General features: G+C 63.5%; 53 protein-coding genes, 1 tRNA gene and 1 pseudogene (2 of these 55 only partly in view). 35 read left to right on the top strand and 20 right to left on the bottom strand.

The window, feature by feature from the left end:
- Positions 1-152 carry the end of an ROK family transcriptional regulator gene (locus tag ACN9MO_RS00545; protein ID WP_057248069.1) on the top strand. The gene continues 1081 nt to the left of window position 1, outside the view, so only the last 152 of its 1233 coding nucleotides appear in the window; its start codon lies beyond the left edge, outside the window; the stop codon is at positions 150-152.
- A complete protein-coding gene (locus ACN9MO_RS00540; RefSeq protein ID WP_113132069.1) occupies positions 152-580 on the top strand; it encodes an RbsD/FucU domain-containing protein in 429 nt (142 codons plus the stop codon). Before ACN9MO_RS00545 ends, ACN9MO_RS00540 begins: the two co-directional genes overlap by 1 nt.
- 98 nt (positions 581-678) lie before the next feature.
- Here the strand turns inward: ACN9MO_RS00540 and ACN9MO_RS00535 are convergent, their stop codons facing one another.
- On the bottom strand, positions 679-1101 hold the full coding sequence (locus ACN9MO_RS00535; RefSeq protein ID WP_425986145.1) for a DoxX family protein: 423 nt from the start codon (positions 1099-1101) through the stop codon (positions 679-681).
- 261 nt (positions 1102-1362) lie between these two features.
- Between ACN9MO_RS00535 and ACN9MO_RS00530 the strand changes: the two genes are divergently transcribed.
- Together ACN9MO_RS00530 and ACN9MO_RS00525 are read left to right on the top strand one after the other, a co-directional pair.
- Positions 1363-2067, top strand: a complete 705-nt coding sequence (locus ACN9MO_RS00530) for a Crp/Fnr family transcriptional regulator (protein WP_058323618.1) — start codon at positions 1363-1365, stop codon at positions 2065-2067.
- A gap of 5 nt (positions 2068-2072) precedes the next feature.
- The gene (locus ACN9MO_RS00525) at positions 2073-3935 is read left to right on the top strand and encodes a CHASE2 domain-containing protein (RefSeq protein ID WP_113132067.1); all 1863 of its coding nucleotides are present in this window, start codon (positions 2073-2075) and stop codon (positions 3933-3935) included.
- Between the two features lie 66 nt (positions 3936-4001).
- Here the strand turns inward: ACN9MO_RS00525 and ACN9MO_RS00520 are convergent, their stop codons facing one another.
- Positions 4002-4628 (bottom strand): FecR family protein, encoded by a 627-nt coding sequence (locus tag ACN9MO_RS00520; RefSeq protein WP_113132145.1) that lies wholly within the window; start codon positions 4626-4628, stop codon positions 4002-4004.
- A gap of 215 nt (positions 4629-4843) precedes the next feature.
- On the opposite strand from ACN9MO_RS00520, the pseudogene ACN9MO_RS00515 reads away from it, so the two are divergent.
- Positions 4844-5386: pseudogene (locus tag ACN9MO_RS00515) on the top strand (sel1 repeat family protein); the annotation flags it as partial.
- A gap of 39 nt (positions 5387-5425) precedes the next feature.
- Entirely contained in the window at positions 5426-5704 is a 279-nt protein-coding gene (locus ACN9MO_RS00510) for a tetratricopeptide repeat protein (RefSeq protein WP_425987131.1), read from the top strand.
- A 133-nt stretch (positions 5705-5837) separates the two neighbouring features.
- On the opposite strand, the gene ACN9MO_RS00505 is transcribed toward ACN9MO_RS00510, so the two are convergent.
- The gene (locus tag ACN9MO_RS00505) at positions 5838-6872 is read right to left on the bottom strand and encodes a proline racemase family protein (protein WP_034797259.1); all 1035 of its coding nucleotides are present in this window, start codon (positions 6870-6872) and stop codon (positions 5838-5840) included.
- Between the two features lie 198 nt (positions 6873-7070).
- On the opposite strand from ACN9MO_RS00505, the gene ACN9MO_RS00500 reads away from it, so the two are divergent.
- From ACN9MO_RS00500 to ACN9MO_RS00465, 8 genes are all read left to right on the top strand, one after another.
- The gene (locus ACN9MO_RS00500) at positions 7071-7877 is read left to right on the top strand and encodes a 2', 3'cyclic nucleotide phosphodiesterase SpdA (protein WP_113132065.1); all 807 of its coding nucleotides are present in this window, start codon (positions 7071-7073) and stop codon (positions 7875-7877) included.
- 40 nt (positions 7878-7917) lie between these two features.
- A complete protein-coding gene (locus tag ACN9MO_RS00495) occupies positions 7918-8229 on the top strand; it encodes a YkgJ family cysteine cluster protein (protein ID WP_057248253.1) in 312 nt (103 codons plus the stop codon).
- Between the two features lie 186 nt (positions 8230-8415).
- The gene (gene putA / locus ACN9MO_RS00490) at positions 8416-12123 is read left to right on the top strand and encodes a trifunctional transcriptional regulator/proline dehydrogenase/L-glutamate gamma-semialdehyde dehydrogenase (protein ID WP_113132064.1); all 3708 of its coding nucleotides are present in this window, start codon (positions 8416-8418) and stop codon (positions 12121-12123) included.
- 343 nt (positions 12124-12466) lie between these two features.
- Positions 12467-13051 (top strand): IMPACT family protein, encoded by a 585-nt coding sequence (locus tag ACN9MO_RS00485; RefSeq protein WP_113132063.1) that lies wholly within the window; start codon positions 12467-12469, stop codon positions 13049-13051.
- A 185-nt stretch (positions 13052-13236) separates the two neighbouring features.
- Entirely contained in the window at positions 13237-14223 is a 987-nt protein-coding gene (locus tag ACN9MO_RS00480; RefSeq protein ID WP_113132062.1) for an aldo/keto reductase, read from the top strand.
- 40 nt (positions 14224-14263) lie between these two features.
- Positions 14264-14695 (top strand): DUF1810 domain-containing protein, encoded by a 432-nt coding sequence (locus ACN9MO_RS00475; RefSeq protein ID WP_057248061.1) that lies wholly within the window; start codon positions 14264-14266, stop codon positions 14693-14695.
- A gap of 467 nt (positions 14696-15162) precedes the next feature.
- The gene (locus ACN9MO_RS00470) at positions 15163-15351 is read left to right on the top strand and encodes a hypothetical protein (RefSeq protein WP_158539360.1); all 189 of its coding nucleotides are present in this window, start codon (positions 15163-15165) and stop codon (positions 15349-15351) included.
- A complete protein-coding gene (locus tag ACN9MO_RS00465) occupies positions 15308-15763 on the top strand; it encodes a hypothetical protein (protein ID WP_093231827.1) in 456 nt (151 codons plus the stop codon). Before ACN9MO_RS00470 ends, ACN9MO_RS00465 begins: the two co-directional genes overlap by 44 nt.
- A gap of 20 nt (positions 15764-15783) precedes the next feature.
- Here the strand turns inward: ACN9MO_RS00465 and ACN9MO_RS00460 are convergent.
- The 3 genes from ACN9MO_RS00460 to ACN9MO_RS00450 all read right to left on the bottom strand — a co-directional run bounded on the left by ACN9MO_RS00460 (position 15784) and on the right by ACN9MO_RS00450 (position 20143).
- Positions 15784-15860 (bottom strand) — tRNA-Arg (locus ACN9MO_RS00460).
- Between the two features lie 251 nt (positions 15861-16111).
- A complete protein-coding gene (locus ACN9MO_RS00455; protein ID WP_113132061.1) occupies positions 16112-17593 on the bottom strand; it encodes a sensor histidine kinase in 1482 nt (493 codons plus the stop codon).
- 549 nt (positions 17594-18142) lie between these two features.
- Positions 18143-20143: a methyl-accepting chemotaxis protein gene (locus tag ACN9MO_RS00450; protein WP_113132060.1), complete on the bottom strand. Its 2001-nt coding sequence runs from the start codon at positions 20141-20143 to the stop codon at positions 18143-18145.
- Between the two features lie 394 nt (positions 20144-20537).
- On the opposite strand from ACN9MO_RS00450, the gene rpmH reads away from it, so the two are divergent.
- The 6 genes from rpmH to ACN9MO_RS00420 all read left to right on the top strand — a co-directional run bounded on the left by rpmH (position 20538) and on the right by ACN9MO_RS00420 (position 25382).
- Positions 20538-20672, top strand: coding sequence for a 50S ribosomal protein L34 (rpmH, locus tag ACN9MO_RS00445; RefSeq protein WP_077962533.1), 135 nt, complete (start codon positions 20538-20540; stop codon positions 20670-20672).
- Positions 20673-20692: 20 nt separating this feature from the next.
- Positions 20693-21091 carry a ribonuclease P protein component gene (rnpA, locus tag ACN9MO_RS00440; RefSeq protein WP_057248057.1) on the top strand — a complete coding sequence of 133 codons (399 nt, stop codon included), beginning with the start codon at positions 20693-20695 and terminating at the stop codon, positions 21089-21091.
- Entirely contained in the window at positions 21091-22884 is a 1794-nt protein-coding gene (yidC, locus tag ACN9MO_RS00435) for a membrane protein insertase YidC (protein ID WP_162733561.1), read from the top strand. Before rnpA ends, yidC begins: the two co-directional genes overlap by 1 nt.
- Before the next feature lie 156 nt (positions 22885-23040).
- Positions 23041-23973 (top strand): DMT family transporter, encoded by a 933-nt coding sequence (locus ACN9MO_RS00430; RefSeq protein ID WP_113132058.1) that lies wholly within the window; start codon positions 23041-23043, stop codon positions 23971-23973.
- Positions 23974-24029: 56 nt separating this feature from the next.
- Positions 24030-24683 (top strand): ribosome biogenesis GTP-binding protein YihA/YsxC, encoded by a 654-nt coding sequence (gene yihA / locus ACN9MO_RS00425; protein WP_112947195.1) that lies wholly within the window; start codon positions 24030-24032, stop codon positions 24681-24683.
- A 159-nt stretch (positions 24684-24842) separates the two neighbouring features.
- Complete coding sequence (locus ACN9MO_RS00420; protein WP_057248054.1) at positions 24843-25382, top strand: DUF1269 domain-containing protein; 540 nt, start codon at positions 24843-24845, stop codon at positions 25380-25382.
- A gap of 30 nt (positions 25383-25412) precedes the next feature.
- Here the strand turns inward: ACN9MO_RS00420 and msrB are convergent, their stop codons facing one another.
- From msrB to ACN9MO_RS00400, 4 genes are all read right to left on the bottom strand, one after another.
- Positions 25413-25913 (bottom strand): peptide-methionine (R)-S-oxide reductase MsrB, encoded by a 501-nt coding sequence (gene msrB, locus ACN9MO_RS00415; RefSeq protein ID WP_113132057.1) that lies wholly within the window; start codon positions 25911-25913, stop codon positions 25413-25415.
- A gap of 162 nt (positions 25914-26075) precedes the next feature.
- Entirely contained in the window at positions 26076-26633 is a 558-nt protein-coding gene (locus ACN9MO_RS00410) for a fasciclin domain-containing protein (RefSeq protein ID WP_113132056.1), read from the bottom strand.
- A gap of 169 nt (positions 26634-26802) precedes the next feature.
- Complete coding sequence (locus ACN9MO_RS00405; protein WP_113132055.1) at positions 26803-27525, bottom strand: anti-sigma factor domain-containing protein; 723 nt, start codon at positions 27523-27525, stop codon at positions 26803-26805.
- Positions 27522-28061 carry a sigma-70 family RNA polymerase sigma factor gene (locus ACN9MO_RS00400; RefSeq protein WP_113479694.1) on the bottom strand — a complete coding sequence of 180 codons (540 nt, stop codon included), beginning with the start codon at positions 28059-28061 and terminating at the stop codon, positions 27522-27524. The genes ACN9MO_RS00405 and ACN9MO_RS00400 overlap by 4 nt, the downstream gene beginning before the upstream one ends.
- Before the next feature lie 155 nt (positions 28062-28216).
- Between ACN9MO_RS00400 and argB the strand changes: the two genes are divergently transcribed.
- The gene (gene argB / locus ACN9MO_RS00395; RefSeq protein ID WP_058323632.1) at positions 28217-29104 is read left to right on the top strand and encodes an acetylglutamate kinase; all 888 of its coding nucleotides are present in this window, start codon (positions 28217-28219) and stop codon (positions 29102-29104) included.
- 88 nt (positions 29105-29192) lie between these two features.
- On the opposite strand, the gene ACN9MO_RS00390 is transcribed toward argB, so the two are convergent.
- The 4 genes from ACN9MO_RS00390 to ACN9MO_RS00375 form a co-directional block, all read right to left on the bottom strand.
- Positions 29193-29960: an isocitrate lyase/PEP mutase family protein gene (locus ACN9MO_RS00390; protein ID WP_113132053.1), complete on the bottom strand. Its 768-nt coding sequence runs from the start codon at positions 29958-29960 to the stop codon at positions 29193-29195.
- Positions 29957-31036 carry a trifunctional transcriptional activator/DNA repair protein Ada/methylated-DNA--[protein]-cysteine S-methyltransferase gene (locus ACN9MO_RS00385; protein WP_113132052.1) on the bottom strand — a complete coding sequence of 360 codons (1080 nt, stop codon included), beginning with the start codon at positions 31034-31036 and terminating at the stop codon, positions 29957-29959. The genes ACN9MO_RS00390 and ACN9MO_RS00385 overlap by 4 nt, the downstream gene beginning before the upstream one ends.
- 76 nt (positions 31037-31112) lie before the next feature.
- Positions 31113-32027 carry a DMT family transporter gene (locus ACN9MO_RS00380; RefSeq protein WP_113132051.1) on the bottom strand — a complete coding sequence of 305 codons (915 nt, stop codon included), beginning with the start codon at positions 32025-32027 and terminating at the stop codon, positions 31113-31115.
- Positions 32028-32084: 57 nt separating this feature from the next.
- Positions 32085-32876 carry a sterol desaturase family protein gene (locus ACN9MO_RS00375; protein ID WP_113132050.1) on the bottom strand — a complete coding sequence of 264 codons (792 nt, stop codon included), beginning with the start codon at positions 32874-32876 and terminating at the stop codon, positions 32085-32087.
- Positions 32877-33032: 156 nt separating this feature from the next.
- On the opposite strand from ACN9MO_RS00375, the gene ACN9MO_RS00370 reads away from it, so the two are divergent.
- Together ACN9MO_RS00370 and ACN9MO_RS00365 are read left to right on the top strand one after the other, a co-directional pair.
- Positions 33033-33746, top strand: coding sequence for a pyrimidine 5'-nucleotidase (locus tag ACN9MO_RS00370; RefSeq protein WP_082615700.1), 714 nt, complete (start codon positions 33033-33035; stop codon positions 33744-33746).
- Between the two features lie 127 nt (positions 33747-33873).
- On the top strand, positions 33874-34389 hold the full coding sequence (locus ACN9MO_RS00365; protein ID WP_162733560.1) for an EF-hand domain-containing protein: 516 nt from the start codon (positions 33874-33876) through the stop codon (positions 34387-34389).
- 207 nt (positions 34390-34596) lie between these two features.
- Here ACN9MO_RS00365 and ACN9MO_RS00360 read toward each other — a convergent pair whose 3' ends face one another.
- A complete protein-coding gene (locus ACN9MO_RS00360; protein WP_057248043.1) occupies positions 34597-35496 on the bottom strand; it encodes an LOG family protein in 900 nt (299 codons plus the stop codon).
- Positions 35497-35863: 367 nt separating this feature from the next.
- Here ACN9MO_RS00360 and dapD point away from each other — a divergent pair, with 367 nt between their 5' ends.
- The 3 genes from dapD (at position 35864) to ACN9MO_RS00345 (ending at position 39325) form a co-directional block, all read left to right on the top strand.
- Positions 35864-36721 (top strand): 2,3,4,5-tetrahydropyridine-2,6-dicarboxylate N-succinyltransferase, encoded by an 858-nt coding sequence (gene dapD / locus ACN9MO_RS00355; RefSeq protein ID WP_065372254.1) that lies wholly within the window; start codon positions 35864-35866, stop codon positions 36719-36721.
- Positions 36722-36725: 4 nt separating this feature from the next.
- A complete protein-coding gene (locus ACN9MO_RS00350) occupies positions 36726-37109 on the top strand; it encodes a DUF805 domain-containing protein (protein WP_057248041.1) in 384 nt (127 codons plus the stop codon).
- Positions 37110-37360: 251 nt separating this feature from the next.
- Entirely contained in the window at positions 37361-39325 is a 1965-nt protein-coding gene (locus ACN9MO_RS00345; RefSeq protein ID WP_110877897.1) for a DEAD/DEAH box helicase, read from the top strand.
- A 92-nt stretch (positions 39326-39417) separates the two neighbouring features.
- On the opposite strand, the gene ACN9MO_RS00340 is transcribed toward ACN9MO_RS00345, so the two are convergent.
- Positions 39418-39735 (bottom strand): DMT family transporter, encoded by a 318-nt coding sequence (locus ACN9MO_RS00340; protein WP_058329132.1) that lies wholly within the window; start codon positions 39733-39735, stop codon positions 39418-39420.
- Between the two features lie 133 nt (positions 39736-39868).
- Between ACN9MO_RS00340 and ACN9MO_RS00335 the strand changes: the two genes are divergently transcribed.
- Entirely contained in the window at positions 39869-40219 is a 351-nt protein-coding gene (locus ACN9MO_RS00335) for a winged helix-turn-helix transcriptional regulator (RefSeq protein ID WP_425986117.1), read from the top strand.
- A gap of 3 nt (positions 40220-40222) precedes the next feature.
- On the opposite strand, the gene ACN9MO_RS00330 is transcribed toward ACN9MO_RS00335, so the two are convergent.
- Positions 40223-41134, bottom strand: a complete 912-nt coding sequence (locus ACN9MO_RS00330; RefSeq protein ID WP_058323636.1) for a LysR family transcriptional regulator — start codon at positions 41132-41134, stop codon at positions 40223-40225.
- 140 nt (positions 41135-41274) lie between these two features.
- Here ACN9MO_RS00330 and ACN9MO_RS00325 point away from each other — a divergent pair, with 140 nt between their 5' ends.
- The 5 genes from ACN9MO_RS00325 (at position 41275) to ACN9MO_RS00305 (ending at position 48685) form a co-directional block, all read left to right on the top strand.
- Positions 41275-42099 carry an alpha/beta hydrolase fold domain-containing protein gene (locus ACN9MO_RS00325; RefSeq protein ID WP_112994122.1) on the top strand — a complete coding sequence of 275 codons (825 nt, stop codon included), beginning with the start codon at positions 41275-41277 and terminating at the stop codon, positions 42097-42099.
- Positions 42100-42183: 84 nt separating this feature from the next.
- On the top strand, positions 42184-43386 hold the full coding sequence (locus ACN9MO_RS00320) for an efflux RND transporter periplasmic adaptor subunit (RefSeq protein WP_093234102.1): 1203 nt from the start codon (positions 42184-42186) through the stop codon (positions 43384-43386).
- 129 nt (positions 43387-43515) lie between these two features.
- Entirely contained in the window at positions 43516-46701 is a 3186-nt protein-coding gene (locus tag ACN9MO_RS00315; RefSeq protein WP_093234101.1) for an efflux RND transporter permease subunit, read from the top strand.
- 207 nt (positions 46702-46908) lie between these two features.
- The gene (gene dapE / locus ACN9MO_RS00310; protein ID WP_110877895.1) at positions 46909-48102 is read left to right on the top strand and encodes a succinyl-diaminopimelate desuccinylase; all 1194 of its coding nucleotides are present in this window, start codon (positions 46909-46911) and stop codon (positions 48100-48102) included.
- Positions 48089-48685, top strand: coding sequence for a hypothetical protein (locus tag ACN9MO_RS00305; protein WP_110877894.1), 597 nt, complete (start codon positions 48089-48091; stop codon positions 48683-48685). The genes dapE and ACN9MO_RS00305 overlap by 14 nt, the downstream gene beginning before the upstream one ends.
- Positions 48686-48806: 121 nt before the next feature.
- Here the strand turns inward: ACN9MO_RS00305 and truA are convergent, their stop codons facing one another.
- From truA to def, 3 genes are all read right to left on the bottom strand, one after another.
- On the bottom strand, positions 48807-49550 hold the full coding sequence (truA, locus tag ACN9MO_RS00300) for a tRNA pseudouridine(38-40) synthase TruA (protein ID WP_058329088.1): 744 nt from the start codon (positions 49548-49550) through the stop codon (positions 48807-48809).
- Positions 49550-50485: a methionyl-tRNA formyltransferase gene (fmt, locus tag ACN9MO_RS00295; protein ID WP_113132049.1), complete on the bottom strand. Its 936-nt coding sequence runs from the start codon at positions 50483-50485 to the stop codon at positions 49550-49552. The genes truA and fmt overlap by 1 nt, the downstream gene beginning before the upstream one ends.
- A 182-nt stretch (positions 50486-50667) precedes the next feature.
- Entirely contained in the window at positions 50668-51192 is a 525-nt protein-coding gene (gene def / locus ACN9MO_RS00290) for a peptide deformylase (RefSeq protein ID WP_057248030.1), read from the bottom strand.
- A 150-nt stretch (positions 51193-51342) separates the two neighbouring features.
- Here def and ACN9MO_RS00285 point away from each other — a divergent pair, with 150 nt between their 5' ends.
- From ACN9MO_RS00285 to ACN9MO_RS00275, 3 genes are all read left to right on the top strand, one after another.
- The gene (locus ACN9MO_RS00285) at positions 51343-52536 is read left to right on the top strand and encodes a DNA recombination protein RmuC (protein WP_058323643.1); all 1194 of its coding nucleotides are present in this window, start codon (positions 51343-51345) and stop codon (positions 52534-52536) included.
- A gap of 51 nt (positions 52537-52587) precedes the next feature.
- Positions 52588-53487: a ribokinase gene (locus tag ACN9MO_RS00280; RefSeq protein ID WP_057248028.1), complete on the top strand. Its 900-nt coding sequence runs from the start codon at positions 52588-52590 to the stop codon at positions 53485-53487.
- A 389-nt stretch (positions 53488-53876) separates the two neighbouring features.
- Positions 53877-55899, top strand: partial view of a methyl-accepting chemotaxis protein gene (locus ACN9MO_RS00275; protein ID WP_113479692.1) — the 5' portion only. The gene runs 377 nt beyond the window's last position; the window shows 2023 of its 2400 coding nt (coding positions 1-2023); the start codon lies at positions 53877-53879; the stop codon falls past the right edge of the window.

Here is a 55899-nt window from a genome sequence, read left to right as displayed (position 1 = left end):
CGCTCTACGAGCTCGACCTCCAGGGCGTTACCATCCCTGAACTGGTGGAAGGCCTGGTTGGTAGCCACGCGCGCGCCATCGGCGGCGCCAGCCTGCCGCTCTTCTCCCGCTATCTGCTCGACACCAATGTACTCTTCAAGGAGCTCGGCTGATGCTGAAAGGACTAAACCCGATCCTCAGTCCCGAGTTGCTCGCAACGCTCCGGGCGATGGGGCACGGCGATGAAATCGCGCTGGTCGACGGCAACTATCCGGGCCAGGAACATGCACGCCGTCTCGTCCGGCTCGACGGGCACCCGCTGATCCCGGTGCTCGACGCCATCCTCAGCGTTTTGCCAATCGACGATTTCGTGCCCGAAGCGATCTTCCGCGCCACCGTCAAACAGGACAGGGAGGCGCTGGAGCCGGTGCATCAGGAGATCGTCGCGTGCTGCGCCCGGCACGAGCCCGGCCGCCGTGTCGCGCCCTTGCTCGGAGCGGATTTTTACCCGCGCGTAAGAGCCGCCCACACGGTCGTCCAGACGAGCGAGCCCAGGCTCTACGGCAACGTCATTCTGCGCAAGGGCGTGATTTATCCCTGAAATGCAAGAAGCCCGCCGAACGAGCGACGGGCTTGATGTTACTGCGGTAAACCAGAGCATGCCTTGTGCGTTGATCCCAACGCGCGGCATGTTCGGTCTCAGGCGCCGCGCTTGTCGACCGACAGAGCGCCGGGGCCGAAGACGGCGAGCACGAGGAAACCACCGGCGATCGCGATATTCTTCATCATCATCAGGCCGTTGAAGACGGTCAGCAGGCCGTTGGCTTCCGGCGGGAAGGTCGGGATGTTGATCGCGCCGCTGTGGAAGGCGAAAGCGGTGATAAGGCTGAACGCCGCAAGCAGATAGGCGGCAATCTTCGTCTGGAAGCCGACGAGAACGGCAAGACCGGCGACGAGTTCGAAGAGGCCGGCAAGGTAAGCGAGTGCGGTCGGTGCCGGCCAGCCAGCGCCGGTGATCATCTGGGCCGTGCCCGACGGATCCATCAGCTTGCTGAAACCGGACATGATGAACATGATAGAGAGGAGGACGCGTCCGATGAGGACGACAACATTCTGAGGCATGCGAGGCTCCTGTGAGAAACGGTTGTTGGCAACAGAAGTATCAGCATTTTGAAATTCATCTAGCCGCTCCGAGAGCGACAGATCGTTCAAGAAAATGAAACGACCAGCCGGCATCGTCAACCTCCGAGCTTGGCGCTTTCTGACTTATCCGCAGACAAACACGGAACTACATCGTCGGCACATCGTTCTTTTCTATTGCAAGGAGGAGGCGGCTGGGCGAAGAATTTCGGCGCGGCAGGGGACGCCGCGCGGGGGCATGTCATGAACGAAATCAACAGGAGCCCGACTTTCTGGCGCTCGTTTCCGATCTTTGAAGAATTCGACAAGAATGCCATTGCCGAGCTTGCCGACATCGCGACCTACAGGAAGTGGCCGGCCGGCACCGTAATCTTCCAGCGTGGCGACGAAGGCAATTACATGATTGTCGTCATTTCCGGGCGCATCAAGCTGTCGCTGATCACACCGCAAGGCCGGGAACTAATGCTGCGCCAGCATGAAGCCGGTGCAATTTTTGGCGAGATGGCGGTGCTCGATGGCCAGACGCGGTCGGCCGACGCAACGGCGATGACGGCGTCGGAAGGCTATGTCATCGGCAAGAAGTCGTTCCTCGATATCGTCACCAACCGGCCGGAAGCGGCCGAGGCCGTCATCCGCTTCCTCTGCGCCCAGCTTCGCGACACGACCGAGCGGCTCGAGACCATCGCGCTCTATGATCTCAACGCCCGCGTCGCGCGCTTCTTCCTGGCCACGCTCCGCCAGATCCACGGCAACGAGCTGCCGGAAAGCGCCAATCTAAGGCTGACCATGAGCCAGACGGACATCGCCGGTGTGCTCGGCGCCAGCCGGCCGAAGGTCAACCGCGCCATCCAGTGGCTGGAGGAAAGCGGCGCGATCAGAAGAAACGAGGGCATCATCGCCTGCAAGGTCGGCCGCCTGCAAAGCATCGCCGATCCGGAGGAGGACTAACGCGCATGGCCGCTGAGCCGCGCCGGCAATTGCGTTTCACTCCGCTTGCCGGCGGGTTCCTGACGAGCTTGCTGGTTGCTGTCGCCCTCTATCTCTTCGCCGAGCCGGTATTCGAAACGCAGCGCGAGCTGTTCTTCGACAGCCTGACACAGTGGATTCCCGCGCCGCAGTCGCCTGACATCATTGTGGTCGACATCGACCGCCAGGCCCATCAATCGCGCCCGTCGGGCGAATGGGACAGGACGGCAACCGCCGATCTTCTGTCGCGGCTTGCGACGGCCGGCGCCGAGGCCGTGGCGGTCGACTTCGTCTTCAGCGCCGATTGCAACACGACCGGCGACGGCAATGCGGCCCTCGCCTCCGCGCTTGGACGTGTCCCCGTCGTGCTCGGCTTTCTGATTGCCGATACGATCCAGGAGCGGCCGCGTCCGGTACCGCCGCTGGCACTGAGCCGCCCCTTCGCCCCGCCCGAACTCTGGTTCCTCGACGGCGCCGAAACCTCCTGTGCCGCGTTCATGGACCGGGCGAAGGCGGCCGCCGCTTCGTTTCTCGTTGGCGACGAGGACGCGCGGATCCGGCGGGTACAGGCCTATGCCATCCTCGGCAACGACGCCTATCCGACGCTGGCGATCGAGGCGACACGGCTGATGCGCGGCGCCGGCACGCCGATCCTCGGCGGCGCACCCGCCTGGTTGCGCATCGACGGACGGGTGATGGCGCTCGATGAAACCGGCAGCCTGCGCTTCGTCGCCAGTGCTGCGGACCGGCTCGCCGCCCGCACCGTTTCCGCCGCCGATGTGTTGTCCGGCAAGGCGGCGGCGGATCGCTTTGCAGGCAAACTCGTGCTCATCGGCAGCAGCCTGCCGAGCCTCGGGGGCTTACGGCCCAGCGCCTCGATGCCGCTCGAACCCTCGGTGCAGATCCACGCGGATATCGCCAACGCGGTCCTGACCGGCTTCATACCGAAGCGTGACAGCCGGCTTCCGCTCGCCGAGGCCGCCATGGCCCTCGTCGCCGGATGTGGTATCGCCTTCGCGGCCGCGCGCCTTCGGCCAATGATATCCGCGGCCCTTGGCCTTATCGCCGTCGGCGCCGTCGTCGCGGCAGCAGCGATCATCTATGACACCAGTGGCTGGCTTATCGATGCGATCAGCATTTCGGTCGCGCTCGCCCTCGTTCTGGCGGTGACGAGCATCCTGCAATTTGCTCGGGTGCGGCGATCCGAAGCGGCGGCACGGCAGAAATTTTCGCAATACCTGCCGCAATCGGTCGTCGCCCGCTATATCGACAATCCCGGGCTTACACGCGTGGCCGGCGAGGAACGCCAGGTGACGGCGCTCTTCACCGACATCGAGAGCTTTTCCTCCCTGTCGCAGAGACTGAAGCCGCGGGACCTCATTGCCTTGCTCGACATCTACTTTTCGGAGGTCAACGCGCTGGTGGCCGAGCACGGCGGCATGGTCGACAAGGTGGTGGGCGATGCCGTGCACGCCTTTTTCAACGCGCCCGAGGACCTGCCGGAACACGTCGACAGGGCGATCGCGTGTGCCAGAGCGATCCATGCATTGACGGAAGAGATGCGGGGACGCCCGCAGTTTGCCGCCAACAGCTTCGGCAGGACCCGGATCGGCGTCGAGACCGGACCGGCGGTGGTCGGCGAAGTCGGCGCCGGCGGCAAGCTCGACTACACCGCCCATGGCGACGCGATCAATCTGGCGGCGCGGCTTCAGGAGGCGAACAAGTTCCTAGGCACATCGATCTGCGTCGGGCCTGCTGCCGCGGCGGAAAGCAAGCAGCCGCTTCGCCCGCTCGGCAGCCACGAAATTCGCGGCTTCTCGACGATGGAGCTTTTCACGGTTTCGGAGTAAAGCGCCGCAAAGCCAGTTTCTGGGACACAATGCGCGAAGCGGCTTGTGGTCGGGAGTAGCGACGGCTCAACGCGTTAGCCCGACGCTGGCATAGGCTTCCCTGATGCGCGGCTCACCCCAGTTGATGGGCTCGCTCGGGGCGTCACCGCGATGATGAAACTCCACCCCCTGCCCCGCAGCGACGATCCGGGTCACGCCGCCACGCGCGACCGAAACGCGCCCATGTTCGACGAAGACGGCAAATGCGGCCCGGCTCGGTCCGCAAAAGAACTTGGTGCCGCGCACGCCGATCATGCCGAAGGCCGTGCGGACCGCCACATCGACCTTGGGCAGGCCCTCGGGCCGATCGAACACCATGCGGCCCGTTCCGAGTTCGAGCGTACCACCCTGACCGGCGATGAAGCTGTCGACGAGCAGCTCGGTTTCGGCGCCGAGCAGCACGCGTGTATCGGTGCCGAGGTTCAAGGTCGCATGGCTCTCGACGTTCGTGCGCACGCGGTCGTTCTCGAAGAGCTGGCTACCGACCGTGAGCGGGTCGTCCTTTTTCGCCTGCTTCCGTCTAACGTCGCCGCGGACCTCCGTTGCCTCGCCAAGCGAAGGGCTTGCCCAGGAGGTGGCGACACCGCTGCCGGCCGCCGCCGTCAGCAGCAGGCCGCCGACGACAACGCGTCGTCTCACCAGCATCTTGCGCATTGGCGCTGCCAGATCTTCCATTGCCCCTCTCCCGTTTGAGCGTTGCGACCTTCGAGGATAGCCCCGGTGTTCACGGATGCAAGCCGGCTCAAGGGCCCGGCTCTTTATGTCCCTCCGTCACTTCGCCAGAGCTTTCGCCACCGGGCTGTTCCCGCCGTAACAGCCCTCCGTGACGGTCGCCGATAAATTGATCGTCAAGACACGGGGAGAGCATCATGGAAAAGCGCAGCACATCCGGAACCCGCATCATCAATGCCCTCTTCCTGGCGATCGTCAGTCTGCTGGCAGTGGCCGCGATCGCCCTCCCGTCGGCACGCGCTGCCGATCTCTCCGCCGCCGAAGTTTGCGACCGCGAAGCGGGCAGCATCTTCGACCTGCAGCGCAACCAGACTTTCCCGGCCGTTTCCACCGAAGACATCAGGATCGGCGTGGCGCTTTCGGCCTGCCGCGAGGCCTACAATCAGAAGAGCGGCGCTCGCGCCGAATTTCAGCTCGCCCGTGTGCTCGACAAGGCCGGGCAGAAGACCCAGTCGCTGCGCATTCTCGGTGAAGCCGCCGAACATGGCCACGCGCTGGCGATGACCAACTATGCCGTTCTCGTCGGTGAACAGGGCTACACGGCAACCGAATTCGCGCTGAACCAGAAGGCCGCTGCTGCCGGCAACGTTCTCGCGGCCTACAATCTCGGCGTCTCCTACCGCGACGGCATGGGCACGCCGGTCAACGGCAAGCTGGCGATCGAATGGTTCGAACGGGCATCGCTCGCCGGCGACGACGTCGCCGCCTTCAACCTCGCGGTGATCCTGGACGAAGGCAAGCTGGTGCCGGAAGACAACGCCAAGGCCGCCAAGCTTTATCGCCTGGCCGCAGGCCGCGGCAATGTCGATGCCATGGTCAATCTCGGCCTGATGCTGGAGAACGGTGAAGGCACCGCCAAGGATATCCCGGCCGCCCGTGCGATCTTCCGCAAGGCCGCCAACGAAGGTGACGCCTTCGCCGAACGCAAGCTCGCGGAACTTACCGGCAACGACGCCCTGCAGACGGCCATGCTCGGCAAGACCAGCCGCATCAAATAATCCAACACGCCTCCCAAGGGCCGCGCGGGCCGGAGATCATAGGGATCTTCGGCCCGCGTTTTCGTTTGGGCAATTCCAGAAACGGTGTGAAGCGACGATTCATTCGGAACTGCATGTTTCAAAGCAGGTCGGGTTAGCGAATTTCGCCCGCCTGCGGTCCCCAGGTATCGGTCAGCGCAAAGCCGTCGGCCAGCGGATCGAAGGGATCGAGCGCCACCTGGTGCAGGCCGAAGGTCCAGCCGCGGCCAGCAATCGTCGGGATGATCGCCTCGCGGCCGGCGACGGTCGTCACGCCTTCGAGGCCCACTTCGAACTCGGAGCCGATGATCGAGCGCGACTTCAGGACGTCGCCGACCTTGACCTTGCCGCGGGCGTGCAGCGTCGCGAGATTGGCCGAGCTGCCGGTGCCGCAAGGCGAGCGGTCGACGCGGCCCGGCCACATGGTCGTGCAGGTGCGGATCGTGCCGTCCGCCTCGACATCGCGGAACATGACGTAGGCGACGCCCTTGATTTCCGGGATCTCCGGATGGACGACGGGGATGGTGCGGTTGACGATATCCTTCAGGATCATGCCCGCTTCGACGATCTCGCGGGCGTTCGCCTTGTCGATCGTGGTGCCGATCTGGCCGACATCGACCAGCGCGTAGAAGATGCCGCCGTAGCAGAGGTCGAGCTTGATCTTGCCCCACTTCGGCGTGTCGACCTCGACGTCGAGCTCATGCACGAAGGACGGGACCATCGTCAGCTTCACCTTCTCGCAACGGCCGTCGCGGCAGGTCGCAGTGGCCTTGACGAGGCCGGACGCCGTGTCGAGCATCACCACCGTCTCCGGCTCCTTCATCTCGATGATGCCGGATTCGAGCAGGGCAGTGGTGACGCAGATCGAGTTCGAGCCGGACATGGCATGCGCCTGGTCGGCCTGGAGGATGATGAAGCCGGCGTCTGCCTCCGGCCGCTTCGGCGGCACCAGCAGGTTGACCGAGCCGATCGAACCGGAGCGCGGCTCCAGGCACAGGAACCGGCGCAGGCTGTCATCGACCGTGTTGATGTGGTTGAGCTGCTCGGCGATCGAGTTTCCCGGGATCTTCGGCACGCCGCCGATCGCGACCTTGCCGATCTCACCCTCGCAATGAACGTCCAGCAACTGGATTGTGCGCTTCCACCGCATGCCGTTTCTCCAATTCGCTTGCCGTCGCCCTAGCGGCGATCATAGCTGATATATCAGATGCGTTTGCATTAGCGCTTTCCTAGGCCCGCCGCAAGAAGAACCGCCGATCTCCGAGAGAGTCGCCCCAAAGTTGCCGCTTGACGCGTCATACGCCGCGCGACAGCTTGGGCCACCCGCGACGCAACCTTCTGGATCTCCATGACAAAGCTGATCATCTTTACCGACCTACACATGGTGCCCGAAGGCACGACGATCATCGGGCTCGATCCCTACCAGCGCCTGGCCAATGGCATCGAACACGTCAACCGTTACCATGCGGACGCCGACCGGGTGATTTTCACCGGCGACCTCACCCACTACGCCGATCGCGTTTCCTACGAACGGCTGAAGCGGCTCATCGATCAGTTCACGCCGCCGGTCGCCATCACCATCGGCAACCACGACCGGCGCGAGGTTTTTCTCGATACCTTCCCGGACGCGGTGGCGGACGAGAACGGTTTCGTACAGCAGGCGATCGATTTCCCGGACTGCCGTGCCATCCTGCTCGATACGCTCTTTGCGCCGCCCTATGATTATCCCACCAGCCATGTCGGCATGCTCTGTGCCAAACGTCTTGCCTGGCTCGACCGGCAGCTTGCCGAGGCCGGCGACAAACCGGCGCTGCTGTTCATGCATCATCCGCCACACAGAACGGGCTTTACCGGCATGGACATGATCCGGCTCGCCAACGAGACGGAGTTCTACGCGCTCGTCAAACGACACGGCAACGTGCGGCATATCTTTGCCGGCCACGTGCACCGCACGATCAGCGGCTCCAGCCGCGGCATTCCGTTCTCGATCTTCAAGAGCCCCGTGCACCAGCAGCCGATGCCCTTCGACACACCCGATACGTCTCTGTCTGTCGACGAGCCGGCGGCCTACGGCATCGCCGTCGTGACCGACGATGGCGTGCTGGTGCATACGGAAGACTACGAGATTGCCCGCCGGGACGCGACCATCGCGTGAGGGCCATTTCGGACCGCGGACCTTCATGCTAGTTTGGCGCATGACCCATTCCGCTTCCGACGACATCTTCGATTGCCAGAGCTGCGGCGCGTGCTGCGCCTATTCGGCCGACTGGCCGCGCTTCTCGCTGGAGACGGACGAGGAGCTCGACCTGATCCCGGCGGAATATGTGTCGGCCGATCTCGGCGGCATGCGCTGCGAGGACGATCGTTGCTCCGCACTCGGCGGCAAGCTCGGCGAACACGTCGGTTGCAAGATCTATGCGATCAGGCCAATCGTCTGCCGCACCTGCATGCCCGGCGACGACGAGTGCCTGATGGCCCGCGAGAAGCATTTCGGCAAGGCGGCCTGATCTCTGATCATCCGGTGGTATCGCGAGCAATCCGCATTGTCTCCGGCCATGTTCGGCCGTAGCGGTGAAACATTCCGCAAAAGACAAAAAATGCCGGATGGATGTACGGCGAAAGGAAGCGTATTTTCCGCCCACGATCGGGGGCGCGCCGCGCCCTCCAAACCGCTTCCCGGAGGATAGCGCTCGATGAGCCAGACACCGCTTCAAAAGACCACGACCGAAACCGGCGCGCCGCAGGCTCCCTTCGCCGATTTCGCCCCGCCGGTGCGGCCGCAGAGCACGCTGCGCCAGGCAATCACTGCCGCCTACCGCCGCCCGGAAACGGAAGCGCTGCCGGCGCTGATCGAAGCCGCAACGCTTGACGCCGCGACCCGCGCGGCAGCGGCCAAGACCGCACGCAAGCTGATCGAGGCACTGCGCGCCAAGCACAAGGGTTCGGGCGTCGAGGGTCTGGTGCAGGAGTATTCGCTGTCGAGCCAGGAAGGCGTGGCGCTGATGTGCCTTGCCGAAGCGCTGCTGCGCATTCCTGATACCGCAACGCGCGACGCGCTGATCCGCGACAAGATCTCCGACGGCGACTGGAAGTCGCATATCGGCGGCGGCCGCTCGCTGTTCGTCAACGCCGCCACCTGGGGTCTCGTCGTCACCGGCAAGCTCACCGCCACCGTGAACGACCGCAGCCTTTCGGCCGCTCTGACCCGTCTCATCGCCCGTTGCGGCGAGCCGGTCATCCGCCGCGGCGTCGACATGGCGATGCGCATGATGGGCGAACAGTTCGTGACCGGCGAGACCATCGACGAGGCGCTGCGCCGTTCGCGCGCGCTCGAACAGAAGGGCTTCCGCTATTCCTACGACATGCTCGGCGAAGCGGCGACGACGGCTGCCGACGCGGAGCGCTACTACCGCGACTACGAGACGGCGATCCATGCCATCGGCAAGGCGTCCGCCGGCCGCGGCATCTATGAAGGCCCCGGCATCTCGATCAAGCTTTCGGCGCTGCACCCGCGCTACGCCCGTTCGCAGGCCTTGCGCGTCATGGAAGAGCTGCTGCCGAAGGTGAAGGCGCTCGCTCTCATCGCCAAGAAATATGACATCGGCCTCAACATCGACGCCGAGGAAGCCGATCGCCTCGAACTCTCGCTCGACCTGCTAGAAGAACTCTGCCTCGACAAGGACCTCGCCGGCTGGGCCGGCATGGGCTTCGTCGTCCAGGCCTACGGTAAGCGCTGCCCCTACGTGCTCGATTTCATCATCGATCTTGCCCGCCGCGCCGAACGCCGCGTCATGGTTCGCCTCGTCAAGGGCGCCTATTGGGACGCCGAGATCAAGCGCGCCCAGCTCGACGGTCTCGAAGATTTCCCGGTCTATACCCGCAAGATCTACACCGACGTCTCCTACATCGCCTGCGCCAAGAAGCTGCTGGCCGCGACCGACGTGATCTTCCCGCAGTTTGCGACGCACAACGCCCAATCGCTTGCGACCATCTACGAAATGGCCGGCAAGGACTTCAAGGTCGGAAAATACGAGTTCCAGTGCCTGCACGGCATGGGCGAGCCGCTCTATGACGAAGTGGTCGGCAAAGGCAATCTCGACCGTCCCTGCCGCATCTACGCCCCGGTCGGCACGCATGAGACGCTGCTTGCCTATCTCGTTCGCCGACTGCTCGAAAACGGTGCGAACTCCTCCTTCGTCAACCGCATCGCCGATCCGAAGGTTTCGGTCGACGAACTGACCGCCGACCCGGTCGAGATCGTCCGCGCCATGCCCATCGTCGGCGCGCCGCATGACCAGATCGCTCTGCCCGACAATCTCTTCGGCGAAACGCGCCGCAACTCGGCCGGTCTCGACCTCTCGAACGAAGCGGGCCTCACCTCGCTGACCGCAGCACTTCAGGCCAGTGCGGCCGTCGACTGGAAGGCCGTTCCGCAGCTGGCAACCGGCCCGGCCTCGGGCGAAACGCGGGCCGTCGTCAACCCCGGCGACCACCGCGACGTGGTCGGCTCGGTCACCGAGGCTTCCGAAGCCGATGCCCGTCAGGCCGCGACCCTTGCTGCCAAGGCCGCCGCAAGCTGGGCCGCCGTCTCGCCGGCCGAACGTGCTTCTTGCCTGGTGCGCGCCGCCGATCTGATGCAGGCACGCATGCCGACGCTGCTCGGCCTGATTGCCCGCGAAGCCGGCAAGTCTCTGCCGAACGCCATTGCCGAAGTACGCGAAGCGATCGACTTCCTGCGTTACTACGCCGAACAGACGCGCCGCACGCTCGGCCCGGCCCACAAGGCGCTTGGACCCATCGTCTGCATCAGCCCGTGGAACTTCCCGCTGGCGATCTTCGCCGGCCAGATTGCCGCGGCCCTCGTTGCCGGCAACCCGGTGCTGGCAAAGCCGGCCGAGGAAACGCCGCTGATTGCCGCTGAAGGCGTGCGCATCCTGCACGAGGCTGGCATCCCCGCCGACGCCCTGCAGTTGCTCCCCGGCGACGGCCGTATCGGCGCGGCCCTGGTGGCTGCACCGGAAATCGCCGGCGTCATGTTCACCGGCTCGACCGAAGTCGCGCGCCTGATCCAGGCGCAGCTTGCCGACCGGCTTTCGCCCGCCGGCCGGCCGATCCCGCTGATCGCCGAGACCGGCGGCCAGAACGCCATGATCGTCGACAGCTCGGCACTTGCCGAACAGGTCGTCGGCGATGTCATCGCCTCGGCTTTCGACAGCGCCGGCCAGCGCTGCTCGGCGCTGCGTGTTCTCTGCCTGCAGGAAGACGTCGCCGACCGCACGCTTTCGATGCTGAAGGGTGCGCTGCACGAGCTGAAGATCGGCCGCACGGACCGGCTCTCGGTCGATGTCGGCCCGGTCATCACCGCCGAAGCCAAGGGCATCATCGAGAAGCATATCGACGCGATGCGCGGTCTCGGCCGCAAGGTCGAGCAGATCGGCCTTGCCTCCGGAACCGAAGAGGGCACCTTCGTGCCACCGACGATCATCGAGCTCGACAAGCTCTCCGACCTCAAGCGCGAAGTCTTCGGTCCGGTGCTGCACGTCATCCGTTACCGCCGCGACGATCTCGACCAGCTGATCGACGACATCAACGCCACCGGCTACGGCCTGACCTTCGGCCTGCACACGCGCCTCGACGAGACGATCGCGCATGTGACCGCACGGGTGAAGGCGGGCAATCTCTATGTCAACCGCAACGTCATCGGCGCTGTCGTCGGCGTTCAGCCCTTCGGCGGACGCGGCCTCTCCGGCACCGGCCCGAAGGCCGGCGGCCCGCTCTATCTCGGCCGTCTCGTCGCCACCGCACCGGTTCCGCCACAGCACAGCTCGGTTCACACCGATCCGGCGCTGCTCGACTTTGCCAAGTGGCTCGACGGCAAGGGCGCCAAGACTGAGGCAGAAGCTGCCCGCACCGCCGGCAGCAACTCGGCCCTCGGCCTGCTTTCGGAGCTTCCGGGCCCGGTCGGCGAACGCAACCTCTATGCGCTGCACCCGCGCGGCCGCGTCCTGCTGGTTCCGGCGACGGAAACCGGTCTCTACCACCAGCTGGGTGCTGCGCTTGCGACCGGCAACACCGTGGTCGTCGACGCCGCTTCCGGCCTCCAGGCCTCGTTGAAGGACCTGCCGGCGAGCGTTTCCGCCCGACTTTCCTGGTCGAAGGAATGGGCGGCCGATGGTCCGTTCGCTGGTGCACTCGTCGAAGGCGACGGCGAACGCGTGCGCGAGGTCAGCAAGGCGATTGCCGGCCTGCCGGGCCCGCTCGTTCTCGTCCAGGCGGCTTCGACCGAAGAGATCGGCAGGAACCCCGACGCCTATTGCCTGAACTGGCTGCTCGAGGAGGTCTCGACCTCGATCAACACGGCGGCCGCCGGCGGCAATGCCAGCCTGATGGCGATCGGCTGATCGTCACTCGTCCTCACAGACAAGAATGCCTCTCCCGAACGCGGGAGAGGCGATGAAGGGGCTGGGGCTTCACCCGGTCGTCGTGGCGCTGCCCTCTCCTCTTCATCTCTGTGCTTGTCACAGAGATCCAGCTGCGCCGCGTCGGCGGCGCGAAAGAACCTTTCAAGGCGACACTGCAGACGGCGCCGCAGACGCGCCGTGACTGCATTTCCGTGACAAGCACAGAAATGAGGGCCGGAAAAGTTCGGACCCGCTCCGATACTCAAGCCCTGTGTCGCGCCCCAAACCATGGTGGCGCCCTTGCCCGCAATCCGTTATCAGCGTTTCAGAAACGGAAGCAGCCATGTTCACCCTCACGCGCATCGAAACGGCAACCCAGGACGCCAAGAAGAGCCGGTTTCTGGCCATTGCCGCGCCTATTGCCGATGAACAGGCGGCGAAGGATTTCCTGAGCGCCCATTCCGATCCCACGGCGAACCACAATTGCTGGGCCTGGCGCATCGGCCAGGCCTATCGCTTCAGCGACGACGGCGAGCCGAGCGGCACGGCCGGCAAGCCTATTCTCGCCGCGATTGACGGCCAAGAGCTCGACCGGGTCGCCGTGGTGGTCACCCGCTGGTTCGGCGGTATCCTGCTTGGCAGCGGTGGCCTGGTGCGCGCCTATGGCGGCACGGCGGCGCTTTGCCTCAGGGCTGCGGAAAAGATCGAGATGATCGAAACCGTGCGTGCGACCGTCGCAGTCGACTTTTCCGACATGGCGCTGATCAAGGCGCGGCTCCTCGCCCGCGACGTGACCATTGCCGGCGAGAGCTTCACGGACAAGGGCCTGGTTCTGACCGTGGACCTGCGCAAGGATGAAGCGGAGGCGATCCTTTCCATGGTCGTCGATCTCAGCCGCGGCAAGGCCTTAGTCTCGCTCGACGACTAGCTCCCGGCGCGCCCACGCCCCAAGCGATCAGCTTCCGCCCGAAAACGCGTTCTCAGCCAGCCTGTCGAGAAAAGTGTGCGCGGTTTCCCGCTCTCTATCTCGCTCTAATTTACTCGATCAGACCGGTCATAATAGAAGCGCTCCACACAGCCTATGATCGACGACGCAACACAGGAGACAGCACCATGAAAACGAGAGTTCTTGGCAAGACCGGCGCAACCATTTCCGAGATCGGCTTCGGCGCCTGGCAGATCGGAGGCTCCTGGGGCGATGTCAGCGAGGCAGACGGCAAGCGTGCACTCAATGCCGCACTTGATGGCGGCGTCACCTTCGTTGATACGGCCGACGTCTATGGCGATGGCCGGTCCGAAAAGATCATCGCGGCAGTGTTGAAGGAGCGCGGCGGCGACAGGCCCTTCGTTGCAACCAAGGCCGGCCGCCGGCTCAACCCGCACGTGACCGAAGGCTATACGGGCGAGAACATCGAGGCCTTCATCGACCGCAGCCTCGCCAATCTCGGCGTCGAGACGCTCGATCTCGTACAGCTGCACTGCCCGCCGACCGAGGTCTACTATCGTCCGGAGCTGTTCGGTGCGCTGGACCGGCTCGTCGCCAAGGGCAAGATCCGGCACTACGGCGTGTCAGTCGAAAAGGTCGAGGAAGCGCTGAAGGCGATCGAATATCCCGGCGTTGCGACCGTGCAGATCATCTACAACATCTTCCGCCAGCGCCCGCACGAGCTGTTCTTCACCGAAGCTCAGAAGAAGAATGTCGGCGTCATCGTACGCGTGCCGCTCGCCTCCGGCCTGCTTTCCGGTAAGATCACCCGGGAAACCGCCTTTGCCGCTGACGATCACCGCAACTTCAACCGGCACGGCGAAGCCTTCGACGTCGGCGAGACCTTTGCCGGTGTGCCGTTCGAAACGGCGCTGGAAGCCGTCGAGCAACTTCGTCCGCTGGTGCCCGAAGGCGTGCCGATGGCACAGTTCGCGCTACGCTGGATCCTCGAGCAGCAGGCCGTCTCGGTGGTCATCCCCGGCGCCCGCAACGAGGCGCAGGCAAAATCCAACGCAGCCGCCAGCGCGCTTGCAGCCATCGACGAGCAGACCAAGGCGGCCATCACCGCAGTTTACGAGCGGCTGGTGAAGGTTCATGTTCATCATCGCTGGTAACTGACGCCACCGCCGCAGGCGTGGAGAAGGAGACGCGGCAATGCCTGATCCCTTCGAGCTCAAACGTTTCGTCGAAGCCCAGGACCGTGTCTATGCCGCGGTTCTGGACGAACTCGGCCACGGCCGCAAACGGACACATTGGATGTGGTTCGTCTTCCCGCAGATCGCCGGCCTCGGGCACTCGCCGATGGCAGAGCGCTACGCGATCTCCGGGCTCGACGAAGCGCGGGCCTATCTCGCCCATCCACTGTTGGGGTTGCGGCTTCGGCAATGCACCGAACTGGTCAATTCGGTTTCAGGGAAATCGGCACACGACATATTCTCCAGCCCCGACGACGTGAAGTTCCGGTCATCGATGACCTTGTTTGCCGAGGCCGACGAGGGCGGGCACCTGTTCGAACAGGCGCTTGAGCACTATTTCGGGGGAGAGAAGGATCGGCGCACTCTGGACATACTGGCGCACCTTCGGTGACGCTAACGCTCGCGGAACGTCGTTTGGTTCCGTCAGAGATTGGGCGTCGAGTTAACTAGGAAGAACAGGATCGTGAAGGCACATATCGAAAGGCCAGCTACGATCACCAGCAGTTCTTTCATCATATAGCGATACATCCGGCACCTCCTTTCCTTCAGTGGCCGCAATATCTTCCTGAATATAGGAAGTCATTGGGCCAATTCTCAGACACAGGCGTCAAAAGTTCGTGAAGGCGCTTCCGCCTTTTTGTGATCCGGAGTCACTATCCCCCAAAGGCTCCGAGACGGGTTCGGCGCCTCCACGACCTCTAGAAATTACATTATACTAATATATATTCTTTGTCACGTAACCACTTCGGAGCATTGAACAATTACCCCACGCTCCGTGCGGCGAATATGTCGCAGTATCAAAAATCGTCGTGACTGTGGGCAAGGCCCCTACCCCTCGAAGTGGACGGTCATCCGCAAATGACGATGCTCGTCGACGAGCAACGTCTCATGTGCGAAGTCGGTACCGACCTCGTCGTCGGCTCCGCACCGCCCGAGAAGGCAGGCTCCGCCTCGGCCATGACCGAAACCGTGCAGGAATCTCGGCATTTCGCTCGGCATCGCCGTGCTCGGCAGCATCTCGACTGCGATCTATCGCCATTCGATTGATCTCAGCACACCCGATAACCTCGGGGACGCGGCCCGCGAGGCAGTCAGCGACAGTCTGTGGGGCCCGCGGGCGGTGCGGGCGGAACTGCCGGCGGCCCTCATCGAGAATGCCCGGGCGGCCTTTACGACAGGCTTCAACAGCGCGGCCATCCTCAGCGCGATCGCCGTGACCATCCTTGCGGTCCTCGCAGCGGTGGCGCTGCGTCATATCGAGAAACTCGGGCCGCCATCCGAGCGAGCGGGATCGCTCGGCCGTTCGCGCACCGCCGCCAAAGCAATCGGCTCGCAACCAAGCGTGGCCGAACGGCTGCGCGACCGACAGCTGCGCCAACGTCGCACAGCGCCGCGCTTGACTGAAAGGATGGCCCCAAAACGCAAAAATCCCCGCACAAACGACGGGGATCTGGACTAGCCTAAGCTATTGAAGAAGAATGGCGCACCCGAAGAGATTCGAACTCCTGACCCCCAGATTCGTAGTCTGGTGCTCTATCCAGCTGAGCTACGGGTGCTTGCCTGAAGCGGTCGAACCGCTTGCGTGAGCGGTTCTCTAAAGGGTCCTTTCGGGGATTGCAAGCGCCGTTCGGCAAAAAAATTTCATTTTTACGACGATGCCCCGACTTGCTGTGGACAGTCGCTACGACTGCGGTGCAGCAATGCCCTGAAAAGCAGGGTGTTGCGCCGCGGAAGCGGCCCCGGAAAAATTTGTTGGAGGCGCCAGCCTTAGCGGCTACCCGCCTCATGGGGCGGGAATTGCCGTGCGCTAGTGGCGAAACTTCGAGCGGAATGCGTCGAGCGGCACCGGCCGGTCGGGCAGTTCGATGCGGAAGAGCGTGCCGGGCGTCGGCTTTTCGACAAGCGCGATCGTGCCGCCATGGGCAAGCACCAGCTCGCGCGCGATCGCGAGACCAAGTCCGGTGCCACCGGAGCGGGCCGAGCCGCGGAAAGCGGCGAACAGGTTTTCCCGCGCCTTCGGCGGCATGCCGGGGCCGGTATCGTCGACGGAGATGGTGACGACGCTGCCGATGCGCATGGCCGACACCGTGACAAGCCGCGGACGGCCGTCCTCCGGCTCATGGTTGGTCAGGGCCTGGACGGCATTGCGGCAGATATTGTGCACCACCCGGAAGAGCTGCTCGCTATCCGCATCGACCTCGATGTCGTCCTGCATCTGGATCTGGAAATCGATGCCCGCCTGGGGATCGATCGCCAGCAGTTCGGCGACATCGGAAACAAGCGGCTTCAACGCCACGAAGCGGCGATGCGGCTCGGCCTCGGTGGTGCGGCCATAGGAGAGGACCTCGCGCGTATAGCCGACAGCCCGGTCGATGGTGCGCAGCAGGGTCGGGGCGAAACGCTTGACCACGGGATCATCCACGTCGGCCAAGCGGTCGGAGATCAGTTGTGCCGAAGACAGAATATTGCGCATGTCGTGGTTGATCTTCGACACGGCAAGGCCAAGCTCGGCAAGGCTCTTCTGCTGCTTCAGCGTCTTCTGCAACTCGCGCTGCATGCTGGCGAGATGCTGGCCGGCGACGGCAAGCTCATCTCGCCCCTCCGGCGGCACGAGCACCCGACCCGGATCGGCCGGATCGTCCGAGAATTCCTGCATGCTCGCCGTCATCCGCCGGATCGGCGTGATCAGCATGCGGTTGATGGCGAGGAAGATCAGCGCCGCCGTGATCAGCGAAATGATAAGCGACAGGACAAAGACGTTGCGCGAATAGACGAGCATCGCCTTGCGCAGGCTCGCATCCTTCATCAGGAGCTCGATCGTCGCGTCGCTTTCGCCGAGCGGCCCGTAGACACGGATCACACGATCGCCGCCGAAGAGCAGGGTATCGAAGGCATCGCGGATCGCTGCAAAGGCCGTGGAATTGGCGACGTCGTATTCGCCTTCGATCTCAACGGGCATGTCGGTGAGCGCGATCATGCGCGACGCATCCTTGCGGCGGATGACGATCGCCTTGGTGCCGGTCGCCATCAGCGTGTCCTTCTGCACGCTGCGCGGCAGCTCGACATTCTGCAAGCCGTCGACGACGACGGCAGCGGCGGCAGCCGTGTTCAGCCGATCCTCAAGCCAACGAATGCGCATGGTGGCGACAGACGGCGCGAAGATCAGCACCTCCGCCAGCATGACGAAGACGATCGTCAGCAGGAGCAGCTTGCCGGAAAGGCCCCGGAAGAACCCCGCACTCGTCTTCAGTGGCTCACTTGCCGTTGCCGGACGCGTCTCTTCCGCCATGCCTTACAAACTTCCCTGCCCGTCAACCAAAACGCCCGAGAGCCCGCACACGTGCCCGAGCCTATCGGCTTCGCGCCAAGGGTCCATAATAGGAGATGGCCGTCTGTTTTCCAATCTCGGAGCGGCCGGGCGGGGTGCGACATAGGCGCGGACATCATTCAGTGTCGCGCCGTTGGCAATTGCAAAGGACCACATCCCGCTTATCTCCCTCCCCTCGCATCGCCGAAGCGAAATCTTCGGCGCGCTGCCGCCTCGGTCTGGCCTACCTGCACAGAATCCGGATCTGTGTAAGTCACCCAGGGAACAGTTCTGCAATCGTCTGGCCGGTGCGTTGTCGGCGGCTGTGACGCCAGACCGGCGGCTGGCATTCGAGGCTACCAAAAAAGCGAACCCGCGGCACCATGACGGTACCGCGGGCTCCGATCACCTGCAGCGCCGCGCGTCCTCTCAGACGCGCAAAGGTCGCTGTAGCGCTTTCAAATGCTGCCTGCTTTCGCCCTTAATCGCCTACCTCTTGCGGAAACAAGCAGTCGCGAGGCAAGGCGCCGATCAGAACTCTTGCCAATCGTCCTTCGCCACAGCCGCAGCGGAGCTACCGCCAAAGGCACGGGCGACGTTGCCCATCATGCGGCGCGCCGGCGATTCGACCGGGCGGGCTGCCTCACGCGCCACAGCGATCGGCCGGGCGGCGACATTGTCCACCTTGAAGTAGGCGATCAGGTTGGCGAGGTTGTTGGCCTCGGCGGAGAGCTTGTGGGTGGCGGCATTCGCCTCCTCCACCATCGCCGCGTTCTGCTGGGTCACTTGGTCCATCTGGTTGACCGCGGTGCTGACTTCACTGAGGCCCGTCGACTGCTCGCGCGCCGCCGTTGCGATCGAGTGGATATGATCGTTGATCTTCAGGACGCGGTCTTCGATCTCACCAAGAGCCGAACCGGTTTCCTGAACCAGCCGGACGCCGGTCGCCACTTCGCTGCCGGACTTCGAGATCAACGACTTGATGTCCTTGGCGGCACTTGCCGCACGCTGGGCAAGCTCTCGGACTTCCTGTGCGACGACCGCAAAGCCCTTGCCCGCATCACCGGCACGCGCCGCCTCGACGCCGGCGTTCAGCGCCAGAAGGTTGGTCTGGAAGGCGATTTCGTCGATCACGTTGGTGATCTGGCCGATCTCGCTCGACGCCTGCTCGATGCGGCCCATCGCGTCGACGGCGTTGCGTACGACAGCGGCCGACTGCGCGGCGCTGTGCTTGGCCTCGTTGACCATGACGGTCGCTTCCTGCGCCCGCTCGGTCGAGCTCTTCACCGCAACGGTGATCTCGTCCAGGGCAGCCGAGGTTTCCTCGAGGGCCGCGGCCTGCTGTTCGGTGCGCTTCGAAAGGTCGTCCGCTGCGGCACGCAGTTCGGACGAGTTGCCGTTGATCGTGTCGGTCGTCACGCGGACTTCACGCAGCGTCTTCTGCAGCGTCGACAGCGTTTCGTTGACGTTCTTCTGCAGTTCGGCGAAGGCGCCCTGGAAATGGCCGTTCATGCTCTGGGTCAGGTCGCCGCCCGCAAGGCTCGCGACCACCCGGCGGGTCTCGGCGATGCCCGCATCGACGCTGCCGACCAGTTCGTTGACGCTTTTCGCGAACCGGTTGAGGTCGTCGTTCTCGTAGTCCTTGCCGATGCGCTTGGTGAAATCGCCGGCGGCAGCGGCCGCCACGACGACGCCGATGCTCGACTGGAGGTCGGCGCTCTTTTCACGCAGCACCGCTTCCTGTGCGTTGAGGTCGCGAACGGCAAGGCCGTTCTGCTTGAAGACCTGAACGGCTTCAGCCATTTCGCCGATTTCGTCCTTGCGGCCAGCGAAGGGCACGTCGACGGTCAGATCGCCGCCAGCCAGTTGCTTCATCTTGCCGGTCAGCTCGAGGATCGGGCGGCTCAAATGGTTCGTTGCGATATAGAAGGCCGCGCCGAGGCCGGCGAGCATGCCGAGGCCGGCGATGGCGAGAATGGTGATGATTACACCGCGCTCGAAGGTGGCAACGTCAGCCGTAACGACTTCAAGCGTCTTCAGGTTTATGTCGACAACGCCGTCGATCTGCTGCTGGAAAGCCTTGCGGTTCGCGCGATTGGCATCGGTGTTGCCCTGCTCGTTGGCGGCCTGCGGCGAGACCTCCTCGCCAAGCCGCGCCGTCTCGACGCGGAAAGTCTTGAACTCCGCGGCGCGGGCGACCAGCGTATCGAAGGACGCTTTCGTTTCAGCCGGGATCAGCGGGCGCCACTCGGTGAGCAGCGCGTCGATCTTGTCGAGGTTCTTGCGAATGCCTTCGGCGAAGGGCTTGGCCTTCTCGATGGTCGGGGCGGCGTAAATACCGCGCGATTCCATGACGACCGCGGTCACCAGACGATTGAGGCGTTCCGCGTTGAAGGCGCGCGTCGCAACATTCTCGTACTGGTGGAATTTCTCGTTGTATCTGCTGACGGCGACCAGCGACATCCCGGTCACCGCAACCGCCAGCAGGCTCATGATCCCGACGATCAGATAGATTTTACCGCGTATTTTCATCCCGACCTCCACAAGGTCGCGAGACCTGTCCGATTATCGGACACTCAGCCACCCCATTGCACCGAGGCGACCCTAAAATAGCCGTGGTTAATAAAACTCGTCGCAGCCGGCAGGCATTCTGGGGAGCGCCGATTAGAGTTCTGTTTACCAATCTCGGCTAGATGCCCGCCTTTCGCGCGCCTGTGACACGCCTCGATCGAGCGTGCCGCTTATATTTACGATCCCGCCGCCACTGAATCGCCGGCCGCAATTGACTTTCCGGGAAATTTCCCCTTATAAGCCGCGCACGTCCGGTCAAGCCCTCCTGCCCGCAAGGCGGAGCCGCGTCCGGTAACGTAAACGCTCCTTGCTACACGCAAACCCAAGAAGGGCCGCACACCGCGGTATTAAATAAATGAAGCGTACCTACCAACCGTCCAAGCTTGTCCGCAAGCGTCGCCACGGCTTCCGTTCGCGTATGGCTACCAAGGGTGGCCAGAAGGTCCTCGCAGCCCGCCGGGCTCGTGGCCGCAAGCGTCTTTCGGCTTAAGCCGAAACTGCCCGAAACCAGTGTCCGGGCACATGACGTCAGATAAAGACAAAACGACTGTCGGGCGGCTGAAAAGCCGTCCGCAGTTTTTGGCCGTTCGGGCAGGAGAAAGCCGTAGAGGCCCCTTGTTTCTCCTCGAAGTGCTCGACCGCAACGATCCGGAGGGCGAAGCCCGCGTCGGCTTCACCGTTACCAAGAAACACGGCAATGCCGTCGAGCGAAACCGGATGCGCCGACGCCTGAAAGAGGCGGTGCGGCTTTCCGCCGGGTTTGCAATGAAACCCGGACACGACTATGTGATTGTCGCCCGACGCGATCTCCTGAACGCCCCCTTCGACGCCTTGACCCGGGGGCTTGGCGAGCGCATCGAAAACAAGCCGAAACAGAAGCGGCCGCCGGCCGGTTCCAGGAAACCATGATGGAAAAAAACCGCAACTATTTCGTGGCGATTGGCCTGTCCGTGCTGATCCTCATTGCCTGGCAGTTCCTTTACGTCAATCCGAAGATGGAAAAGGAACGCATCGCTGCGGAAGCCCTGCAGGCGCAACAGGCGCAGTCGCCGTCGCAGTCGGCGACCCCGACGCAGCAGCCTTCGGGCCAAGCTCTGCCGGGCAGCGGGGCAATTCCGGGCGCCGGTGAGAACCGCGACCAGGCAATTGCCAAATCGGCCCGCGTTGCGATCGACACGCCAGCCCTTTCCGGCTCCATCAACCTGACCGGCGCGCGCTTCGACGACCTCAAGCTCAAGGAATACCGCGAGACGGTCGATCCGAAGAGCCCCGTCATCACGCTCTTCAGCCCGGCAGAGACCACCGACGGCTACTTCGCCGAACTCGGCTATGTCGGCAGCGATGCGACCGGCAGCGTGCCGGGCCCGCAGACCGTGTGGACGCTTGCAGGCGGCGAAAAGCTGACCGCGGCGACCCCGGTAACGCTGAGTTTCACCAACGAAAAGGGCGTCACCTTTACCCGCACGGTCTCGGTCGACGACCACTACATGTTCCAAGTGGTCGACAGCATCAAGAACGGCACGGCCGAGCCGCTGGCGCTTTCGTCCTATGGCCGCGTGACCCGCTTCAACAAGCCGACGACGCCGAGCGTCTACGTGCTGCACGAAGGCTTCATCGGCGTCCTCGGCGAACACGGCCTGCAGGAACTGAAATACGGCAAGATCGAAGACGAAAAGTCCGTCGAACCCGGCAAGGCGACCGGCGGCTGGCTCGGCATCACCGACAAGTACTGGGCTGCAGCGATCGTCCCGCCGCAGGCGACCCCTTACGACACTCGCTTCACGCACTTCACCGATGGCCGCGCCCGCTACCAGAGCGACTACAAGAGCGACGCCGTGACCGTGGCCCCCGGCCAGACGTCCGAGGTCAAGAACCTCGTCTTCGCCGGCGCCAAGGAAGTTCCTGTCGTCGACAATTACGAAGTGGCCTACTCGATCCCCAACTTCGACAAGCTGATCGACTGGGGCTGGTTCTACTTCATCACCAAGCCGATGTTCAAAATGATGGATTTCTTCTTCCGTCTGTTCGGCAACTTCGGCATCGCGATCCTGATCACCACGATCGTGGTCAAGGGCCTCTTCTTCCCGCTCGCCAACAAGCAGTACGCATCGATGGCGAACATGAAGAAGGTTCAGCCGAAGATGGAGGAACTGAAGAAGAAGTTCGGCGACGACCGCATGGGCCTGCAGCAGGCGATGATGCAGCTCTACAAGGACGAGAAGATCAATCCGCTGGCGGGCTGCTGGCCGATCCTCATCCAGATCCCGGTGTTCTTCGCACTCTACAAGGTGATCTACATCACCATCGAGATGCGCCATGCGCCGTTCTTCGGCTGGATCCACGACCTCTCGGCGCCCGATCCGACAACGATCGTCAACCTCTTCGGCCTGCTGCCGTTCGACGGTCCGACCTTCCTGCATCTCGGCGTCTGGCCGCTCATCATGGGCGTCACCATGTTCGTGCAGATGCGCATGAACCCGACGCCGCCGGATCCGACCCAGGCAATGCTGTTCACCTGGATGCCCGTGGTCTTCACCTTCATGCTGGCATCCTTCCCGGCCGGTCTCGTGATCTACTGGGCCTGGAACAACACCCTTTCGGTGCTCCAGCAGTCGATCATCATGAAGCGCCAGGGCGTGAAGATCGAGCTCTTCGACAACCTGAAGGGCCTGTTTTCGAAGAAACCCAAACCGGCGGAATGACGCCGGCCGGCACGACAATCCCACAGCCCCGGACCACGGTCCGGGGCTTTTTCGTTTCTGCGCCGTCGCGCGACACGCGATGGCGTTGACGCGGGCGCGTGGCGCGGGCATCTGGCGATATCGAAATCTCTGCGCCTCGCTCCAGGACAATTTGCCATGACCGACCCGTCGGCCACCTCCGCTCCGTTCGCCGCCAACGAGAAGCTTGGCGCCCTGCTCGTCTTCGGCTCGGCCTTCTTCTGGAGTTTCGGAGGAGCCATCGCCCGCTTCCTGGAGATCCCCGACAGCTGGACGATCGTCTTCTGGCGCTGCATGTTTGCCGGCCTCTTCCTGCTCGCCTTCATGCTGGTGCGCGACGGACCGCGCGGTACGCTGGCACTCTTCAAGGGCATGGGCTGGCCGGGCATCGCCGTCGGGCTCTGCTTCACCATCGCCTCGACCTCCTTCATCATCGCCATTTCCTATACGACGATCGCCAATGTCGTGCTGCTCGGCGCCGGCGTGCCGCTGTTTGCGGCGCTGATGAGCTGGGTCCTGTTTCGCGAGCGGGTATCGCGCTTCACCTGGGGCGCGATCACGGCCGTCATCGTCGGGGTCGCCATCATGGTGTCGGAGAGCCTGACGGGCAGCGTGTCGCCGCTCGGCGATGCGCTGGCACTGCTGATCCCTGTGGTCTTCGCGCTGGCAACCGTCATCACGCGCCGCTATCCGCATGTGCGGATGACGCCCGCCACCTGCTTCGGCTGCTTCGCGGCCAGCGCCATTGCGGGGGGCCAGTCTTCCGGGCTTGCGGTGACATCGGGCGAATTGGCACTTCTCTTCGTCTTCGGCGCCTTCAACCTCGGGCTTGGCATGGCGCTCTTCGTCACCGGTGCCCGGCTGGTACCTTCGGCGCTGGCCGCCCTGCTCGGCACCGCCGAAACCGTGCTCGGTCCACTCTGGGTCGCGATCATTCATGGTGAAGTGCCGAGCAGCCGGACGATCATCGGCGGCACCTTCATCTTTCTGGCGCTGCTTGCCTATCTCTTCAACGAGTTCCGGCGGGCGCAAACCATCCCCACACGGCCGGTCCGCACGCCGACGCCTTGACATCCACGGCCAAAACCGGGAAGCCATGGACTTTCTCGATGAAGGACCGACCGCCGATGGCCGAAAGCAAAACCAAAGACGACAAGCCGTTGTTCGGCCGGCCGTGGATTTTCATTCGCGGCGTGCCCGCCATGAAGTTCCTGCCGCCGGAGGGACCGGTGGAAATCGCCTTTGCCGGCCGCTCGAATGTCGGCAAGTCGTCGCTGATCAATGCGCTGGTCGGCCATAAGGGGCTGGCGAGAACCTCGAACACTCCGGGCCGCACGCAGGAACTCAACTACTTCGTGCCCGACGGCTATTCCGGCGAGGCCGACGACCTGCCGCCGATGGCGCTCGTCGACATGCCGGGCTACGGCTATGCCCAGGCGCCGAAGGACCAGGTCGACGCCTGGACGAAGCTGGTGTTCGACTATCTGCGCGGCCGCTCGACGCTGAAGCGCGTCTATGTGCTGATCGACTCCCGCCACGGCATCAAGAAGAATGACGAGGACGTGCTCGCCCTGCTCGACAAGGCGGCTGTTTCCTACCAGGTCGTGCTCACCAAGACTGACAAGATCAAGGCCGCCGGCGTGCCGCGGCTGATCGCCGAGACGCTCGAGAAGATCAAGAAGCATCCCGCAGCCTTCCCGGAGGTTCTCTCGACCTCCTCGGAAGAGGGCGAGGGGATCGACGAACTGCGTGCCGCGATCGGCACGGCGATCGCCCGCTAGGCGATACCGGAAACCGTCCGAAGCGCGTCCTGAACTGCGCGCTCCGCACGGGGTCGATCGACCCAAAGTCTTTGATCTCTGTCACTACCCCGACATGCAATCCGCTCTATCTCTGCGTTGCGTCCACATCGGTGGCGCGGCCAGAGATAGGAGAAAGTCATGTCCGATTTGATCGTTGTCGGGTTCGATTCCCCTGAGGAAGCCGATAGGGTTCTGGTCCGGCTCGCCGGGCTGAAGAAGGAATACCTGATCGACCTTGAGGACGCGGTCGTCGTCGTGCGCGACACGGAGGGCAAGGTTCATCTCAAGCAGAGCCTGAACCTGACGGCCGTCGGTGCCACGTCCGGGCTGCTCTCCGGTTCGATCTGGGGCGGGCTCGTCGGCCTCCTTTTCCTCAACCCGCTGGCGGGCTTTGCGATCGGCGGCGCGCTCGGCGCCGGTGCCGGTGCCCTCTCCGGGTCGCTGACGGACTACGGCATCGACGACGAGTTCATCAAATCGCTCGGCAACACCATTCCCAACAATTCCTCGGCGCTGTTCATTCTCGTGCGCAAGGTTCAACCTGAGAAAGTGCTCGCCGAATTCCCGGACCTGCGTGGCCGTGTCCTGAAGACGTCGCTTTCACCGGAACAGGAGCAAAAGCTCCAGGCAGCACTCTCCGGCGCCGCGGCAGCCTCGCCGCCGGCCGGGTCGTTCTGAACAACCGGAACGTCCGCTCCAACAGGAGTGCTAGCTGGATTTGGCCGCCGGTACGAAGGCAAGCGCCAGGCCATTGATGCAATGGCGCTTGCCGGTCGGCGGTGGGCCGTCATCGAAAATATGGCCGAGGTGCCCGCCACAGCGGCGGCAATGGCACTCCGTGCGGGTCATGGACAGGGAGGTGTCCTCACGTGTTGCCACGGCGCCGGGCAATGACTGCCAGAAGCTCGGCCAGCCGGTGCCGCTGTCATACTTCGCCTCGGACGAATAGAGCGGAAGCGCACAGCCGGCGCATTGGAAGATACCCTTGCGCTTCTCGTTGTTGAGCGCGCTGGTGAAGGGGCGCTCCGTATCCTCATGCCGCAGGATTCGGTATTGGTCGTCGGTCAGAACCGCCCGCCACTCCTCATCACTCCTAACGATCTCGAAGGATTCGCCGCCGGCGGCCCGGGCGAGCGGCGTGAGACTTTGGATTATCGGCACCGCAGCGAATGCGGAGCCCGCCAACAGGAAGACGCGCCGGTTGATCATAAAAGCCTCCCCTACCGATCCTTTCGCGAGCATAGCGACCGGCCACAACGACGGCAAAACAATGCGGATCAAAGCACCGTGAGGCGCGGTTCGAAAAGCCAGCGGCCATCTGGCCGCTGGCAAAGCGCCGGGACGACGAACCGCCGCCTCGGCGCAAGCTCGTCAACCCTTCGGCAGCAGCACCTTGTCGATCACATGGATGACGCCGTTCGACTGCTTGACGTCGGCGATCGTTACCGTCGCCGTGCCGCCGGTCTCGTCGGTCAGCATCAGCTTGCCGCCATCCTCCTTGGCCCTGAGAACGCAACCGCCGACGGTCTTCACGTCATGTTCGCCACCGTCATCCTTGATCATGCCTGATATCGCCGAGGACATCGCGTCGGCGGCAACAACGTGGCAAGTCAGAATCTTGGTGAGATTCTCCTTGTTTTCCGGTTTAAGAAGTGTCTCGACCGTGCCCGCGGGCAGCGCGTCGAAGGCGGCGTTCGTCGGAGCGAACACCGTGTACGGGCCCTTGCCCTCCAAGGTTTCTACCAGACCGGCTGCCTTGACGGCGGCGACCAGGGTGGTGTGGTCCTTCGAATTGACGGCGTTCTCGACGATATTCTTCTCCGCATACATCGGCGCGCCGCCGACCATCGGATTTTCGGCATGGGCGACAAGTGCGCTTGCCGCAAGAAGGGACGCTGTCGCCAGAGTGCGGATAGCAGACGTGAACATCTTTCTCTTCCTTCCTGTTGAGGGAGGCGACGCGTGAGCCGCCCCGCCGAAGCTGCCGTTCCCACCGCGGGAACATAACAAGCAACGGAAGCGCGAGAGAAAGAGTTTCAGAAATTTTCCTGAAACGTATCTATCTGATAGAAAATGGTAATTCCTGTTCCGTGGCGGATTAGAGGTTTCGCGCCTTGCCGAGCGCGATGATCGGCCCGGTCGCCGATCCGGTCGGCGACCCGCCCAGCGGCTCGACGCTGACCGCAAGAACCGAGCCTGTCGAAATTCTCGACCGGAAGGCCGATGGAACGGCGATCTCGCCTTCGCCGGACTGCGGCAGCACGCCGAGCGAGATCGCCGGATTGCTGCCATTGATGAGCCAGAGCTCAAGCGATTTCTGCTCCGCCTGCCTTGCTGCAACCGGTGTTACCTTCAGCCGCCCCGATTCCCGATCGAAGTGGGCGACGAGATCGATGGCAGTGCCTTTGCCGGCGAGTTCCGCGACGAGCGAGGTGCCGGCCAGAGGCGCTTCGAACAGGCCGGCGAGCGAAGCGCCCATGACCATGACAGCGGCAAGCGAAGCCAGTGCCAGGCTCCGCCAAAGGGCCAGTGAATTCCACAGCCCGCGGCGCGGCGCGACCGGCTCGGGCCGCGCCGTTTCGAAGAGCCGCCGCTCGATTGCCGAAAAGCTCCTGGGTGGAGGCACCACCGCGTCATAGGCCTCGTCGAAAGAGGAGAGATTGCTCTGCCAGCGGTCGACCATGGCGGCGAAGTTGCGATCGGAAGCAAGACGGGCCTCGACCTTGCGTCGGTCGTCAGCGGACAACACGCCAAGCACATATTCGCCGGCGATCACCTCATCGCGGCGGAAATCTCGGCCCTCTGGGGTTGGTGTCGTCATCGCTCCATACACTCTCGCAACTTCATGAGGCTACGCCTCAACCAAGTCCGCATCGTGTTCAGCGGCACGGCGAAGGTATCCGCCAGTTCCTGGTAACTCAGACCTTCGACATAGGCACGCCGAACCGCCTCCGCGCGGTCCTTTTCAAGCTCCTCCATGCAGGCGTCGATCCGCCTGCCCTCTGCTCTGACGACCGCCGATTTTTCCGGATCGGCAGCAGGATCAGCCAAATCGTAGGCTTCGTCAATCGCGTTGGCGGCCGGTTTTCGCGCCCTGACGACGTCGATCGCCTGATTGCGTGCAACGGCCGCCAGCCAGGACGTCGCCGCCGCCTGTCCTTGGGAAAATCGGCCAGCCCGCTGCCAGATCTTGACGTAGATTTCCTGCAGCGCTTCTTCCGCTTCACCCCGATTTCCGAGGATACGAAGGCAGATGCCGAAGAGTTTCGGGCTCGTCTGCCGGTAGAGTTCGGCGAAGGCGTCGCGATCGCCAAGCGAGACGCGACCAAGCAACGCGGCTATATCCTCCTCGATCATTCAGCGTGCGCCCCAGTACCTCGTCCGTAAACAGATAGGGCGCGGATCATAATGCGCCAGCCATCTCCGTCATTCCGGCTTTATATTGCTCGCCGATCATTCCATCGGTCCGGAACTTGCGCTAAACAGCAGCCGGTATTTTTCGAGGGTCCGCCATGTCCGCCAATGAAAGTGAAATCCAGGCACGCCTGCTCACCCAGGCCCTGCCCTACATGCAGCGCTACGAAAACAAGACGATCGTCGTCAAATATGGCGGCCATGCCATGGGCAACAGCGAGCTCGGCCGCGCCTTTGCCAGCGACATCGCGCTTCTGAAGCAGTCAGGCGTCAACCCGATCGTCGTGCACGGCGGCGGCCCGCAGATCGGCGCGATGCTGACGAAGATGGGCATCGAATCGAAGTTCGAGGGCGGCCTGCGCGTCACCGACGAGAAGACGGTCGAGATCGTCGAGATGGTGCTTGCCGGCTCGATCAACAAGGAGATCGTCGCGCTCATCAACCAGACGGGCGAATGGGCGATCGGCCTTTGCGGCAAGGACGGCAACATGGTCTTCGCCGAAAAGGCACGCAAGACCATCAAGGATCCGGATAGCAACATCGAACGCGTCCTCGATCTCGGCTTCGTCGGCGAAGTGGTCGAAGTCGACCGCACGCTGATCGACCTGCTCGCCCGCTCGGAGATGATCCCGGTCATCGCACCGGTGGCGCCCGGCCGCGACGGCCACACCTACAACATCAACGCCGACACCTTCGCCGGCGCCATCGCCGGTGCGCTGAACGCCACGCGCCTCCTGTTCCTGACGGATGTTCCCGGGGTTCTCGACAAGCAGGGCAACCTGATCAAGGAGCTCTCGGTTTCCCAGGCCCGCGCGCTGATCGCCGACGGCACGATCTCCGGCGGCATGATCCCCAAGGTCGAGACCTGCATCGAGGCGATCAAGGCGGGCGTCCAGGGCGTCGTCATCCTCAACGGCAAGACGGCCCACTCGGTGCTGCTCGAAATCTTCACCGAGCGCGGCGCCGGCACGCTGATCGTGCCCTGATCGACTTTAACGACCTGCACCGTATCAAACAAAGAAGCGGGAGACGGCATCGGCCCTCTCCCGCTTTCCTTTTGAGGGCGATGCCCGATCAGCCCTTGTAGATCTCGGTCGCTGCGGCTTTCAGCTTTTCCATCATCGCCCGGTAGGGGAACGGGCCATAGCTGATGCGCGCGACGCCGGCGCGGGCGAGTGACTTCACGTCGGGCGCTGCCGGCCGCATCATGATGTTGACCGGCAGACTGGAGGCAGCACAGACCTTGGCGATCAGCCCTTCATCGACCAGCCACGGAACGAAGAAGCCGCTGGCGCCGGCTTCGGCATAGGCCTTGCCGCGCGCGATCGCCTCGTCGACGAGGCCGGCGTGCCGCGTCTCATCGCTCTCCTGCAGGAATAGGTCGGTGCGGGCATTGATGAACAGCGGGATGCCCCGCCTATCGGCCATTTCGCGAATGGCGCGGATGCGTGCCGCCTGCTTGTCGACGGCATGCACGCCGCCCTTGCCGACCACCTGGTCCTCGAAGTTGATGCCGATGGCACCGACATCGAGAATGCGCGAGACATTGGCGGCACCTGTTGCCGGATCGTCGGAATAGGCGCCTTCGAAGTCAACGGTGACGGGCAGCTCCGTCGAAGCCACGATCAGCCGCGAGACATCGGCGAGCCACGCCATCGGCACCTTCTCGCCATCGCCGAAACCATGGGCGGCCGCCACCGACCAGCTTCCGGTGGCAAGAGCCTTGGCACCGGCTTCGGCCACGGCCTTGGCGCTGCCGGCGTCCCAGATATTATAGAGCACCACCGGGTCGCCCTTCCGATGCAGGGCAGCAAAGGCGAGCGCCTTTTCCTTCTGGCTCATTGCATTTCCTCCACGAACAATCCCTTGGGTTTCAGTTTTCCTTCGTGCCGGAGCAGCCATTGCTTCCGCCAGAGCCCGCCGCCATACCCCGTCAGTGAACCGTCCGAGCCGATGCAACGGTGGCAGGGGATGACAATGGCGATCCGGTTGGAACCGTTGGCCTTGGCCACGGCACGCGCGGCCTGGATCGTATCGACCTCGCGGGCAATGTCACCATAGGATCGCGTTTCGCCGACGGGAATTTTTACAAGCTGCGCCCAAACGTTGCGTTCGAAGGCCGTACCGCCCGGCGCGAGCGGCGTTTCGAAGGCGCCCGTTTTGCCCGCGAAATAGGCGTTGAGCTCGCTTTCGATCTCGTCGATCGGCGCCGTCCTGCCTGATACAATGGCCGAGCGTGTCCCTTTCTTCAGTTTCTCCAGTTCGGTCGGCAGCGCCTTGCGGTCGTGGAACTCGAGCAGATGCACATGCGTGGCATCGGCAACGGCGACCATGGGCCCGAGCGGCGTTTCGATCCAGTCGGAGAAAAGCAGGGCCCTCCCCTGCGCTGCCGCCGGTGCGTCGCCGAGCAGGTTCTGGAATGCGGCACGAAAGCCGCTTGGCGATTCGTATCCGGCCTCGAGCTGGGCATCGATCACCCGGCCGCCGTCGGCAAGCTGGCGGGCGGCCAGCCCCAGGCGACGATGACGCGCGAGATCGAGGAAAGTGATGCCGAGGCTGCGCTTGAAAGCGCGCCGGACCGTCGAGGGATCGAGGCCACGACGAACGATATCGTCCTCGCTCCAGCGCCGTTCCGGTGCCGCTTCCAGCGCCTGCAGCAGGTCCTCGACGAGCGGGTCCTTGGCGCCGAACGTCGCGAGCGGCCGGCAGCGCTGGCATGGACGGAAACCCGTCTCCAGGCAGGTCCCGATAGAGCCCACGAAGATCGTGTTCTCGCGCTTCGGTTTGCGGGCGGGGCAAGACAGGCGGCAGAAGACGCCTGTCGTCTTGACGCAAACGAAGGCAGCACCTTCGTATTCGCTGCTTCGCGCGATCAGCGCGTCGTAGAGCGTTTCATCGGAGGGAAGATCGAACAACATACAGGCGTTCTACCACGCCCGCATGCGCAAAGGCGCCGGTTTTCGGGCGCCTATTTTTTCAGATCAGCACGCGTTTTCAGATCAGTACGAGCATCACCACGCCGAGCACGATCAGCAGGCAGCCGAAAAGTTCGAGCCGGTTGATCCATTCGCGGAAGATGAAGAAGGACGAGGCGAAGGTGAAGAGCATTTCCACCTGCGCCACGACCTTGACCACAGCGGCCTGCTGCAGCGTCATCGCCATGAACCAGCCGAAGGAGGCGGATGCGCCGACGAAGCCGACGACGAAGGCGGGCTTCCAGGCGGCGGCGATGCGTGGCAGCTCGTCACGTTCGCGAAGCACGATCCAGATCAGCATGACCACAGTCTGCAGCAGGATGACGAATCCGAGCGTATAGCTCGCCTGCATGATGTAGTCGGGCGCCGGAAGGCTCGGCGCGAGCGCCAGCGAGGCCGAACGATAGGAAACGGCCGAAAGACCGAAGAACGTACCTGACAGCAGACCGATGCCGGCCGTGCGACTGAACACCGAGGTCACGAGCGTGCGTGGGCTGAGTGTCGTGCGCGCCACCGAGATCAGCATCACGCCGACGACCGAGATGGCGATTGCCACCAGGGTTCCCTGGCTCGCCTTTTCGCCGAGGAAGATAAGGCCAAACACCGCCGCCTGCGCCGGCTCGGTGCGGGAATAGGCAGTGCCGACAGCAAAGTTGCGGAACGAGAAGAGGTGGACGAGCAGGAAGGTCGCAGCGATCTGCGCCAGCCCGCCGATGACAGCCCAGAGGAAGAAGGTGCCATTCGGCACTGGAAGCGGACGACCGGCCACCTGCCAGAGCAGAAACAGATAGAGAAAGGCGAAAGGCAGGCCGAAGCCGAAGCGCACGAAGGTCGCGCCCGTCGTGCCCATGACGCCTTTCAGGTGTTTCTGCATGGCCGAGCGGACATTCTGAAGGAATGCCGCAGCGACGGTGATGAGGACCCAGGTTTCCATGGCTGCGAGCTAGCACGCGGCTCCCGGCATTGCCAAGGCCCCGCGCACTCCAGCGTTTCAGTCCGCCTTTTCCTGAGCCTCGGCGAGCACAACGGACGGACTGATCGCGATCCGCGGCGCCTCGTGCTCAAACGTCTTCACGCGCTGATCGTAGTTGGGTGCGAGCGTGCCGAGCACACGATCCCAGAACGAGAAATAGTTGGCGTAGTTGTATTTGAAGCCTGAATGGTGCTGGTCATGGAACGTCGTGCACAACAGGGGAGACGGATAACGGGCCGTCGACGTGGCGAAATACTCGAAGCCGCAATGCCCGATCATGCCATTGAAATGCTCGAACAGCCTATGCCCGATGAGGATCACTGGCGGAAACGGCACGACGAAAACGACGACGGCGGAAAAGCTCTGAAGCAGGAAGTTGTCGAAGACATCTTCCGAATAGGTACTCCAGATCGTCGGCGCGACGCTTTTATGATGCAGGGCATGCAGCGGATACAGCCACTTGGTGTGCAGCAGCCGGTGCATGAAATAGAACCAGGCATCGTAGAGGATCATGCTGAGCACGAAGAGCGGCACCGCCCACCACCAGCTGAAATCCCAGGGTGCCGGCGCCCAGCCTTTCTGCTGCGCATAGAGGCCGATCGTCAGCGGCAGGCAGGCGCTGAACATCGATGCCAGGCTCTGGCGGATCTCGGCCTTGCGCCGCTTGTCGGAGCCACGTCCCTTCTGGATCTTTCGCTCGGGATTGCGCTCGTTGAGCCAGGTGATGCCGTAACCGAGCGCGAAATAGGTCACGACGGTAAACGAGTAGAATCCGAACAGAAACAGCAGATAGAACAGTTCGTCCGACATTGGCACCTACATTCCCCCGAGCCAAAACCGCGCGCCGGAAGATGCCACGCCGGTTTGACAATTCAAAGTGGAATTCTATGCGCCAGCATTGCGGCCCGAGCAGCGATTTGCATTTTTCTCATTTGCCGCCACCTTTCCCCATGTCATAAGGCGGTCATGAAAAAGCTCAACCGCCTGCCGAACCAATCCGACTTCGCCCATGTCACCGACTGGGTCTTCGACCTCGACAACACGCTCTATCCGCACCACGTCAACCTGTTTGCGCAGATCGACCGCAACATGACGGCCTATGTGGCGAAGCTTTTGTCGCTGGACCCGGCCGATGCGAAGAAGCTGCAGAAAGACTACTACCGCGACCACGGCACGACGCTCAAAGGTCTGATGATCCACCACGGCATCGACCCGAACGAGTTTCTCGAGCAGGCGCACGCGATCGACTACTCGATCGTACCGCCGGATCCGGCACTCGGCGAAGCCATCAAGTCGCTACCGGGCCGCAAGTTCATCTTCACCAACGGCAGTGTCGCGCATGCGCAGATGACGGCGCGCGCGCTCGGGATCCTCGACCATTTCGACGACATCTTCGACATCGTCGCGGCCGATTTCGTGCCGAAGCCGGCTGGTGAGACCTATGACAAGTTCATGAGCCTGCACCGGGTCGACACCCGGAACGCCGTGATGTTCGAGGACCTGCCGCGCAACCTCCTGGTGCCGAAGGCGCTCGGCATGAAGACGGTGCTGCTGGTGCCGCACAACCTCGAATATACGTTCGCCGAATCCTGGGAGAAGTCGAACGATACCGACGAGCAGATCGACTACGTGACGGAGGACCTCACCGGCTTCCTGCGCCACGTCCTCTCCGATCTCTGACCGACACAATTTGGCCGGCAAAAAACCTCTTTCCGGCCAATGACTTATATTACGAAAGTTTAACTGGAACGGCGCGCTTCACCGGCTATCCTTTCGATCAGGGACAACCCGATCGAAAGGAAGCATGATGCCGAACAAGATCCTGATCCTTACCGTGACCGCGCTCTCAGTCGCCGTCACCGGCATGGCCGGCCCCTCTTTTGCCGCGCGCGAAAAGATGACGCCCGAGCAACGGGGCGAGCGCATGATCCAGCGGCTCGACACCGACAAGGACCAGAAGGTTTCGCTCGCCGAGGCGCGGATCTCCGACAACTTCAAAACCTTCGACACCAATGGCGATGGCCAGATCAGCGCCGATGAGATGAAGGCCAAACGCGAAGCCTTCCGCGAGGCACGCAAGGCCTGGAAAGAGGCCAAGGACAAGACTGGCACCGAGCGCGAAGCGGCCCTTGCCAAGGTCAAGGAAGTTCGCCCAACGATGCTGCCGGGTCTCAGGCCGAAGGCCTTCAAACGCATCGACACCGATGGCAATGGCTCGCTCAGCGCGAGCGAAGTTTCGAGCGCCGCCGAGACCATGTTCAAGCGGCGAGACAAGAACGGTGACGGTGTCATCGACACAGCCGACTTCACCAAGAAGATCTGACGGGAGCATCCCCTCTTTCCACCGCCCGGTGGAGAGGCTCCTGCCTACAGCGCCGCGCGTCTTAGTCAGACGCGCAAAGGTCGCTGTAGCACTTTGAATTGCTGCATGTTTTTATCCTTAAATCGGCTACGATTTAAGGAAACATGCAGTAGCCCATAGCCCCTTGCAACCCGCGCAAGGGGCTATGTGCATTATTGAACGCCGCGCCTAGCGCCGCCCGTTCGCCATCGGCACCGACTTCGGATCGACGGTTTCGTAGAAGCGGGCAATGATCTCCCAGGCTTCGTCCGCCGTTTCGACAAAGTGTACCAGATCAATGTCATTGGGTGCGATCGTGCCAAATTCGGCAAGCGCCTCGAAGTTGACGATCGAACGCCAGAACTTTTCGCCGAAGAGAATGAGCGGCACCAGCGCCAGACGTCCGGTCTGCATCAGCGTCATCGTTTCAAAGAGCTCGTCGAGCGTGCCGAAGCCACCGGGGAAGACGGTGACGGCCTTGGCACGCAAGAGGAAGTGCATCTTGCGGATGGCGAAGTAGTGGAAGTTGAACGACAGTTCCGGCGTTACGAAGCGGTTCGGCGCCTGCTCATGCGGCAGCACGATGTTGAGGCCGATCGACGGTGCACCGACATCGTGGGCGCCGCGGTTGCCCGCCTCCATCACGCCAGGTCCGCCGCCGGTGACGACGACATATTCCTTGTGGTGCAGCTTGGCCGAATGCTCGGAGCAGAGCCGCGCGAACTTGCGCGCTTCCTCGTAATAGACCGAGGCCGCTTCGAGGTTCTTGCGCTGGGTCTCGTTCTTTGCCGCCCAGGCGTCGCCGCCGGGCTCGGGAATGCGGGCACCACCGAACATCACTATGGTGGAATTGATGCCGCGTTCTTCCAGCATCATCTCGGTCTTCATAAGTTCGAGCTGCAGCCGGACCGGGCGCAGTTCCTCGCGGCAAAGGAAATCGTCGTCGATATAGGCGAGGCGATAGGAGGGCGATGCCGATTGCGGCGTGATCGGGACCGTCTGCGCTCGCTGCCGGCTCTGCGAGCTGTCGGCCAGTGGATCCCAGACCCCGTCCTTGCGGCGCAGTGCGCGCTTCTTCATGCGTGCCATCGTGTCGTCTTTCTCGTCGCGTTCCGGACAATCGGCATCTCGGCCAGACGCGTCCTATCCTCAATCCCCGGTCATGAAGGTTGCAAGCGCAGCAATGCGCTGCGCGCCCCTTGCGCGTCCCGAACGGGTGCGCGGCGCTGTAGTGCAGGAATCGCCCGGATTTGCCAACCCCGGGCAAGCGCATCGGCCTGAAAAGCCCTTCAACTTTTCAGGACCGCCTTCTACAGCGCCACACGTCCGCCAAGACGTGTCAAGATCGCTGCAGCACCTAAATCTGCTGCGTATTTTTGTCCTTAAATCGATTCCGATTTGAGGAATTATGCAGTAGAGCTTTCGCAGGATAACCGCCGAACTTTAAGGAATTCCGATGACGAACCACGACCTCACCTCCCTGTCGCAGACGATCGAGACCGCCTTTGAAGACCGCGATTCCGTCAACACCGGAACGCGCGGCGCAGTGCGCGATGCCGTCGAGACAGCGCTCAATCTGCTCGACAGCGGCAAGGTCCGCGTTGCCCAGCGCGGCGAGGATGGCGTGTGGACGGTCAATCAATGGCTGAAGAAGGCGGTGCTACTGTCCTTCCGCCTCAACCCGATGGAAATCGTCAAGGGTGGACCGGGCCAGTCCGTCTGGTGGGACAAGGTACCGTCGAAGTTCGACGGCTGGAGCGTCAACGAATTCGAGAAAGCTGGTTTCCGCGCCGTGCCGAACTGTGTCGTGCGCCGCTCGGCCTACATCGCCCCCAACGCGATCCTGATGCCGTCCTTCGTCAACCTCGGCGCCTATGTCGGTGAAGGCACGATGGTCGATACCTGGGCTACCGTCGGCTCCTGCGCCCAGATCGGCAAGCACGTGCATCTCTCTGGCGGTGTCGGCATCGGCGGCGTACTGGAGCCGATGCAGGCCGGCCCGACGATCATCGAGGACAATTGCTTCATCGGCGCCCGCTCGGAAGTCGTCGAAGGCTGCATCGTGCGCGAAGGCTCGGTCCTCGGCATGGGCGTCTTCATCGGCAAGTCGACCAAGATCGTCGACCGCGCCACCGGCGAAGTGACCTATGGCGAAGTGCCGCCCTATTCCGTCGTCGTCGCAGGCTCGATGCCTTCCGGCTCGACCATGGGCAACGGCCAGCCGGCACCGAACCTCTATTGCGCCGTCATCGTCAAGCGCGTCGACGAGAAGACCCGCTCGAAGACCGGCATCAACGAACTGCTTCGGGACTGATGCGATGACACCGGAGGGGCCGCAGCCGAGCATGACCTGGCTGTTCTTCAGCCCCTCCGGTCGCATCGGCCGCCTGCCCTTCTTCCTGTCCTGGCTGTTCTGGTTCCTCATCGGCGGCTTCATCGTCGCCAGGATGGTTGCCAACGAAGAACACGAGACGGCGCTGGCCCTCTGGACGCTGGCGTTCGCCATCTCGGCGATCGTCTCCCTGCCCTCGATCGCCATGCTGGCGATCAAGCGCCTGCACGATATCGGCTATCCCGGACCGCTCTCGCTCTGTCTGTTCATTCCCGTCCTCAGCCCGGTGGTCTTCATCGCGCTTTGCCTGTGGCCGGGTGAGCCGGGACCCAACGAATTCGGCGCGCGCAGCGACCAACCGGGAATCTAGACACGATGATTTTGGATCGGATCGACCCAAAATCACAAAAGGATCGTTTCCTGTAAGTTGGAGCGGGATGCGGGCGGAAAACCGTGCACACCGTTCCTCATCCCGCTCTGGACCCTTCGCCCCTGTACAAGAACCGTGCGAGCGCGTATGTAGCGCGCCATGACAGGCCCGCGACGTGCTGGCCACGGCAATTCGCGCCAATGACGATCCGTTCGTCCTGGGCATGACGACCGAAATCCGAAAGACACGATATGACTGAATTCGAAGGGATCGCGCCTGCGATCGCCGAGGCGTTGGCAAAACGCGGTTACAACGAATTGACGCCGGTTCAAAAGGCGATGCGCGACCCGGAGCTCGCCGACAGGGACGCGCTGGTCTCGGCGCAAACCGGTTCCGGCAAGACGGTCGCCTTCGGCCTTGCGCTCGCACCGACCCTGCTGGGTGACGAGCGCCGCTTCGGCCCGGCCGGCGCACCGCTGGCGCTGGCGATCGCCCCGACGCGCGAATTGGCGCTGCAGGTGAAGCGCGAGCTCGAATGGCTCTACGAACAAACCGGCGCGACCATCGCTTCCTGTGTTGGCGGCATGGACATGCGTACCGAGAAGCGGGCGCTGGAACGCGGCGCTCACATCGTCGTCGGCACGCCCGGACGTCTTTGCGACCATATCCGCCGCAACTCGCTCGACATTTCCTCGCTGCGCGCCATCGTGCTCGACGAGGCCGACGAGATGCTCGACCTCGGCTTCCGCGAGGACCTCGAATTCATTCTCGAGGAATCCCCCGATGACCGCCGCACGCTGATGTTCTCGGCAACCGTGCCGAAATCGATCGCCACGCTCGCCAAGAACTACCAGCGCGACGCCGTGCGCATCAGCACCGCTTCCGAACAGAAGCAGCATGTCGACATCGAATATCGCGCCCTGACGGTGGCGCCGAACGATCGCGAGAACGCGATCATCAACGTGCTGCGCTACTACGAGGCCAGAAACGCGATCGTCTTCTGTTCGACCCGCGCCGCGGTCAACCACCTGACCGCCCGTTTCAACAACCGCGGCTTCTCGGTGGTGGCGCTCTCGGGCGAGCTCAGCCAGAACGAGCGCACGCACGCGCTGCAGGCCATGCGCGACGGCCGCGCCCGCGTCTGCATCGCCACCGACGTCGCCGCGCGCGGCATTGACCTGCCGGGCCTCGAACTGGTCATCCACGCCGACCTGCCGACCAACTCGGAAACGCTGCTGCACCGCAGCGGCCGTACCGGCCGCGCCGGCCAGAAGGGTGTGAGCGCGCTGATCGTGCCGGTCAACCAGCGCCGCAAGGCCGAGCGCCTGCTCGACGGCGGCCGGATCACCGCGACATGGGCCCGGCCACCGTCGGCCGACGAGGTCAGCCAGCGTGACGACGAGCGCCTGCTTGCCGACACCAGCTTTGCCGAGCCGATCCGCGAGGACGAACAGGCGATCGTCGCGGCGCTCATCGAACGCCACGGCGCTGAACAGATGGCCGCTGCCTTTGTGCGCCAGTTCCGCTCGGGACGCTCCGCTCCGGAAGACCTGATCGAGGTTGCCGTCGGGGACAATCGTGCAAAACCGCGCCGGGACGAGCGCGCCGGACCCCGCGAGGATTTCGGCGCCGATCGCGCGGATTTCAGCGACGGCAGCTGGTTCTCGCTATCGGTCGGCCGCAAGCAGAGCGCTGAGCCGCGCTGGCTGATCCCGATGCTCTGCCGCCACGGCAAGCTGACGAAGCGCGACATCGGCGCGATCCGCATGCAGCAGGAGGAAACCTTCGTCGAGATGACCTCCGAGGGTGCCGAACGGTTCCTGTCGGCCATCGGCAAGGACAAGATGCTGGAGAAAGGCATTCGGGTGAAGCCGCTCGCTGGCGCGCCTGACCTTTCGCAGCAGCGTCAGGAAAAGCCGAGCTACTCCAAGGACAAACCAAACTTCTCCAAGGACAAGCCGGGCTTTGCCAAGAAGCGCCCCTATTCCGACGATGCTGTGCGGAGCGATGATCGCGGCGACTTCAAGCCGAAGCGGAAGTTCGAAAAGAAGGCCGCCTATTCCGATGGACCGACCCATACCGAGGACCGGCCGCCGGCCAAGGGTGCCGACAAGCCCTGGAACAACAAGAAGAAGGGCAAGCCGGACGCCAGCAAGGACGGCGGCTTCAAGCCCAAAACCAAGCCCAAGGGCAACGCCAAGAACCGCCAGGGCTAAGCCGACACCGGCAGAGTTCTCAGTCAATTAAAAAGCGCCGCGATCGGATCGCGGCGCTTTTTTTCGTGAGCAGGGTTGCGAACGATGTGGTCTCAGGCTTCCAGGAAGCGAAGGCCGGCGACGGCGACGATGATCATCGCGATGCAGGTGATGCGCATCCAGGAGATCGGGTCGCCGAAGAGCACGATGCCGAGCACAGTGATGCCGACCGAGCCGATGCCGGTCCAGGCGGCGTAGGCTGTGCCTGCCGGCAGGTCTCGCATCGCGATCGTCAGGAGATAGACGCTGCCGAGAGCTGCCGCGATGCCGATCGCGCTCGGCATCAGTTTCGTCCAGCCCTCGGCGTATTTCAGCGCCAGCCCCATGACGATCTCGACGAGGCTCGCCGCTATCAGAATGATCCATGCCATGTTCGTCTCCATTGGAATTCTCACATGGTTCACAATCTGGTAGGGTAGGCACCAAATAACAATTACGCACCTTTTGGTAACTATGGAAAATCCGGAAAGCCCGGCGAAAGCGCCCGCAGCCTCGATCCCTGACGTGTTCGATCCAACCTGCTCGTCACGCCACGCGCTGGAGCTGATCGCCGGCAAATGGCCGATGCTCATTATCTCGGCGCTCGAAGGTGGGCCGATGCGCAATGCCGCGCTGATGCGCCGGCTCGGCGACATCTCGCAGAAGATGCTGACGCAGACGCTGAAGGAGCTGGAGCGCAACGGCCTCGTTATCCGCGAGGACAAGAAGACCGTGCCGCCGCATGTGGAATACAGCTTGAGCCCGATCGGCCGCTCACTCAGCGAAACCTTGCTGGTGCTCGATCGTTGGGCCGAGACGCATTTCGGCGCGCTGGATGTGGCCCGCGAGCGCTACGACGCCGAACGAGACAAGTGAGGCTCACTCCGCGTCGAGTTGCGACTGGGCGACCACCTTCACCACCCAGTCGGCAAAGACGCGCAGGCGACTGCTCAAGTGGCGGTTCGGCGGATAGACAAGATAGACCGGCTCCGGATCGATCTGCCAGTCGCTGAGCACCGGAACCATGGTGCCGGCCCGCAGATCGTCGCGGACCATGAAGAGCGGCACCTGGATGACACCCAATCCGGCGCGCGCGGCAGCAAGATAGGTCGTCGCCTCGTTTGCCGCGACGCTGTAACGACCCTGGACCTCCATCTCTTCGTTGCCGCGGCGGAACTGGTAGGGCATCGGCTGGCCGGTCTTCGGCATGAAATAGCCGACAACGGAGCAATTCTTCGCGAGATCGGAAGGATGCTGCGGCATTGCGTGCCGCTTGAGATATTCCGGCGAGGCGCAGGTGACGAATTTCATCTCTGTAATGCGTCGGGCGATCAGCGACTGATCCGTCAGTGCGCCGCCACGGATGGCGCAATCGACGTTCTCCGCGAGATAGTCGACGGTGCGATCGGAAACGCCGAGGTCGATCTGGATGTCCGGATACTTCCGATTGAACTCAGGAAGCGCTGGAACGATGATCAGATTGGCAAAGGCGCCCGCCGTCTCGACACGCAATCGCCCCTTCGGCAAACTCTGGGCGCTCGACAGGCTGCCGTCCAGTTCGTCGAGGTCGGTCAAGAGGCGCGCGGCCCGCTCGTAATAAAGCGCACCATCAGGCGTCACCAGCACGCGGCGCGTGGTGCGGTTCAGGAGCTTCGTGCGCAGATGCGCCTCCAGCCCCTGGATGAGATTGGTCAACGTTGCCTTGGGCATGCTGAGCGACGCGGAGGCGCGCGTGAAGTTCCCGGTTTCGACGACCCGGAGGAACGCACGCATGGCCGTGAGCTGGTCCATTTTCAAGAGCCATAATTGTTCGAGAATACGAATAGTGTAGTCAGTTTGAAAAGACTATTCCAGACAGAAGACAATGTTATTCTCCTACCGTGGCGTGTTGTCGCCACATGTGGGTTGAGCTCGGGCCGAAGGCAAGAGAGATGGGCGAACTGTTCAAAGTGGAGACGATGCAGACCGGCCAAGGCTGCTGCACGGCACGCGTCTACCGCGGCGAAGCTTTGCTCAATCCGCCGCCGGTCGTGCTGCACCTGCATGGCGGCTCCTTCATGGGCGGAACGATCGCCGCCGGTGAGCGCGTCGCCGAGGCGCTTGCGGCGGCTGGCGCCGTGGTGATCTCGCCGGAATATTCCACAGCTTGCCTCAATCCGTTTCCCGCGGCGCTTGATGTCGCCTACGCCATGCTGTCGTCGATGCGCTCGCGCTGCCCGCAGTTCGCGCACAAGAAATCGTCGCTGTTCGTGGCCGGCGAAGAGGCGGGCGGCAATGTTGCCGCCGGCGCCGCGCTGATGGCGCGTGACCAGTATCTGACCGACCTCAAGGGCCAGATTCTTTTGTCGCCGATGCTCGACCCGTGTCTCGCGACGGAATCGTTCCGGCAATACTGTCCGCAGTCCTCGGCGCAATCGATCGCCGACGGCTGGCAGCGCTACCTCGGGCAAAGCGGCGGCTTCACGCATCCTTACGCCGCGCCGGCCCACTGCACGCGGCTCGCCGGCCTCGTGCCTTCGCTGATCCTCACCAGCGAGGAGTGTCCGATGCGCGACGAAACCGAAGCCTATGCCAAACGCCTGCGTCAGGCGGGCGTATCAGTTGAATCTCACGTCCTGCCGGGACGAGCCGGATGGCTGCCGCAGAATACGGTCGCCAAGGAAAACTGGGCGGCACAGCAGGAAGAGATTACCGGCATCTTCTCCCGCTTCTTCCAGAAGACGGGGGCGAAGCCGGCGGAAATGACGGTGCGTTAGACGAGAGCGGCGGTCACCCAGCCCCTTCACCTTGTCTGACATCGAAAGCAACGCGCCGGCTCCCAACCGGCAAGGAGAGAAAAGATGACATCGATAGTGACCCGTCGGGCCCTCTGGGGCGCCGGCCTGAGTATCCTTTTGTCTGTCGCCGGCGGTGGTGCCGTCATGCTCGGCCTGCCGCAGCATTTCGAGGCCGACGCCGCAACCGAGACCGCCGCGGCGCCACCTCCGGCCGTGCCGGTCTCGGTGTCGCGGGCGCAGTCCAAGCGTATCACCACCTGGGAGGAATTCTCCGGCCGGCTCGAAGCGATCGAGCGGGTCGAGGTTCGCCCGCGCGTCGGCGGCGCCATTCTCAAGGCGCATTTCCGCGAAGGCGCGCTCGTCAAGCAGGGCGATCTCTTGGTAACGATCGATCCCGAGCCCTATGCCGCGGCCGTCGAACGGGCGAAGGCCCAGGTCGAGGCAGCCGAAGCGCGCGTCGCGCTTGCCAAGATCGAACTCGAGCGCGGCCGCAAGCTGGTGACCACCAGCGCCGTGCCGCAGAGCAGCGTCGACCAGCGCTCCAGCGCCTATGACGAAGCTCAAGCCGAAGTGCGCTCGGCCAAGGCGGCGTTGCGCACCGCCGAACTCGACCTGCAATATACGGAGGTGCGGGCGCCGATTTCCGGCCGCGTCGGCCGGCTCGACGTCACCGCCGGCAACCTGGTCGCCGCAGGCTCCGCCTCGCCGGTGCTGACCACACTCGTCTCGGTCGATCCGATCTATGCGAGCTTCAACGCCAGCGAAGAGGTGGTCACGACGGCACTCGCCAAGCTTGCCGCCTCGGCCGGCGGCGACGCGATCGAGCGCCTTCCGGTCCAGGTCGGCACCGCCGCCGACGAGGGCACGCCGATCACGGGCCATATCCAGCTCATCAACAACGAGGTGGATGCGGCAACCGGCACGATCCGGGTGCGTGCAGCGCTCGAAAACGCCGACGGCAGGCTGATCTCTGGCCAGTTCGTCCGCATCCGCATCGGCGAACCGGACCCCGAGGAAAAGCTCGTGATCAGCGACCGCGCCATCGGCTCCGACCAGGACAAGAAGTTCGTCTTCGTCGTCGGTACCGACAACAAGGTCGAGTATCGCCAGGTGAAACTCGGGCCGAATTCCGATGGTCTGCGGATCGTCGAAAGCGGCCTGAAGTCCGGCGAGAACATTGTCGTCAACGGCCTGCAGCGGGTTCGCCCTGGCGTCGTCGTGGCGCCGCAGCAGGTCGAGGAAACGACTGCCTCGATCGCCAAGTAATCAGGTGCCTCTTCGCCTGGTGTGAAGAGGCGGCCGGCCTAGGCATCACTCAGCAGACAGCGCCGCGCGGCGACACCTTTCGCCGCGGGACACCCGCCGTCTGCCCGAACTCGTCCCAAGGGGGATACCATGAATTTCTCACGCTTCTTCGTCGACCGCCCGGTCTTCGCGGGCGTTCTTTCGGTCCTGATCTTCGTGGCCGGCCTGATCGGCATGACCGGTCTGCCGATCTCCGAATATCCCGAAGTCGTGCCGCCGCAGATCGTCGTGCGCGCGCAGTATCCGGGCGCCAACCCGGCCGTTATCGCCGAGACGGTGGCGACACCGCTCGAAGAACAGATCAATGGCGTCGAAGGCATGCTCTACATGCAGAGCCAGGCGACCGCCGACGGCCTGATGACGCTGACGGTCACCTTCGAACTGGGCACCGATCCCGATCAGGCCCAGCAGCTCGTGCAGAACCGCGTCTCGCAGGCCGAGCCGCGGTTGCCCGAGGAAGTGCGCCGCCTCGGCGTCACCACCGTCAAGAGCTCGCCAGACCTGACGCTGGTCGTGCACCTGATCTCGCCGAACGGGCAATATGACATCAACTATCTGCGCAACTACGGTGTGCTGAACGTCAAGGATCGGCTGGCCCGCATCGACGGCGTCGGCCAGGTGCAGATCTTCGGCGGCGGCGACTATTCGATGCGCGTCTGGATCGACCCGCAGAAGGCCGCCGAGCGCGGTCTTGCCGCAAGCGACATCGCCAATGCGGTGCGCGGTCAGAACGTCCAGGCGGCCGCCGGCGTCATCGGTGCCTCGCCCTCCGTGCCCGGCCTCGACCTGCAGCTTTCCGTCAACGCGCAAGGCCGTCTGCAGACACCTGAGGATTTCGCCAACATCGTCGTCAAATCCGGCGCCGAGGGCGAAGTGACCCGCCTTGGCGACGTCGCCCGCGTCGAGATGGGCGCTGCCGACTACTCGCTGCGCTCGCTGCTCGACAACAAGCCGGCGGTCGGCATGGGCATTTTCCAGGCGCCGGGCTCGAACGCGATCCAGATCTCCGAAAACGTGCACAAGGCCATGGCTGAGCTGAAGCTCACCATGCCTGAGGGCGTCGACTACGAGATCGTCTACGACACGACGCAATTCGTCCGCGCCTCGATCGAGTCGGTCATCCATACCCTGCTCGAAGCGATCGCGCTCGTCGTGCTTGTCGTCATCATCTTCCTGCAGACCTGGCGCGCCTCGATCATCCCGCTCGTCGCCGTGCCGGTCTCGATCGTCGGCACCTTCGCGGTGATGTATGTCTTCGGCTTCTCGATCAACGCGCTCAGCCTCTTCGGCCTGGTGCTTGCGATCGGCATCGTCGTCGACGATGCGATCGTGGTGGTGGAAAACGTCGAACGCAACATCGAGCAGGGCCTGTCGCCGGTTCAGGCGACCTATCGCGCCATGCAGGAAGTCTCCGGCCCGATCATCGCGATTGCGCTGGTGCTCGTCGCCGTCTTCGTGCCGCTCGCCTTCATCACCGGCCTCACCGGTCAGTTCTATCGCCAGTTCGCGCTGACGATCGCGATCTCGACTGTCATCTCGGCCCTCAACTCGCTGACGCTGTCTCCGGCGCTGGCCGCCCTTCTCCTGAAGGACCATCACGCGCCGAAGGATTGGCTGACGCGGGCGATGGACAAGGCCTTCGGCTGGTTCTTCCGCGGCTTCAACCGCTTCTTCGGGGCAAGCTCGGAGGCCTATGGCCGCGGCGTCGGCCGCATCCTGACGCGCAAGTCGCTGATCATGGTCGTCTATGTCCTGCTGCTCGGCGTCACCTTCACGCTGTTCCGCGCCATCCCCGGCGGCTTCGTGCCGGCCCAGGACAAGCAGTACCTGATCGGCTTCGCCCAGCTTCCTGATGGAGCAACGCTCGACCGCTCGGAAGACGTGATCAAGCGCATGAGCGAAATTGCGCTCAAGCATCCGGGCGTCAAGAACGCCATCGCCTTCCCGGGCCTGTCGATCAACGGCTTCACCAACTCGTCGAACTCCGGCATCGTCTTCGTTGCCCTGAAACCCTTCGAGGAGCGCACGACGCCCGAACTGTCCGGCGGCGCGATCGCCATGCAGCTCAACCAGGAATTCGGCGCGATCCAGGATGCCTTCATCGCCATGTTCCCGCCGCCGCCCGTCCAGGGTCTCGGCACGACCGGCGGCTTCAAGCTGCAGCTCGAGGACAAGAACGGCCTCGGTTACCAGGCGCTCGACGAGGCGACCAAGGCGTTCCTTGCCAAGGCCTACCAGACGCCTGAGCTGGCCGGGCTCTATTCCAGCTTCCAGATCAACGTGCCGCAGCTTTATGCCGACCTCGATCGGGTGAAGGCACGCCAGCTCGGCGTGGCGGTCACCGACGTGTTCGAGACCCTGCAGATCTACCTGGGCTCGCTCTACGTCAACGACTTCAACGCCTTCGGCCGCACCTACAGCGTGCGCATCCAGGCGGATGCCAACTACCGCAGCCATGCCGACGACATCGGCAAGCTGAAGGTGCGTTCGCAGACCGGCGAGATGATCCCGCTGTCGGCGCTGTTGAAGGTCGAGCAGACCGTCGGCGCCGAACGGGCGATCCGCTATAACGGCTTCCTGTCCGCCGACATCAACGGCGGCCCGGCTCCGGGCTTCTCGTCCGGCCAGGCACAGGCGGCTATCGAGAAGATCGCCGCCGGAACCCTGCCGCCGGGCATCGCCTTCGAATGGACGGATCTCACCTATCAGCAGATCCTGGCCGGTAATTCGGGCATCCTGGTCTTCCCGCTGGCGCTGCTGCTCGTCTATCTGGTGCTCGCCGCCCAGTATGAAAGCCTGACTCTGCCGATCTCGATCATCCTGATCGTGCCGATGGGCATCATGGCGGCACTGGTGGGCGTCTGGCTGACGGGAGGCGACAACAACGTCTTCACCCAGATCGGCCTGATCGTGCTGGTCGGCCTGTCGGCGAAGAATGCCATCCTGATCGTCGAGTTCGCCCGCGAACTCGAACTGTCGGGCAGCACCCCGGTCAAGGCCGCGATCGAGGCGAGCCGGCTGCGTCTTCGTCCGATCCTGATGACCTCGATGGCCTTCATCATGGGCGTGGTGCCGCTGGTCACGTCCACGGGGGCCGGTGCGGAAATGCGCTCGGCCATGGGTGTCGCGGTCTTTGCCGGCATGATCGGCGTCACCGCCTTCGGCATCTTCATGACGCCGGTCTTCTACGTGCTGATCCGCAAGCTTACCGGCGAGCGGCCTCTGAAGCACGCCGGAGCCCATATCGAAGCGCCGCATCTCGCACCCGGAGAATAGGGCCTTTTTACCCGTTACGCTCTTCACGCGGGCCGGATCCATCCCGGCCCGCTGACGCTGCGGCGTCGCGCCTCCGCCCAGGCGCGGCGCCGCATTGCATCCCCGCGTGACAGTTCCCCATCCCGCGTGACAGTTCGCTGGCGATCGGATAAACCAGCAGCCTCCATTCCATTGGCCTCAGCGGCCAAGCAGACGGCATAGCGTTAGATGACCCCCACCGATCCGATCGCCAATCTCGCCACCCTCATTCGCTGCCCCTCGGTCACCCCGGCCGAAGGCGGAGCGCTTTCCGCCCTGGAGGCGATGCTGAAGCCGCTCGGCTTTGCGGTCGATCGCGTGGTGGCGAAGGACGTCGGCACGCCCGATATCGAGAACCTCTATGCCCGGCTCGGCACGGAAGGCCCGCATCTGATGTTCGCCGGCCATACCGATGTCGTTCCCGTCGGCGACGAAGCCGCCTGGAGCCACGGCCCGTTCTCGGCCGACATCGCCGGCGGAGAAATGTACGGCCGCGGCGCCGTCGACATGAAGGGCGGCATCGCCTGTTTCGTCGCCGCAGTCGCCCGCCACATCGAAAAACATGGGCTCCCGAAGGGCTCGGTTTCCTTCCTCATCACCGGTGACGAAGAGGGGCCGGCAATCAATGGCACCACCAAGCTCTTGCAATGGGCGGCCGACAAGGGCGAGCGCTGGGACGCCTGCCTCGTCGGCGAACCGACCAATCCGGACCATCTCGGCGACATGATCAAGATCGGCCGGCGCGGCTCGCTCTCCGGCCGCATCAACGTCAACGGCGTGCAGGGCCATGCCGCCTATCCGCACCTTGCCGACAATCCCGTGCGCGGCATCCTGCAGCTGACCCAGGCGCTGATGGATCCGCCCTTCGACAACGGCACCGAGAGTTTCCAGGCATCGAACCTTGAGGTGACGACGATCGATGTCGGCAATGGCGCCGTCAACGTCATTCCGGCCAAGGCGAGTGCCGCCTTCAACATCCGCTTCAACGACACCTGGACGGCGGAAAGCCTGATGGCTGAAATCATCGTGCGGCTCGACCGCGCCGCAGCCGCCGGCAGCCTGCGCCCGGACCGCGCGCCCGTCCGCTACGAGATCACCTGGGCCGAGCGCCCGAGCCACGTGTTCCTGACACGCAACAACGCATTGATCGATTCGCTTTCCGGCGCCGTCGAGGCTGTCACCGGCCGGCAGCCGAAGCTGTCGACCACGGGCGGCACTTCGGATGCGCGCTTCATCAAGGACTACTGCCCTGTGGTCGAGTTCGGCCTGGTCGGCCAGACCATGCACATGGTCGACGAGCGCGTTGCCGTCGCCGACCTCGAGACGCTGACGAACATCTACGAAACCTTCATCTTCAGCTGGTTCGGCCATGCCGCTGCTTGATGAGGTGCTTGCCTATATCAAGGGCCTCTGGCTCTTGGCGCAGGGCAAAGAGGAGGGATTCCGCTGGCTCGATTTCAGTGAGAGCGGCCTCTGGCGCTCCTTCACCTCTATGCTCTGGTGCCTGCCGGCGATCGCCGTCACCTGGGCATCCTGGCGGTTCTACTACCTGTCGGCCATGCCTGAAGGCACGGTGATCGGCATCGGCTTCATCTTCAAGCTCTTGGTCGTCGATCTCGTCAGCTGGCTGCTGCCGCTGGTGCTGATCGCCACTCTGTCGCGCCCGCTCGGTTTTGCCGGGGCCGTCGTGCCGATCGTCGTCACCACCAACTGGCTCTCCGTCCCGCTCTCCTATGCGATGGCCATTCCCGCCGCCATCCGCCTGATCATTCCGGGAAGCCAGGGCCTGACGAGCCTGATCTGGCTGGCGCTGCTCGTCGTTAGCGTCGCGGTGCTTTTCCGGCTCCTGCGCATGATTACCGGCAACCAGACCCTGCTTGCCTCGGCGCTGACGGCGCTCTTCCTGCTGCCGTCGATGATGATCGGCGATCTCCTGCAGCGCTTCTTCGGCCTGATCCCGGGCTAGCGCATGTCGCGCAAAAGTGCGCAGCGGTTTTGCGATAACGACATGCGGAATTTGAAGGACTCATAGCGCGAGCGAATCTGAAAGATCGAGACACGCTTTGGAGCCCGGGATCGACCGACCGTCAATAATCCACTTGCAGGAAATAAAGCCCATCGGGCGGAGCCACGGGGCCGCAAGCCTTGCGGTCACGCGCTTCGAGTGCGGCCTGCAGGTCGTCCGGCGTCCACTTCCCCTCGCCCACCAGCTTCAACGAACCGGCAAAAGACCGGATCTGATTGTGCAGGAAACTCTGGGCCGTGGCGCGGATTTCGATGACACCGGCGACGAGCGCGACATCCAGCCGATCGAGGGTGCGCACCGGGCTCGTTGCCTGGCAATGGGCCGAGCGGAAGGTCGTAAAATCGTGATGGCCGACGAGACGTTGCGCGCCTTCGTGCATCGCCGCGTGGTCGAGCGGCTTCGGCACCCACCAGGCGCGCCTGGCTTCCAGCGCCAGCGGCGCCGGCCGGGAGATGATGCGGTAGAGATAGTGCCGGCGCAGCGCCGAGAAACGCGCGTCGAACTCCGGCGACGTTTCCTCGGCTTCGAGGATCGCCACACGCTCACCCGCAAGCCCCAGATGCGCGTTCAGCGCGTTGCGCAGCGTATAGGGCTTCCACGGGCGGGTCAGATCGACATGCATGACCTGGCCACTGGCGTGCACGCCGGAGTCGGTGCGACCGGCGCCGCGGATCGAAACGGTCTCGCCGGTCAAGGACAGGACGGCCTTTTCGATCGCACCCTGCACGGACTCGCCATTGTCCTGCCGCTGCCAGCCGACATAGTCGGAGCCGTCATATTCGACGGTCAGCTTGAACCGCGGCATCAGCCGACCCTCGTGCCGGACGCGACCGGCGTTCCGCGCAGGAAGTCGGCGGCGCCGAGCGCCTTGCCGCCGGCGCGCTGCAGGCGCGTGAGCCGGACCGCACCCTCGGCGCAGGCAATCGTGAGATTGTCGTCAAGCACCGTGCCGGGCTCGCCGGCGCCCGATGCCGGCTCGGAATTCAGAACCTTGATACGTTCCGGCTTGCCAGCGATTTCGAGTTCGAACCATGCGCCCGGGAATGGCGACAGGCCGCGAATATGGTCATGCACCTCGCGAGCGCTGCGGGCAAAGTCGATGCGGGTTTCCGCCTTGCTGATCTTCGCCGCATAGACGACACCCTCGTCGGGCTGCGCGGTCAGCGGCAGATCGCCGGCCGCGAGCTTCGCCATCGCTTCCCGCATCAGGCCGGCGCCGACCTGCATCAGCCGGTCGTGCAATTCGCCCGCCGTCATCGTCTCGCCGATCTGGACGGCCTTGGTGAGGGCGACGGGGCCGGTATCGAGCCCCTTGTCCATCTTCATCACCATCATGCCGGTCTCATGATCGCCGGCCATGATGGCGCGCTGGATGGGGGCAGCACCACGCCAGCGCGGCAGCAGCGAAGCATGGCCGTTGTAGCAGCCGTATTTGGTGCCGGTGAGGATCGCCTCGGGCAGAAGCAGGCCATAGGCGACGACGACGGCGACATCGGCGTCGAAGTCGCGGAAGGTCTGGCGATCCGCCTCGTCCTTGAAGTTGACCGGCGTCAGCACGGGAATGCCGAGCAGCTCGGCCGCCTGATGCACCGGCGACTTCTGCAGATCGAGCCCGCGTCGGCCGCCCGGTCGCGGAGGCTGAGTATAGGCGGCGACGATCTGGTGGCCAGCCTCGGCGAGGGCCGCCAGCGTCGGCACCGAAAATTCCGGCGTACCCATGAAGATGATGCGAAGTGACAAGGCGGTAACTCCGTCCTTTCAGATCACTTCAAACGGGAAACGGCGAAATGATCTCATTCTCTGAAACAGGACAATTCCAAGCGGAAAACCGTTTCACGCTTTTCCTGGAATTGTTCAATGGGTTCCCGCCCTCAAATCGTGCCCTTTGCGCGATCTGTTCGCGACCGCTTGCATGGCCGGCGTCAGATCGCCTTCGCACCGCGCGTCTTGGCGGCCTTGGTGAACTTGCGGATCACCATGTCGCGCTTGAGCTTGGAGATATGATCGATGAACAGCACGCCATTCAGGTGATCGATCTCATGCTGCAGGCAGGTGGCGAGCAGGCCATCGGCCTCGATCATCTGTTCCTTGCCGTCACGGTCGAGATGCTTGACGGTGATCGCCGCGGGGCGCTCGACCTCGGCGTAATAGTCCGGGATCGACAGGCAGCCTTCCTCGTAGATCGAACGCTCATCGGACGAAGCAACGATCTCGGGATTGATGAAGACGAGCGGGGTCTTGTCGTCGCCTTCTTTCGAAACGTCGAGCACCAGCATGCGTTTGGCAACGCCGATCTGGATCGCGGCAAGGCCGATGCCGGGCGCGTCATACATGGTTTCGAGCATATCGTCGGCCAGACGGCGGATGTCCGCGTCGATGGTTTCGATCGGCGTGGAAACCTGGCGAAGCACAGGATCGGGAAGGATGATAAGCGGCTTGATCGTCATGCTGCTCCCATAGCCGATCTTTCCACCGGCGTGCAAGAAAATTGCCTTGCCACCCTCAGCGGCCGTTTCCCATGGCCTCGCGTTAACCGCACGGTACAGATGTTCATGTTTTGATCTATAAAACATCCGCGAATCTGTTAGGCTTACACCATGGAACCAGCGCCCATCGACCTTTCCCAGCCATTGTTTTTCATCGGCACTCTGCCGGTCACGCTGGGCCATCTCGCCATCGCCGGCGGCCTGATAGTGGCAGTCGCGCTGCTGATGGCGCTCTCGCGGCGGCGGGATACCCGCGACGAGGAGCGGCAGGAACAGATGGCGATGCTGCTTGCCGCCCAGACGGAGATGCAGGGGCGGGTTGCCGCCATGGCCGAGGTGTTCGGCGCCCGGCAGGCCGAACTCAACCAGTCCCTCAGCCAGCGCATCGACGGCATGACCCATCGGATCGGCACTTCGATCACCGAACAGACCAAGGCGACGCACGAAAACCTCAGGCGGCTGCAGGAGCGCCTGGCGGTCATCGACAATGCCCAGAACAATATCCAGTCGCTGGCCAAGGACATGGCCGGGTTGCAGGCGATCCTTTCAAACAAGCAGACGCGCGGCGCCTTCGGCCAGTCACGCATGGAGGCGATCATCGCCGATGGGCTGCCGATGGGCGCCTTTGAATTTCAGACGACGCTGTCGAACGGCGCACGACCCGACTGCACCATCCGCATGCCGAACGGCCAGCCGGCGCTCGTCATCGACGCGAAATTTCCGCTGGAAGCCTGGAACGCGATGCGGGATGCCCCGAATGCGGAACGCCGCCAACAGATCGCGCAACTCTTCCGCCGCGACATGGAAACCCATGTGCGCGATATCGCCAGCAAATACCTGATCCCCGGAGAGACACAGGACACCGCCTTCCTCTTCGTGCCATCGGAATCGATCTTCGCCGAAATCCACGAGCATTTCGAAGCGATCGTGCAGAAGGCGCATCGCCAGCGGATCGTCATCGTCTCGCCGTCGCTGCTGCTCTTGTCGATCCAGGTGATCCAGGCGATCCTCAAGGATGCGCGCATGCGCGAGCAGGCGCATCTGATCCAGGGTGAAGTAGCCAGGCTGATGGAGGACCTCAGCCGTCTCGACGAGCGCGTGCGCAAGCTTCAGGGCCATTTCGCCATGAGCCAGAAGGACGTCGAGGATATTCTGATTTCGTCCAGCAAGCTCACGCGGCGCGGCGCCAAGATCGAGGCGCTCGAACTTCAAGCCGAAGGCGGGACGCAAGAAGCAAGCGATCCGCGTGCCGCCGTCGACAACCGCGTCGGGCAATTGCGCCTGCGGGTGGTTGACGAGGACTGAGGCTGTCGGGCACTCTCCGGCCCACTTTGCAATCCGACGGGAAATTTTCACATGATCACTGTTTTTGGGTCCATCAACATGGACCTGATCGCCACGACCGCACGCCTTCCGAAGCCGGGCGAGACCGTTGCCGGAACTGGTTTTTCGACCGCCGCCGGCGGCAAGGGCGCAAACCAGGCGCTTGCCGCGCGACGTGCCGGAGCGACAGTTAAGATGGCTGGTGCTGTGGGCAAGGACAGTTTTGCCGATGGCGCGCTGGAACTGCTGAAGGGTGCTGGCACCGACCTCTCCCTGACCAAGACGGTGGAAGAGCCAACCGGCACCGCGCATATCTTGGTCGGCGGTGACGGCGAAAACGTCATCGTCGTCGTCGCCAGTGCCAATGCGACTGTCAATGAGGCCGATGCGGTGAAAGCCGTCGACGGCATGAAGCCCGGCGACACGCTGATGCTGCAGCTCGAAATTCCGGCAGCCTCCGTCGAGAAGGCGCTCAATGTAGCCAAGCAGAAGGGCGTCCGGTCTGTCATCAACATCGCGCCGTTGACCGCGGATGCGGCTCGCCTCGGGCGCATGGCCGATATCGTCATTGCCAATGAGACCGAATTCGAGCTGCTTGCCGGCAGGAGCGGCATCAGCAGCGCGGAACGCGAAGACGCGATGAAGGCGCTTCACGCCGAGACCGGCCAGACGGTCATCGTCACGCTCGGCGCCGAAGGCGTCGTCGCCGTGCACGAAGGCGAGATCCAGCGTGCCAAGGGCCTGAAGATCGAACCGGTCGATACCGTCGGCGCCGGCGACACCTTCTGCGGCTATCTTGCCGCCAGCCTCGACGCCGGCATTGCCTTTCCCGATGCGCTGCGCCGTGCAGCCGTCGCCGGCTCGCTCGCCTGCCTGAAGAGCGGCGCCCAGCCCTCGATCCCGCTTTCCTCGGAAGTGGCGTCGCGTATCTAGATCGCGACAACCTTGGGTCGGACCGACCCGTGATAGGCCAAAGGGCATCTGGTGCGGGCGGAGATCGCCCGCATTTTTCTTGCCGGCTCTCTGCCGCCGCGCGTTTCCAACCGTCTCAAAATCTCCGCTTGCGCAATCCGGACAGCCGATGTCGCGGAGATAAAACTTCGCGCGCAATTTTATCAAAGCAACAGGTAAAACAGCGTCCGCGTTGGGCCTATTTTAAGAATCTCCAGTCTATTCAGGAGCCTGAGAAGGCCGGTCGAAGCGATCTGGTTGCCTCCAACATGCCGGTCGGCATCTGACGCTCCATGATGGAGTTCACCCCCATTGCGAAATGCGTCCACCGCAGGCGAGAGCCGGCGGACCTCCCAGCACGTGAGGATTTCATGTTCAAGTTCCAAGCCAAATCGCTGGCGACCAAACTGATCGCGGTGACAGGCGGCACGATTGCACTTGTCCTGCTCGCCTCGAATTTCGTTCTCATCTCCCAGACCCAGGATCGCGTCGAAAAGCTGGTCCTTGAACAGGCAAGCGGCGAAGCCCGCGCGATCGCCTCCGACATCGCCGGCGACGTCGGTGAGCTTGCGAGCGCTGCCCGCTCGATGGCCGGCGTTCTCGGCCGGGCACATGCGGAAAAGTCGATGGAGCGCACCGGGGTGATCAATATCCTGAGGGCGAACCTCGAGCAGAACCCCTTCGCCTTCGGCAGCTGGTTCGCGGAAGAGCCCAAGGCCTTCGACGGCCGCCAGGAAGATGTTGTCAACAATAAGGAACTGGGCGGCAACGAGCTCGGCATCTTCACGCCCTACTGGTCGAAGACCCGGAACAACGAAATCCAGTACTCCACCTTCAAGGCCGATTATCCGGCGGAGTGGTATGCGCTCGCGGCAAAGAGCGGCAAGGGCGCGATCACCCAGCCCTATACTGCCGAGGGTACCGACATTCCGACCGCGATGAGCTCGATCGCCTATCCCGTTATGTCAGGCGGCAAGCTGATCGGCGTCTCCGGCGTCGACATTTCACTCGCCTCGCTGGCCGAGGGTCTGGCGAAGTTGAAGCCGTTCGAAACCGGCCGCGTCTACCTGCTGTCGCAGAGCGGCAAGTGGCTCGTCGCGCCGATCCCGGAACTGCTGCTCAAAGCCTATGACGGCGAAGGCAACGACATCGTCAAGAATGCGCTTGATTCCGGCAAGCCTGGCGTCATTTCCAACCTTTCCTATGACGGCAACGAACCCTTCGACCGCCTCGTCTATCCCTTCGCGCTTTCGGGCGTGAACACCAGCTGGGTCGTGCTCGTCGACGTGCCGCGCGCCGCGATCAATGCCCCGGTCAAGGACCAGACCTACATGATGATCGTCGGCGGCCTGGTCGTGCTCGGCGCCGTTCTGCTCGGTCTCTATCTCGCCGTCCGCGGCTTCGTGCAGAAGCCTCTCGCCGCCCTCGTGAACGACGTCAAAGGACTCAGCCACGGCGACTATACCAAGGCGATCGCCGGCCAGGATCGCTCCGACGAAACCGGCGAAGTCGCCAAGGCACTCGAGGGCTTCCGCCACCAGCTTGCCGACACCAAGCGCCTGGAAGGCGAAGCCCGCCATGAGCGCGAACAGGCCGAGCGCGAACGCGGCCGGTCGGAAACCGAGCGTGCCGAGAGCAGCGCCTTGCAGCGCGACATCGTCGCCCGCCTCGGCAAGGGCCTGTCCCATCTCTCGTCCGGCGATCTCGCCTTCCGCATCACCGACGAGTTCCCGGGCGAATATGCCCAGCTCAAGCGCGACTTCAACGCGACGATGGAAAGCCTCGAAGCGACGATCCGCACCGTCAACCATTCGGTCGTCAACATCGGCAACGGCACGAGCGAAATCAGCAGCGCCGCCAACGACCTGTCGCACCGCACCGAACAGCAGGCGGCGAGCCTCGAAGAAACGGCAGCAGCCCTCGACGAGCTGACCTCGCAGGTCAACGCCAGCGCCGAAAACGCCAAGGTCGCCGCGAAGTCGGTGGAAGTGGCCAGCAGCGATGCCGGACAGTCGGGCGAAGTGGTACAGAAGGCCATCGCCGCGATGAAGGGCATCGAGCAGTCGTCGCACGAGGTCAGCCGCATCATCGGCGTCATCGACGAAATCGCCTTCCAGACCAACCTTCTGGCGCTCAACGCCGGCGTCGAAGCGGCCCGCGCGGGCGAAGCCGGCAAGGGTTTTGCCGTCGTCGCCCAGGAAGTCCGTGAGCTTGCCCAGCGCTCCGCCAATGCCGCCAAGGAGATCAAGACGCTGATCAACACTTCGGCCGGCCAGGTGCGCGAAGGTGTCGACCTCGTCGGCAAGGCGGGCGGCGCGCTCGAAAAGATCGCCGAGCAGGTGGTGCAGATCAACGGCCTCATCCGCCAGATCTCGAGCTCGGCCTCCGAGCAGG

The sequence above is a fragment of the Ensifer sp. R-19 genome (assembly GCF_049905105.1).
Lineage (GTDB): Bacteria > Pseudomonadota > Alphaproteobacteria > Rhizobiales > Rhizobiaceae > Ensifer.
Note: the sequence above shows the minus strand (reverse complement) of the source record. Positions and strands in the feature narration are given on the sequence as shown.

Excerpts from the sequence above, each read along its gene's own strand:
- ACN9MO_RS00285 (WP_058323643.1), top strand. The coding sequence starts at position 51,343 with ATGGAACCAGCGCCCATCGACCTTTCCCAGCCATTGTTTTTCATCGGC.
- dapD (WP_065372254.1), top strand. The coding sequence starts at position 35,864 with ATGACGAACCACGACCTCACCTCCCTGTCGCAGACGATCGAGACCGCC.
- ACN9MO_RS00400 (WP_113479694.1), bottom strand. The coding sequence starts at position 28,061 with ATGATCGAGGAGGATATAGCCGCGTTGCTTGGTCGCGTCTCGCTTGGC.
- ACN9MO_RS00350 (WP_057248041.1), top strand. The coding sequence starts at position 36,726 with ATGACACCGGAGGGGCCGCAGCCGAGCATGACCTGGCTGTTCTTCAGC.
- ACN9MO_RS00475 (WP_057248061.1), top strand. The coding sequence starts at position 14,264 with ATGCCTGATCCCTTCGAGCTCAAACGTTTCGTCGAAGCCCAGGACCGT.
- ACN9MO_RS00315 (WP_093234101.1), top strand. The coding sequence starts at position 43,516 with ATGAATTTCTCACGCTTCTTCGTCGACCGCCCGGTCTTCGCGGGCGTT.
- dapE (WP_110877895.1), top strand. The coding sequence starts at position 46,909 with ATGACCCCCACCGATCCGATCGCCAATCTCGCCACCCTCATTCGCTGC.
- ACN9MO_RS00505 (WP_034797259.1), bottom strand. The coding sequence starts at position 6,872 with ATGCGGTGGAAGCGCACAATCCAGTTGCTGGACGTTCATTGCGAGGGT.
- ACN9MO_RS00495 (WP_057248253.1), top strand. The coding sequence starts at position 7,918 with ATGACCCATTCCGCTTCCGACGACATCTTCGATTGCCAGAGCTGCGGC.
- ACN9MO_RS00530 (WP_058323618.1), top strand. The coding sequence starts at position 1,363 with ATGAACGAAATCAACAGGAGCCCGACTTTCTGGCGCTCGTTTCCGATC.
- ACN9MO_RS00385 (WP_113132052.1), bottom strand. The coding sequence starts at position 31,036 with ATGTTGTTCGATCTTCCCTCCGATGAAACGCTCTACGACGCGCTGATC.
- ACN9MO_RS00480 (WP_113132062.1), top strand. The coding sequence starts at position 13,237 with ATGAAAACGAGAGTTCTTGGCAAGACCGGCGCAACCATTTCCGAGATC.
- ACN9MO_RS00420 (WP_057248054.1), top strand. The coding sequence starts at position 24,843 with ATGTCCGATTTGATCGTTGTCGGGTTCGATTCCCCTGAGGAAGCCGAT.
- ACN9MO_RS00330 (WP_058323636.1), bottom strand. The coding sequence starts at position 41,134 with ATGGACCAGCTCACGGCCATGCGTGCGTTCCTCCGGGTCGTCGAAACC.
- ACN9MO_RS00520 (WP_113132145.1), bottom strand. The coding sequence starts at position 4,628 with ATGCGCAAGATGCTGGTGAGACGACGCGTTGTCGTCGGCGGCCTGCTG.
- ACN9MO_RS00535 (WP_425986145.1), bottom strand. The coding sequence starts at position 1,101 with ATGCCTCAGAATGTTGTCGTCCTCATCGGACGCGTCCTCCTCTCTATC.
- yidC (WP_162733561.1), top strand. The coding sequence starts at position 21,091 with ATGGAAAAAAACCGCAACTATTTCGTGGCGATTGGCCTGTCCGTGCTG.
- ACN9MO_RS00405 (WP_113132055.1), bottom strand. The coding sequence starts at position 27,525 with ATGACGACACCAACCCCAGAGGGCCGAGATTTCCGCCGCGATGAGGTG.
- ACN9MO_RS00375 (WP_113132050.1), bottom strand. The coding sequence starts at position 32,876 with ATGTCGGACGAACTGTTCTATCTGCTGTTTCTGTTCGGATTCTACTCG.
- yihA (WP_112947195.1), top strand. The coding sequence starts at position 24,030 with ATGGCCGAAAGCAAAACCAAAGACGACAAGCCGTTGTTCGGCCGGCCG.
- ACN9MO_RS00410 (WP_113132056.1), bottom strand. The coding sequence starts at position 26,633 with ATGTTCACGTCTGCTATCCGCACTCTGGCGACAGCGTCCCTTCTTGCG.
- ACN9MO_RS00325 (WP_112994122.1), top strand. The coding sequence starts at position 41,275 with ATGGGCGAACTGTTCAAAGTGGAGACGATGCAGACCGGCCAAGGCTGC.
- ACN9MO_RS00470 (WP_158539360.1), top strand. The coding sequence starts at position 15,163 with ATGACGATGCTCGTCGACGAGCAACGTCTCATGTGCGAAGTCGGTACC.
- ACN9MO_RS00540 (WP_113132069.1), top strand. The coding sequence starts at position 152 with ATGCTGAAAGGACTAAACCCGATCCTCAGTCCCGAGTTGCTCGCAACG.
- ACN9MO_RS00365 (WP_162733560.1), top strand. The coding sequence starts at position 33,874 with ATGCCGAACAAGATCCTGATCCTTACCGTGACCGCGCTCTCAGTCGCC.
- putA (WP_113132064.1), top strand. The coding sequence starts at position 8,416 with ATGAGCCAGACACCGCTTCAAAAGACCACGACCGAAACCGGCGCGCCG.
- ACN9MO_RS00455 (WP_113132061.1), bottom strand. The coding sequence starts at position 17,593 with ATGGCGGAAGAGACGCGTCCGGCAACGGCAAGTGAGCCACTGAAGACG.
- argB (WP_058323632.1), top strand. The coding sequence starts at position 28,217 with ATGTCCGCCAATGAAAGTGAAATCCAGGCACGCCTGCTCACCCAGGCC.
- ACN9MO_RS00320 (WP_093234102.1), top strand. The coding sequence starts at position 42,184 with ATGACATCGATAGTGACCCGTCGGGCCCTCTGGGGCGCCGGCCTGAGT.
- ACN9MO_RS00450 (WP_113132060.1), bottom strand. The coding sequence starts at position 20,143 with ATGAAAATACGCGGTAAAATCTATCTGATCGTCGGGATCATGAGCCTG.
- ACN9MO_RS00485 (WP_113132063.1), top strand. The coding sequence starts at position 12,467 with ATGTTCACCCTCACGCGCATCGAAACGGCAACCCAGGACGCCAAGAAG.
- def (WP_057248030.1), bottom strand. The coding sequence starts at position 51,192 with ATGACGATCAAGCCGCTTATCATCCTTCCCGATCCTGTGCTTCGCCAG.
- rpmH (WP_077962533.1), top strand. The coding sequence starts at position 20,538 with ATGAAGCGTACCTACCAACCGTCCAAGCTTGTCCGCAAGCGTCGCCAC.
- truA (WP_058329088.1), bottom strand. The coding sequence starts at position 49,550 with ATGCCGCGGTTCAAGCTGACCGTCGAATATGACGGCTCCGACTATGTC.
- ACN9MO_RS00380 (WP_113132051.1), bottom strand. The coding sequence starts at position 32,027 with ATGGAAACCTGGGTCCTCATCACCGTCGCTGCGGCATTCCTTCAGAAT.
- msrB (WP_113132057.1), bottom strand. The coding sequence starts at position 25,913 with ATGATCAACCGGCGCGTCTTCCTGTTGGCGGGCTCCGCATTCGCTGCG.
- ACN9MO_RS00280 (WP_057248028.1), top strand. The coding sequence starts at position 52,588 with ATGATCACTGTTTTTGGGTCCATCAACATGGACCTGATCGCCACGACC.
- ACN9MO_RS00430 (WP_113132058.1), top strand. The coding sequence starts at position 23,041 with ATGACCGACCCGTCGGCCACCTCCGCTCCGTTCGCCGCCAACGAGAAG.
- ACN9MO_RS00345 (WP_110877897.1), top strand. The coding sequence starts at position 37,361 with ATGACTGAATTCGAAGGGATCGCGCCTGCGATCGCCGAGGCGTTGGCA.
- ACN9MO_RS00305 (WP_110877894.1), top strand. The coding sequence starts at position 48,089 with ATGCCGCTGCTTGATGAGGTGCTTGCCTATATCAAGGGCCTCTGGCTC.
- ACN9MO_RS00370 (WP_082615700.1), top strand. The coding sequence starts at position 33,033 with ATGAAAAAGCTCAACCGCCTGCCGAACCAATCCGACTTCGCCCATGTC.
- ACN9MO_RS00525 (WP_113132067.1), top strand. The coding sequence starts at position 2,073 with ATGGCCGCTGAGCCGCGCCGGCAATTGCGTTTCACTCCGCTTGCCGGC.
- ACN9MO_RS00500 (WP_113132065.1), top strand. The coding sequence starts at position 7,071 with ATGACAAAGCTGATCATCTTTACCGACCTACACATGGTGCCCGAAGGC.
- ACN9MO_RS00390 (WP_113132053.1), bottom strand. The coding sequence starts at position 29,960 with ATGAGCCAGAAGGAAAAGGCGCTCGCCTTTGCTGCCCTGCATCGGAAG.
- ACN9MO_RS00340 (WP_058329132.1), bottom strand. The coding sequence starts at position 39,735 with ATGGCATGGATCATTCTGATAGCGGCGAGCCTCGTCGAGATCGTCATG.
- ACN9MO_RS00360 (WP_057248043.1), bottom strand. The coding sequence starts at position 35,496 with ATGGCACGCATGAAGAAGCGCGCACTGCGCCGCAAGGACGGGGTCTGG.